Origin of the sequence: Sphingomonas sp. PP-F2F-A104-K0414, from assembly GCF_004340945.1 — a bacterium.
GTDB lineage: Bacteria > Pseudomonadota > Alphaproteobacteria > Sphingomonadales > Sphingomonadaceae > Sphingomonas.
Map to the genome: position 1 here is coordinate 172,045 of NZ_SLYD01000006.1, position 56,885 is coordinate 228,929.

The following is a 56,885-nucleotide window of genomic DNA, read 5'->3' on the forward strand; positions in this document are numbered from 1 at the left end:
CGCGAGAGGGGGGAAACGGTACCATCCCGGTATAACCAAACGAGCCGTTCGGGACCCGTTATTCCGCCCCAAACTCGTCGAGCCGTTTGGACCGGCGCATACCGATTTTTTGGTATTCCACCTCTATAGCTCGTACTATCAGCTCTTGAGCAGCTTCGCCGTGCTCAGGTCGAACATCGTCAAAACCGAGACCGTCAACATGCCTTACAACGGTAATGATCTGCTCAGGAAGGCCGGTCACGACGCCGAGTACCATTGATATGACCTTCAGGAGGTCTCTTAGTTCGACTCCCGCCTCGTTTTTTTGGAGCAGATCCTGAGCATACATTGCTTCGATTTTGCTGATGCCCAATGCCTCGAGGATAGCTGCTATCTCAGGCATCTTGAGAGCGACACGCTTCTCGACCTTACGGTGAAGCCCGTCATGGAGACGGCTCCGACCGATTTTTGTCAATGTCGCCAGTTCCCTGACGCTTACCCGTGCAAGGTCCATCCTGGCTAGGATGTAATCCTCTAATTCGAAACTCGGAATTGCCCCCGCTGGGTTTTCCGCCCAACTTCGCGTCGCTTCGCCCATCGCCATTCTCCCGGCTGATGGCTTATGGGTAGACTCACCAAATCGTAAAAGGCAACCCTAAAGCTGGTTCGAAACAAGTGGTTATGGTCGTTTTGGTCGCAACGGGATGACGTTCGCATCTTTCTTCTTCAGGGAAACGCGATAATTTTCGGCCTCAGAAGCGGAAAGCCCAAGCTTTGTGAGAACCTCCGTAGCATTCCGTTCAACAATGAGGTCAAAAAGTACCAGCGACACAGCGTCAGCTAAGAGAACCTCTTGCCCGAGTGCCTCACCAAGCGAGAGTGCAGCTGCCTCGATCGTGCTGGCGCTGGTCTCTAGGATAGAGAAGTCGATCTCGACCTCCCCCTCGCTCGAGATTATGCGAAGATGGTTTCGCATGTCCTCAGCGTCATAGCTATTTACCAAGTCGGAAGCACGCTCGGCGCGTTCGTCTATGACCATAGGCAAAGAATAATACGAGCGATGCTTGTTCGACAGAAGTCTGACACCTTCGGTGGTCAGCCGGAAATAGTGATCCGAGACGGAAATATAAAACGCCTTTTCAGCCGTCACTTTGGTCAACCTTCAATCCCGGGTCCACTCCGGACCCTTGCATACTCATAAAGGGCGAAAACCGCATTCTGCAGCGTAACAGCTAAACCAGTTACGATCTGGATGCCAAACTAGATGACCGGGTATCCCAAAACAGGCCGCCCGCGTTTCTCGGGCAGGTGCCCTGAAATTCCGGGCGGGCGCCCGGCCCAGTCGGGCAAGGTGATTCGCAAAAGGCAAGATCGGCTCGGAATGTTAAGAAATGCATAAGCGTTAGCAATGTTCCGACGATTTCCGTTTGCGACTGAAGATTGCTGCCGGCCAATCTCCTCTTGGGCGCGCTGAACAGCGCTCGATCGAAGGAGACTCCTTATCATGAAGACCACGTTCAAGATCGGCCGTCGCGCCGAGACGACCGCCCTGGCGGTCATTGGTGCGGCAGCAGCAGCCGCTGTTCTCGCTTCGCCGGCATTCGCCGGTGCAGACGCTACGTTCAACACGGCACTCAATGCCTTCACCGGCTTCCTCGAAGGTTCGGGCGGCAAGATCATCACCGTCCTGTCGCTCGCTGGCGGCGTCGTCGGCCTGGCCTCGGGCCGCTTCTCGCTCGGCCAGGTCGCGATCCCGGTCGGTGTGGGCGTCGGCGCCGGTACCGGCATTCCGATCGTCACCTCGACCGTCACCGCCACCATCTGAACCGACCCGGTGCCGGCGTTGATAGCAGCTTCGCCGGCACCGTTTTTGAAGGTGGCGTGATGTCAGCCGATAAGTACGTGATCCCATCGCACCTCGACGATCCTGAGCTGATCGGGTTCTGGACGCTCGACGAGTTCCTCGCGATGGTTATCCCCTTTACTTGGGGGATCCTGTCCCAACACATCGTCATCGGGATCGGCTTAGCCGTCCTAGGCTGGTGGGCCCTTAGGAGGGCAAAGGCGGGACGGGCAACGTCGTGGCTGATTCATCTGGCGTATTGGCATTTGCCAGGCGGCTTCCCGTCGCTGCGCGCCACGCCACCTTCCTACCTCCGACTAATGGTGGGCTGACATGGATTTTTCCTACCAGCACGCGCAAAGCCAGCGCGTCCTTCGCCAGCGTAATGTCCTGGGTATAGCTGCACTGGTTCTTGCCGGTTTTGTTGCGCTCCTGCTCCTGATGTCGGCGACACGTAGCCGCGAGATCGTGCTGCAGCCTGTTCTTGGCTCGCCGGTCACGCTGTCCACGTCGGGTGTCTCGCGCGAGTATCTGGAGCTTGTGACCCGCGACACGGCCGTGCTGACGCTTAACCGCACGCCGAGCAGCCTCGACTATTGGATGAAGTCGGTTCTCGCGATCGTCTCGCCCAAGTCGCAGGGCAAGATCAAAGCCGACCTCCTCAAGATCGTCGATGAGCAGCGCGGCTCCAGCATGTCGCAGTATTTTACGCTCGAGGGCATGGAGATCGACCCCAAGGCGCTCCAGTCCACCGTGTCGGGCAAGCTCAACACGGTCATCGGCCAGAAAATCGTGTCATCCGAGCAGCGGACCTTTGTCTACGACTGGGAATATGCCGGCATGACCCTGAAGCTCGTCGGCTTCAGCATGGTCCAACCCAAGACCCGTCCAGGAGCTGCGATGTGACCGCAATCTACGCTTTTGGCAGTGCTGCGCTCGGCACTGCCCTCTCCAGCCGCAACTTTTGCTGGCTGAGCCGCATCGCCGGTGCCGCTCTAATTGCCGTGGCGATCTTCGTCTTTGCGGCCCCCGCCTTTGCGGCTCGCGACCAGACGCTAATGGCCGACGACGGTGCGCAGGTATCCTGCAACGCGTCCGCCAAGGATCTCACCCGGATCAGCCTTGTCGGCGACGAGTTCGCTGGTGTGTCCAAGATCAATACCGGCAACCCCTCGGACGACTTCTCCGTCGTCAACGAGCCGGTCCGGGGCGACATCTACCTGTCGGTCCCGGAGGGCTTCGGTCGCCAACTCCTGTCGTTCTTCGGCACCAGCAAGCGCGGCTACGTCTACAAGTTCCAGTGCCGGATCAGTGGCGACCAGGCTGTACAGGTGTTCGTCTCGAACCCGGCGATCGCTAAGGCCGATGCCGCGGAAGCCGGTACGACCACCAAGGTTGCACAAACCTCCTCGCCGGAAGAGGCCGCTGTAACGCTGGTGCAGGCGATGTACGCCAACAAGACGGTCGACGGCTTCGAGATGCGTCAGCGCTCGCTCAAGCCCGTCTATGTCGGCGACCTCAAGGTTCAGATGATCGCTGAATATCGCGGCGACGCTCTCACCGGCCGCGTCCTGCGCATCGAAAACAAGGGCACCGAGGAAACAGTGCTGACCGAGGCCAGCGTGGCGCCATCGAGCGCACTCGCGGTGTCGATCGCCGAACCCAAGCTGGCGCCGGGTCGGGTCACGACCGCCTACCTCGTCTCGCGGAACGGAAACTAAGCCATGGGCATCAAAGATATCTTCTCTCGCGAGCGCAAGCCGCTCGACGCTCCTGAAACCATCGACGGTGACGGTGTATCGCCGATCGCGTCGGAACTGGATGGCAACGTCGAGACCCGCAAGAAGCAGCAAATGAAGCTCGCTGTCGGGTGCGGCGTGGTCCTGGTGGCCTCCTCCTTCTGGATTTTCGGCGGTGACGACGCGGTCAAGAAGATCGATCCCGATAGCGCGGACAGGAAGACGGTCTCGGTCAGCGACATGACCAACAAAACCAAATCCGAGCAGGAGTGGATGGCGCAGTCCGAAAACCGCTTCCAGTCCAACGAGAACCAGCTGAAGGGTGTCGAGGGCACCAACGCCCGCGTCGCGCAGCTTGCCGAGCAACTCGATGCGATGCGCGCGCAAAACCAGTCGATGTCGGCGGACGGCCAACGTGTGGTCTCCGCCTATCAGGCTGAGAACGACCAGCTCCGTCGTCAGGTCAATGAGCGCGCCGCTGCGCCCGCTCCGGTGCCCGGGCCGCAGGCAATGTACGGCCCCGGCAGTGCCGCGCTGTACGGTAACCTTGGTGCTACCGGCCCTGGTCCAGCGTCCGCGCCGGCCCGCCTTAGCGAAGTAAAGATGGTCTCGTTCGGCTCGGCTGAGACTGGCAATGCCTCCAAGGTGTCGAAGGGCAACACAGTCTATACCGACAGCCCAAACTACCTCCCTGCGAACAGCTTCGCTTCAGCAAAGGTTGTTGTAGGTGTCGATGCGTCGGCGGGCGTCAACAGTCAGAGCGATCCATTGCCCGTGGTGTTACGCATCACTGGGCCAGCGCGCTCGGTGCTGCAGAACGGCAAGCTTCTCACCACCAAAATCCAGGGCTGCCTCATTAATGGCGCGGCGCGTGGCGATCTGTCGAGCGAGAAGGTCTACATCAAGCTCCAGAAGATGACCTGCCCGCAGCCGGGCGGGCGGTACGCGGAGTCCGAGGTTAAGGGCTTTATCGCGTTTGGCGGCAAGACCGGCGTGCGGGGGCGGGTGGTCAGCCGTGAAGGCTCCCTTGCGATGCAGGCATTCTTCGCAGGTCTCGTCGGCGGGGCCGGCTCAGCTTTGAATCAAGCGTTTAATGCACCGGTCGCGACAATCAGTGCGAACGGTTCCGGCAGCCTCAACCACACGCCTAACCTCGGCAATGTTGGTCTGCGCGCGCTTGGCGGCGGGGCGCAGGAGTCGGGCAAGGATCTCGGTAAATACCTGATCGAGCGCGCCGAGCAGTACCAGCCGGTCATAGAAATGCCGACCGGCGTCGACGTCGAGATCGTCTTCCTGGAGGGTGTTTATGTTCGGAACTGATAGCAGCGCCGACCGGCGCGTCACCGTGGGACGGGCATTTATCCTCCTCGCGATCGTCGCGGCGTTCATCGCTGCAGCGATTGGCGCGAAAGCGGCCTATGCGGCGCTGCGTCCCGTCGACGCATCGGTGATCTCACTCCTCAAGGCCCGCTTGCCCAAGACCAAGGTCAGCAAGGTCGATTGCGCTGTCGTCGACGGCCTGTGCGAAGTGACGGCAGGCAACAACCTGTTCTACGTCGATCGCTCGGGACGCTACCTCGTCATCGGCCGGGTCTACGACATGGAGACGCGGCAGGATCTGACAGCGACCCGCCTTCTGGAGATCAATCCGGACACACTGATTGGCGGTTCCGCCAAGGCCAACAATGCGGCTGACAGCGGCGAGCCCCCAATTGCCAAGGCGGTCGGGGCCGGTACGCATCCGGCGACGCCGTCGCGCATCTCGCTCGATGGTCTCCCCAAGGATGGCGCAATCGTCTGGGGCAACCAGTCGGGCAAGACTGTAACGGTCTTTAGTGACTTTCGATGTGGCTACTGCCGCGCTCTGTCGAACACGCTGCGCTCGATGAACGTACGCGTGGTTGAACGGCCGATATCGGTACTGGGCAGCCGCGACCTCGCCAACCAGGTGTATTGCGCCAAGAACCGCGAGACCGCGCTTCATCAGGCCTATGCCGGCGAGCCTCTTCGCAACGCCACCACCTGCGACACCTCGGGCCTCGATGCCAATGAGCGCTTCGCACGCTCGCATGGCCTGAACGGAACACCCGTCATCGTCCGCGCCGATGGCGCCATGATCGAGGGCTATCGTCCCAAGGAAGCGCTCGCTTCCTTCATCGCTGGAGGCCGGTCGTGAATAAGGTCCACGTTTGTCTCGCTGTCACTCTCGCAGCTGGTACCATGATGACTGGCTGCACGACGCTCGGCGGAAATGTGAAGGGCAGCTTCACCTGTGTCGCGCCGGACGGTATCTGCGCGCCCAGTTCGGTCATAGATGATCGCGCTCTGGCGTTGATTTCTGGCCAAGATGGCGATCGCATGATTACTCCCGCGGGGCCGTACACGGCGCCGCGTAGCGAGGGCCGTCGGTTCGATACCGCGGCTGTTGTGCCTGCACGCAGTCAGGAGCGCGTACTGCGCATCATCTTCCCGGCGCAGATAGATGCGGCGGGGCGGCTGCATGAGCAGACAGCCGTACATGCGGTCGTTGAGCGCGGTGAATGGCAGCAGGCCCTAGCCAGCAATACGGTCGCCACAACGCCGGCTCAGGTCCGCGCAGCCACCGGTGGTGACACCCTGCTCGCTGCAATTGAGCACGCCGATCAGCCTCTAATCGCAAGTGAGGACGCGGTTGTTGATCCGGACATGCCAAGCGCCGCTGCGGTCGCGGCTGCTCGCGTTCAGGCCGATCCGGTCGGTGACATCAAGGATCAGGTCGCGCGTCGGCTCTTGAAAGCGCCGCGCCGCCTTTCGGTGTCGCCATCGGCACTCCGCACCCCGCCCGCGGTGACCTATGGCTCGAAGCCTGCGTCCCCCACGCCAAACTTGCCGGTCGCAGTTGGCATGACCACAGCCTCCAAGCCCCTTTCCTCACCCGCGCCTGTCCGTCCGGCCGTCACCACCACCTCGGCACTCACGGCGCCAAAGTATGTAACCCCGGCTGGTCGCACCGCGATCGCCGCGGTCGACGCCAACCCGGCCGTCCGCGCGGGCCTTGCCCGCGCCGAACCTGAAGCGCGGGAGGCGGTAAAGACGGCGAACCCGCTGCCGGTGCTACGCGCGTCCTCGTTCCCCGGAGTTGTCCAGTGAGCATCTTCAAAGGCCTGCTTGCCACGCTCCTCGGCGACTCCGCCAAGCCTGAGAACGGCCGTCCGGACTCGGTTGTCCCGCGGTTTGTCCATTGGCTGCCCTACCGCAGCTACGATCCGAAGACGCAAATCTACTACAATAGCGCCTCACGCGGTTTCTTCCTCGAAGCGACCCCGATGATCGGCGCAACTGAGCAGAGCCACGAAATGCTGGCCCAGCTGCTGTCCGAAGGCATTCCGACGCCGGGTGCCCTGCAAGTCCATGGCTGGATGAGCCCGCGCATCAGCGAGAAGCTCTCGCAGTGGTACATGCCGCGCTATTCGGCATCGGGCATTTACGAGCGGATGGCGCGGCACCGCACTGAGTATTTGATGGGCGGCGTCTGGAACTCGTTGTCGGCATCAGCTCCCTTTTGCCTGCGCAATCACCGCCTCGGCCTGTCCTACTCGACCCCGGAATCGAGCCGCGTCTCGAACGAGGAAATTACCTCGGTCATGGAAGGTCTGATCTCGGCGCTAGAATCGCTTGGCGTCCATGCACGTGCAGTCGACCCTAAGGGCCTCATCTCGTGGATCGATGACATCACCTCGCCCACGACGGCACCCGGTGACGACGCGATCACGTACAATCCGTTCGATCCGATCGCAGACCAGGCCGTGCGTCACGACCTCGAAATGAGGATCGAGCCGGACCGCATTCTGCTGCGCACCGAGCGGTTCCGTCCAACTGGCAAGACCGTCGACCATGCCCCGGAGATCGGCGAGATCTACCCGGACACGTTTGACGTGCGCTCCTTCTCAGTACGCAATCTGCCGCAGCGCTGGGCACCCTGGGACATGGCCAAGCTCATCGGCGACATGTTCGCCGATAAGCTGCGCATGCCATGCCCGGTCTCGACCAACCTGTGCCTCGACTTCCCCGACGCGGAGGCCTCCGGGCAACGCGCCGGCCGCAAGTTCATGCGCACCACTAGCCTCGCCGACAGCAAGTCCGCGCGCATGTTGCCACAGCTGAAGGACCAGTCTGAGGAGTGGCGTTTCGTGAAGGACGAGCTGCGCCAGGGCCGCAAGCTGGTGCAGGCTTTCTACTCGGTCACCTCGTTCAGCCCGAAGGGCAAGGGCGACGCCAATGAGCGCATCCTGAAGTCGGTGTACCGCGCGGCAGGCTGGGACCTGCTCGACGATCGCTATCTGCAGATCCAGGGCCTGCTCGCGGCGATGCCGATGACGATGGCCAATGGTCTGTCGTTCGACCTCAAGAACATGAAGCGGCTGCGCACTGTCCTCACCACGACGGCCGCGAGCCTGATGCCATTGCAAGGCGAATATCTGGGCGGCAACAACCCGCACCTGATGCTGATCGGCAGGCGCGGTCAGCCTTTCTTTTGGTCGCCCTTCGAGAACACCGCCGGCAACCACAACGTCGCGGTTTTTGGCAAGTCGGGCTCGGGCAAGTCGGTGGCCCTGCAGGAGCTGTGCGCCTCGATGGTCGGCGCCGGTGCCAAGGTCGTCGTGATCGACGACGGCCGGTCGTTCGAGCACTCCTGCAAACTGCAGGGCGGCGCGTTCGTCGAGTTCACGATGTCGTCGGGCTTCTGCATCAACCCGTTCTCGATGATCGATCCGGTGCTGGCGGAGACCGATGAGGATTACCTCATGGACTGCTTCGCCATGCTCAAGTCCATCGTGAACCAGATGGCGCGGCACATCGACAAGCTCGACGATACCGAGCGAGGCCTGATCGATGGCGCGATCAACAAGGTTTGGGCAGAGAAAGGCCGGCAGGGCTCGGTCAACGACGTCATCGCCGCGCTCGACGAAACCACAAACCCGCTCGCCATCAATCTCGCGATCGCGATGCGCCCCTTCTCGACCGACGGCACCTATGGCCGCTTCTTCGAGGGCGAGGTGTCCTTCCAGCTCAAGAACAACCTGACGGTGTTCGAGCTGTCGGATCTGTCGTCGCGCGAGGAGCTTCGTAGCGTCGCGCTGACGGCGATCATGTTCATGGCGAGCCAGGCCATGCGCCGCGAGGACCGCTCGGTCCCCAAGGCGCTGCTGCTCGATGAGGCGTGGCAGATGCTGAAGGGCGGTTCGATGGCCGATTTCATCGAAGCCTATGCACGTACTTGCCGCAAATACGGCGCATCGCTGGTGACCGCCACGCAGAGCCTCAACGACTATTACAAGTCGGACGGTTCCAAAGCCGCGCTCGAGAACAGCGACTGGTTTGTTATCCTGCAGCAGAAGGCGGAAACGATCGCCGACTTCAAGAAGCACGATCGCTTCGAGATGGACGATTACACCGACGCGCTGCTCCGCTCGTTGAAGCGCAACGGCTCCGAATATTCCGACGTAATGATCAAGGGTCCGGAGACGCTGGCGGTCGGCCGGCTTGTCCTCGATCCCTATTCGGCGACGGTCTACTCGTCTTCGCCGCGCACGTTCGCGGCCATCCATGACCTGCTCGCGCAGGGTCTGACGATGGAAGAGGCGATCGAACGGGTCGCCTACCCCGACAACCCCGAGAAATGGACCGATCCGAGCGCCGATGAAGCGCTGGCGATCGCAGCGGAGTGACCACCATGGCAACCGTTCTTCAGCCCCTCCATACGACACGCAAGATCGACTACGGCTATTTCCTTTATTTCGGCCTGCACTTCGCGGGCTTTATGGCCACGACGCTGCTGATGACGTGGGGCGTCTTCGTCCTATTTTTCTTGGCTATCGGCAGCTTCTCGCTCGATGGCATGATGAACCATCTGCAGAACATGACCAGCCGCTACCTCGCAGCGGACGCGGGCCGGCTCGACCAGTTCAAGATGATCGTCGGTATCGTTCATATGGTCATCTCCGGCGCGATCATGTTTTTCCGACGTCACGCTATTTTGCCACGTGATGCCGCCCGCCTGGAGCACGGCGCATGACCGAGGCCGCCGACACCCCCACGGCCGAGTCCGCTATGACCGCTCCTGCCGCGATCACTGGCCGGCGCAAGACGGTGTTCGCCGGCTACACTGCCGCGCAGCTGCTGATCGCTGCCGCGCTCGTTCTTGCGCTGGTCTGGGCCATGTGGGTCACCAAGTTGGTGATGGCGGAAAAGCCGCAGCACATCGTCAAGGCAGACCTGTCCCGGATCGTTGGCGAGTATGTGCAGGCGCAGGCCCGTAGCGCGACCCCGCCCGATCAGGTCCAGGCGCAGATGCGCACGTTCATGGCATCGCTCGATACGGAGCTGCAGCGTCGCGGTGCGGCGGGTCAGGTTGTTCTCGTGGGTGAGGCAGTTCTGTCCAAGAGCGTGCCCGACATCACGGCCGACGTTGCCAGAGCCGTCTATGCGTCTGGCGTAAGAGCACCGATGCCGGCGACGCCCGCGCAGATGGGGTCGATGATGCAGGGTCAGGTGCCTGCCGCGCCGGCGATCGCGCCTGTCGAAATGGCGCAGGTCGCACCCGTTCCCGCCGCGCCGAACCCCTTTGCCGCAGTGCCTGCCCCCGCCACTGCGCAGGACGTTGCACCGGTTGATCCGTCGGTTGCCGGCGCCATGGTCTCAAGCTTTGGTGGTTCCGGTGGCCAGTAAGGCAATTGCGGCGCCAGCAGCGGCCGAGGGCTTCCGTCCCCGCAAACGCCTCTGGGCAGCGCTTGGCTTGTTCGTCGCCGGTGGGATCTCGCTGAACGCGATCGCCGAGTGGCGCGACACGCACGGACTGCTCATCAACGCGTCGGAATCGCTGCCGAACTGGGCGTTCGTCATTCACAAGACATCTGTGCCCAAGCGTGGCGAGTACGTGTTCTTCGTGCCGCCTGCCGTGCCGCTCGTCATCAAGCATTTCGGTGCGAAGAAGCAGATGTTCGGCAAGATCGTCTACGGCATGCCGGGTGACACTGTCGTTCACCGAGGCGCGGATGTGTTCGTCGCCGGCAAGCTCGTCAGCCACATGAAGCCTGTCACCAAACTGGGCGAGCCGCTGGTGGCCGGCCCGACAGGCGTGATCCCGCACGGCTGCTATTACGTCGGCAGCCCGCACAAGGACGGTTTCGACAGCCGCTATGCCGCGATCGGCTACGCTTGCTCGAACAAGATTGTTGGTGTCGGGCAGCCCATCCTGTGAAGCGAGCGATCGAGTCCTTCGCGATCGTCGCCCTCCTATCGATTTCGCTGACCTCGGCAACGCGCGCGAACGATCACGGCGTCGTCGGCCAGGTCTTTCCGATCATCGAGCCGGATCTGCTGGCGACGATCGAGGCCCGCCTGCAGCGTCTCCAGGCCACGGGCGGGATCGACCGCATGAACGCGGAGTTCGCCAAGCGGTCCGAGGCGCGCGTGCGTCGGCCGAAGCCCGTCGCTGGTATCACCGCGGCGACGGAGCCACGCAGCTGGGCCTATGATCCAACGATCGTCATCGAGCGCGACGTTCAGGACCAGAAGGGCAACTACATCGCCCGTGCCGGCCAGACCGTGAACCCGCTCGACTTCGTGGCAGTCCATCAGGCGCTGGTTTTCGTCGACGGCGATGACGCCGTACAGATGGAATGGGCGACGTCACAGTACAGCGACCTGAAAGCCAAGATCATCCTCGTGAACGGCTCGCCGATCAAGGAAATGACCAACCGCAAGCGGCGCTTCTATTTCGACCAGGAGGGTCGCCTCACCGGCAAACTCGGGATCCGGCACACCCCGGCCGTCGCCGTGCAGAATGGCCGTGTCCTGAAGCTCTCCGAAATCAAGCTGAAGGGAATACGCTGATGCCTTTGTGGCTCGACCTCCTGCGCACGCCGATGGCTGCACCTGAAACTGACGACCTGCGCACCATGCGCCGGACCTTCCAGGTGCTCTGCGTCCTGTCTGGTATCGGTGTGATCGCAATCTCGCCGCTTGTTGCCCTGTTCGGCCGTCCCGCCCCGTTCATCGTGGCGGCGATTCTGGCCACGACGGCGTTGCACACCGCGCTGTACGTCTTCCGGAAAAACCGCGCCGACAATGCGTTCCTCGACGCCGCACAATCGTCGGAGGAGCACGCGTGAAGCTCTTGCGCTTTCTGACGCTGTTGATGGGTGCGTTCGTGCTTTCGACGACACTTAGCCCGCGCGCGGAGGCGCAATCGAAGTGCTCGGGCAAATTCGTGAACCCGATTACCGACGTCTGCTGGTCGTGCCTGTTCCCGCTTTCGGTGGGCGGCCTCAAGATCTGGCCGAGCAATCGCGCCGACACGGAAAATCCGTCCCTCCCCGTCTGCGCGTGTGGCAGTCCGGTGCCGCGCATCGGTATTTCGGCCGGCTTCTGGGAGCCCGTTCGTCTTGCCGACGTCACCACCAAGCCCTGGTGCTTCGTCAATCTGGGTGGCACGAAGATCGCGCCCGGCTTCGACATCGGCCAGGGCCAGTTGTCTGGACCATCGCAGACCGGCGGAAACGGGGAGAACACGTCCAAGTGGCACGTCCACTGGTACGTCTACCCGCTTTTGTACTGGATGGAGATCCTGACCGATTTCCTGTGCTTCGAGCAGGCGTCGTTCGATATTGCCTACATGACCGAGGTCGACCCGCTCTGGCAGGATGACTCGTTGACGGCGCTTATCAATCCCGAAGCCGTGCTCTTCTCGTCGCCGATCGCGCAGGCTGCGTGCGCAGGCGACTGCATCGCGGCAACGGCCAAGCTGCCGCTCGATGCGACTTTCTGGTGCGCTGGCTGTCAGGGGCCGATGTACCCGGTCAACGGCAACATCGCAGCCTCGATCGGCCATGTGCAGGCGTCGCGTCTCGCGCTTGCCCGCTTCGCCTTCAAGATCCACCGCGAAGGTCTCGCCTGGGGAACAATGGGCTCCAACGGCCTGTGCAACAAGTACCCGATGCCGGTGCTGCGCAAGCAGCAATACCGCGTCCAGATGGTCAATCCGATTCCGATGGTCAGCGGCAAGATGGCCTGCTCGCCGCTTGGGGCCTCGACCATGCCACCGCAGGCAGGCCGCGCCTTTCCCGTGAAGGGCGAGGACATGGGCTACCTCGTTTGGCGCAAGCGCAACTGCTGCGTGCTTTGAGGAGAGACAGTCATGCGCCGCATCACCATCGTCATTGCTGCACTTGCCGGTCTCGCCGGCATTCAGGCGATCGCACAGACCGTCGACGGGCTCGACCTCGAGGCCATCAGGCGCCGCGCGGCCGCCATGCAGGGTGACGCCGACGTCTTTGCCGAACACGTCCGTAACCGCGGCGATGCCTTTCGCGAAGAAGCCGTGGCCATCCAGGCGAAAAGCGGCGCAAATCTCGCATCGCTCGCAAAAGCGGATCTACCGGTGAACGGTGACGGCGCGTTCGACTTCGACGAAATTATTAAGGGCGCGAGCCAGAATGTCGCCGGCACCAAGGGTGACGCGCCGCAGTTCATCTCCTTCGCGAGCCTGTCGATGCCGCCAGCAGCCTTACGTCAGCTCATTGCCGACACGGCAAAGGCGGGCGGCGTCGTCGTCTTCCGGGGCTTCCCGAACAATTCGATGAAGGCCTTCAGTGCCATGCTCGGCAAGGTCGTCACCGACAAGGACCAGCTGTCCAATGTCGGGATCGATCCCCGGCTCTTTCGCGCGTTCAACGTCGAGGCGGTCCCGACCTATGTCGCCGTATCGACCGACTTCGATCTCTGCTCGGGCCTGAATTGCACCACTTCGGTGCCGACCCACGACAAGATCACGGGCAACGTCTCGGTTCGGTACGTGCTCGACACCTTCGTCGCGGCGCATGGCCCCGGTGCGGGCGTGGCGTCGGTCGCACTGCGCAATCTCGGCAAGGGTCTTTAGTGAAGCGCGTCGCTCTCTCGTTACTGCTCGCCGTCCTCGCGGGCGCTACCAGTGGCGTGGTCGCGCAGACGACGATCGAGGAAGCACGCAAGCAGGGCGCCGATCTCGGCAAAACGATGCGCGCTGACGAAAGCCTCGGGCCGAACGACGCCAAGCTCTCACAACTGCCGGGCTATGGCGGCACCGATCTGGCCGAGAAGGTCTATTTCGACGACCCCGACCGGCTAGTGGTCGATGGTGGTTCGAAGGCCGGCACCGACGAGGCGTTCGGCACGGTGACCGATCGCGCACGCACGCGGGCGACCTTCAGCAATGCCGAGATCTTGGCGGCGACGTCGCGCGGCACCGCGATCGAGAAGGACCCTGACACCTATCTGGGCGGTCAGAGCCTTGGCGGTGCCGAAGGAACCTGCACGGCCCTTCCGCCGTCGGTAGGCTCCAAGGGGTATTATGAGGCTACCTGCAACAAGGGTTCTAAGGTCACCGACACGGTCGAGGCCTGCCGCGCGAACCTCGTACCGACCGTCATCAACACCGCTCGCTGGTTCTATTATGGTGCGCCTGACAAAAACGAAGGGAACGGCTTTGCCCGGACTACGGTCATGCAGGCCAAGGCCGCATCCGGTATCTGTCGGGCTGAACCCGTCTCAAAGCATATTTGCGACGCACAGATCGAACTTGGTGCGGGCGGGGGCAACGTCGAGGACTACCGCAAATACTGCAAGCGGAACCTCAACGCGACCGCACAGCTCTACTCATGCTCGTCCGAAATCGCGGCCTCCGAAATCCCGTACCATCAGAATTTTGCGACCGGCACGGTTTATCTAAAAAAGGAAGGGACGCTCAGCGTTACCGTCGCCCGCAACGAAGGCACCTGCCCGGCGCTCGCGGCCGACACGACCTGCGTTCCGCAAGCGGCCGAAGTCTGCACCGAAGGCCCTGAGACCCGGATTATCGACGGTGTGTCGGTGACGCAGGCATGCTGGGCATGGTCGCGCTCCTTCACCTGTCAGCGCCTGACGCCAGCTAGCGACTGCAGCGCGCTCGATGACAACAAGCTCTGCAAATTTCTCCGCGATGAATGCCTCGACGATCCGCAGAGCGGCGCCTGTAAGGTGTCGCAGCGTATCTATAGCTGCCCGCTGCCCGACGATAAGGCGGCTGCCGACAAGCAGTATGTCTGTGGCGGCGACGTCTATTGCCTGAATGGCAGCTGTGAGACGATCGAGCGCGAGGCGTCTACCGAGTTCAAGGACGCGCTGGTCGCGCTCCATTCGATCGGCGATGCCGGCAAGCAGTTCGACCCAGCCAATCTGACCGTGTTTTCGGGCGAGCGGGGCACCTGCAACAAGAAGATTTTCGGTGCGTCGAATTGCTGTTCAGGGAGCGGCGTCCCGCTTCTGACGCCGTGGCTGTGTAGCTCGGCCGAAAAGCAGCTCGACGAGAAGGACGACAAGGGACTCTGCTACAAGGTTGGATCCTACTGTTCGGACAAGGTGCTTGGCATCTGTGTCACGTCGAAGGACGCCTATTGCTGCTTCGGTAGCAAGCTCTCGCGCATCCTCCAGGAACAGGGTCGCCAGCAGATCGGCAAGGCGTGGGGCAAGCCCAAGGATGAGACCTGCAAGGGCTTCTCGATCGAGGAGTTTCAACGCCTCGACTTGTCCCAGATGAATTTTTCCGAGGTCTATTCGGAGTTCATGGATGCAGCAAAGCTACCCAGTGAGGTCTCCTTGATGGCCGACATTCAAACCAAGATTCAGGGGTACTATGACCTTCACGGGAGCAAATGATGCAAGCGGTCCGGGGGGGCCATGTTCGATCGACATGTCGGTGCTCGATCTTGCCATTTTCCTCCGCATCCACCGGTCCGGCCGGGGCACCTCGGCTGGCGAGGTCGCGCAAACCATCTCGCATTGGTTTCAGTGCGAGATCGATCCGCATGAGGTCGCGCAGGCTTTTCCCCGCATGGCCGACAAGGGCTGGCTTGTCCGCCGGGAGACCGGAATGCGCGCGACCATCAAGGGGCGAAAGCACGGCCGCAGCCACCTTCGCGGCATCGTCCGGATGCTCGATCAGGGCACCAGGATGCTCGACGTCGCCGCGATGATGTCAGTTCTCAAACTCGCAATGATTGAGCTCGATGGGGAGCATGATGATGACGACGATCAAGACTAAGCGTACTGGACGGCTGACTGCTGGCATCCTGATGCTGCTTGCAGCCACGTCGCCTGTTGCGACCCCCGCGCTCGCGCAGACCGTCGACCTGCAAAGCGCCTCAATGGCCGAGGCGATCGATGACGAAGATGCGCAGGCCAGCAACGCGGTGGTCGAGACTCAATTTGAACGTTCGTCTGACGCCGCGGAACAGCAGCAGGCTGGCGACTTCTATTGTGGCGAGCGGAAACTCGGCCAATGGTTCTACTGCGAGCGGCCCAAGGCCAAGCCATCCGCCCCACAGCCGTCCGCACAGCCGCAGCAGTCGTCCACGGCGCAGCTGAAGGCGATCACCAAGCAGCTCGACGAACTGAAGGCACGCGCCATCCTCGAGCCGACGGAAGCGAACGTCATCGCCTACGTCCGGTATCAACGCGAGCAGCTCGACCGCGCGTCGACCTTCTCCGACACGTGGCAGCGTGCGCTCTGGCAAAACCCGGACATCGACTACACGCTGCAGCGGCCGGTCTCGACCGTCGGCAAGCGCGCATGGACTGACAACCGCGCCGCGACGCGTGACCAGGTCCTGTCGCGCCTCGGCCAGCGCTATGGCATGTTCTATTTCTTCGCGCAGTCCTGTGCTGCCTGTGAGGTCTTCTCGCCGATCCTGCGCTCGGTTGCTGAGAGTCATCGGATCACCGTGATGGCGGTATCGACGGACGGTGGTCCAAGCCGCCATTTCCCCAACTATGTCGTCGACAGCGGACAGCGTCAGCGCATGGGCGTGCCCTTGGCCACGCCGGCGCTCGTCCTATTCGACACTGTGACGCGCAAGACGGTTCCCGTCGGGTTCGGTGTCATGTCGGCCGACGAAGTCATGGAGCGCATTTTCATGCTGACCAACTCCAAGCCGGGAGGTGACTTCTGATGGCGCACACCCCCTCCCCTCGCCCCTCACCCCTCCGCGCCTTCCTTCGCCGGACCGCGGCGGTCGCTATGAGCCTCGGAGCTGCCAGCATGATCCCGGCTGGTATGGCCCGGGCCGACGTTGCCGGGCAGATGAATGACTTCTTCCAGGACGCAGGTGGGGCCGCCAACGTCACCGGTCCGAGCGCCTATCAGGGTCAGACGGCCGGCTATTACTCGATGGGCAACGTCTGGAGCCGCTTCCCACAGAAGAGCGTGCAGCCCTTCAATCTGCAGATGCCAAAGGTGTCGGCCGGGTGTGGCGGTATCGACCTGTTCACCGGCTCCTTCAGCTTCATCAATGGCGCCGAGATGGTCGCCATGCTTAAGGCGACTGCCAACAACGCGTTGGGCTTCGCCTTCCAGCTCGCGATCGACAGCGTCTCGCCCGAGATCGGCAAGGTCATGGATAGCATGGCCAACAAAGCGCAGCAGATGAACCAAATGAACATCTCGTCGTGTGAAGCGGCGCAAGGTCTGGTCGGATCGGTCTGGCCGAAAATGGCGGGCGCACGCTCGACGGTTTGCGCGGCGGTCGGCAATTCGCAGGGCAAGTTTTCCGATTGGGCGCGTTCCCGACAGGGCTGCGGTGCTGGCGGGGAGCAGGATGCCACTCTCGAGGGAAACACCGATCCGACGATGGCCGACAAGATCCCGGGCGCGCCGCGTAATTACACCTGGGATGCGATTAAGAAGTCGAACAAATTCGGCAGCGACAAGGAGTTCTCCGAGTTTTTGATGACGTTGGTCGGCACGATCGTCATCAACCCGAAGGCTGCGGAAGGAAAGATCGTCGGCTTTGTCGGTCCGGCCGAGGACGCCGTCGTGACCGCTCTTCTCGACGGTCCCGGCACCGGAACGCCGGTCAAGATCTTGCACTGCGACGACGACGAAAAGTGCCTGAATATGACCGAACAGACACTCCGCCCGGGGCCTGGTCTTCGCACCAAGATCAAGACGATGATCGACTCAATCAACTCCAAGATCCGTACCGATGCGGCATTGGATGCGCAGGAGCAGCAGCTTCTCAACATGACGACGCTGCCGCTTTACAAGATGCTCGCGGTGCAGGCGATGGCGCACCAGAGCTTCTCGCCCGGTGAGACCAGCGCGCTTGCCGAGATCGTCTCGGTCAACCTCCTGTCCGCAATGATCGAGAACATGCTCGACCGGATCAGACAGTCGACGGTGCAGGTGCAGCCGGCTGATGCCGAAATGGGCAAGATGTGGCGCGACCAGCTGAGCGAGGCGCGTAACCGCTATGCGCAGCGCAACGTCGAGTTGAAGGCGGTGCTCAACCAGACGCTGGCGCTCATCAACCAGTCGGTGATGGTGGAGTCGACCCTGCAAAACAGCATGTCACCGTCGATGGCGGCTTCGCTCAATTTCTCGCGCGGTCTGAGCGCGCAGGGCCTCAATTAAGGACGATTGGCGATGCTCGAGGTCTTCACGATTGGCGGTGGCGAATACATCGTCAACACGTTCAACGCTGTCGCGGCATGGACGGGCGGCGGTGGCTACCGCTCGCTTCTCCGTGTGGTGATGGTCCTCGGCCTGATTTACGCTTTGCTCGCTGTCGCCTTCACGATGAACGTGCGTGCATGGCTGAACTGGTTTCTCGGCTCGTCGCTTATCTACACCTGCCTAATGGTGCCAACCGTCACCGTGAAGGTGACCGATCGCGTAAATCCGTCGCTTGCGCCTGCCGTTGTGGCAAATGTGCCCCTTGGGCTCGGCGTCATCGCCAGCTTTACCAGCCAGGTCGGTGACTGGCTGACGCGCACCGCGGAAACGGTGTTCACGATGCCAAGCCAGCTTAGCTACTCTACCAATGGCATGGTCTATGGTGCGCGGCTGCTTGATGCGACACGCAACTTCCAGGTCCGTGACGCCGAGTTTGCGACGAACCTGTCGGCGCACTTCAAAAACTGCGTATTCGGCGACATCATGCTTGGCCAGAAGTCGATGACGGACCTTGCCTCTGCCAAGGATCTCTGGGCGGCTATGGGACCTGGGTCGGCTGCGCGCTCGCAACCTTGGGTCGAGCGTTCGGGTGCCGCAACCATCAGTAGCATCATTCCGTGCCGGCAGGCCTACGGCATGCTCGATAGCCTTTGGCATACCATGATCGAGGCGCACACGTCGCTTTGGGCGAAGGAAACCTATCCCAAGCTGTCCACCTCGGTCGCCTCGGCCAAGCTTCGCAGCGATGTGCCGATCGTCAATCAGGCCTTCACGGCTTCCAGCGCGAACTATGAGACGATCTTACGCCAAAACACGGCGATCAATGCGTTCATGCAGGCCCGTGACGGCATGGCTGGTGGTCCGGGCGCGGCCTCGATCGATACATTCGCGACGACGCGTGCAGACATCCAGGCTCGCAATACGTACAATTCGATCGCGCAGCAGGCGATGAGCTGGGTCCCAATCCTCAACGTTGTCCTGACCGTCGTTTTTTATGCGATGTTCCCCGTCATCTTCCCGCTGTTCCTGATGCCGCAGACCGGCGTCGGTGCCCTCAAGGGCTACCTGACCGGGTTCTTCTACCTGGCTGCGTGGGGACCGCTGTACGTGATCCTCCACATGATTTGCATGACGCGGGCGACCAGCGCCGCGCAGGGCGTCGCAGAAGGCGGGATATCATTGGGGACCTATGCTGGCATCGGCGCAGTCAACGCCGAGACCGCGACGATCGCAGGGTTCATGCTGATGTCCGTGCCGTTCCTCGCAGCCGGGCTCGCTAAGGGTGCCATGAGCATTTCTGGTCAGGCAACGTCGGTCCTCAGTCCGGCGCAGAACGCAGCCGAGGCTGCGGCAGCAGAGCAGACGACCGGCAACTACAGCTACGGCAATACCAGCTTCGCGAACTCGACCTCGAACATGCGACAGAGCAATCAATGGTCGGACGCACCAGCGTTCTCAACGGGCGGCATGGCGTCCAGCTTCCGGCACGGCAATGGAGCGACCACCACGAATAATGGTGATGGCTTTAACGTCTATGACACTAGCAAGGCGATCTCGAATTTGCCTTTCAGTACGTCAGTCGTGCAGTCCGCTATGGCGACGGAGAGCCGGCAAGCCACGACTGCGGCACGTATCGCTGATGGGTTCGAGCAAGCGAGCAGAAAGGAGACTCAGCATCTCGAAGCGCTTCGCAATGGCCATACCTGGGGAAGCACTAATTCAACGGGCTTTGATTCAAGCTCGGGCGTTCGGGGTGGGAGCTCATTTGATCAGTCTGACCGTAGCAATGTCCAACAACGTGGTGGCATTGAGTTGCGCGAGGCATCCGGTGCTGGGACTTCGCTACAGAACACTGATGGCAAGACGAGGACCAATGCTGGTGTGTGGTCCGGCGGTATCGGAGTCGGCGTGGGCGCTAATGCCAAGGCGGGTGTCGGCGCCGGGGGTAACGGCGCTGGTGTATCGGCGAAGATCGACGCTACCGGTGGCTACAATCGGTCACTAACAAACGCGGATACGACAAGCGTTACCAATGGCACAAACCAGAGCCACGATAAGACAACGGCTGTGACTGGCGGGCTCTCCTCAGATCGAACGGTCGGCGCAGGCACTTCTGTCCAAGATGGTACTTTCTACCAGGAGGGCCGCACCGCACGCTCCGAGCAGAGTGAGTCGAGAACTCGCGCCATCGAAGAGTCCCAGACAAAGATTAACTCGTATAACGAGCAGGCTCGACATTACCGCGAACTTTCGCAATCACTAGAGCAACACGCCAGCTTCGCAGAAAGCAACGGATTCAACCTCACCACTGACCTTCGCAATGATCTTACTCGGTGGTATGATAAGCAGAATGAAGCCAGCCCGGGCGGTAATATGCTACCTGCGCTATGGCAGACCAATTTGTCCCCCACTCAAGAGATTGCTCGTAACACCGCTATCGGAAAGTGGGCGGGTCAACGATCCGATGTCATCGAGCGGGATATTCAGTCGGCACTTTCAAACCCCGCGCTATCTGACATGACCGTACCTGCGGTGGCCCCTGAATCATCCGTGCTGGCGCTTTACTCAGGTGGAGGCCAGATAGACGGTGCTCATGCAGTGTCTGTCGGTCGGCCAGACACTTCACCAGAACGTGCCGCTATTATTGCCGGTGCCGGAGAGCTGAAAGACGATCAAACGCGGCTCAGTGGTGTCGCGAAATCTGACTTCGCTCAAGCACCGCCCGGAACACCAAAAAAATGATCTATGAAAAAGATGCCAAGATCCCGCCTACGGCGAAGAGTCCTATCGCAGCCGAGAAAACCGCAATTTGCATGGCTCTAACCGTGCGTGGAGAGGACTTGTCGCTTTCAACAGAGCCAAATTGTGCGGTTGCGTCGTCGTCGTTGATCCGGGCAAACTGATTAGCCTGCCAGTACCCCCGCCCGATGCCGGGCATGGCCTCGTTATCGAACATAATGGGCTGGTTTGGATCAATTTGCATGGCGCACCTCAACATATAAGATAGAGGGAAACAAACATGTTGGCAACGCATCAGCATAGGCGTTTCATGGTCACCCAGCACCGCCCGCCGGCGCTCGACGACTTATCGGGAACTCTCATCTTCGGCTTTTCGTGGATGCTGATTATGGCGATCGGCCTCATGCCCATTGCCGAAGCTTCGCTATCTCGTTCGCCATCTATTACTATACCAACGACGATCGCGTTCTTCGTTGCGGTTGGAAGCACTGTCCTGCTTCGCCGACGCTATTCCTGGATGGGCCTTGTCCTCCACATCTTCGGTCAGTTCGCGATCTGGCTTTCGCTATTTGTCATGTCTCTCGCTGCCGTCCTCGTCTTGATCCCGAAAGGCTGACCGCTCCCTTCAACAGGTCGTTTGTTCGTGGCGACGGGACATAGGGATGAGCTTCGCGGACCACTGCCGCAGCTTTCTCGATCGCCTCGACCTCCGCTGGTTTACCCCTTGGCTCGATCCTCCAGTTTGACCTGGGATGAATCACGATCGGCAGGGCAATGACGGGGCCAATCAGGTTTTTCCAGTACGTGTCGGTCTTGCCAATCGCGCCTGCGAGCAGGTGGGCAAGTAGGTCCTGCATTTCGTCGACTGTCGTTGGTTTGTCCTGAGCCATCGCCCGGCAACTTAGACTAAAGCCTAAGGACCGGAACAGGCGTGACCGTTGCGTACCCTCGGCGCCGGCACGTCGTGCAACGCAAACGGGTAATTGCTTGAGAAATAGGACCATCTAACCGAAAGCGCTCGATGATTTTCACAGCCGGGAGGTTGATCGTTCGGCCGCATGGGCACGTGATCCGCATATCCTCGCGCGCTGACGCCCATTCACCAAGGCTAGTGAACTTGGATTGGTTCAGCGCTGGCACTGGCAACCGACAAAGTGGGTGAGACTCTGACAAAGAGTATAAGACAGTCTCATCCTTTTTGTCCCGCCTGCTTCATATCGCTGGTCATGGCGGCGTGACTTCTTCGTAGCAGCCGGCCCGACGAAGCTGGCGAATGATCCCGTTAAACGCAGCAGAGACGCCCTGGGCACGACCAATCTCATTGTCCTGCGCTGCCGCATCCCAAAACAACGTAAGCGGCCATTTTTCGGGGCAATGCGGCAACAGGCACCGAAGAGCGAGGCGGATCTCAGGCACATCAACGCGAACCTCGGAACAGCGGGTGACGCCGGTGCGCAAAATATGCACGGACAGCGCGATCACGACACGCTGATGCCTCGGCAAATTCGACACCGATCAATGGAAGTCATGCGACTTGAACCGCACGACCTCCTCCGGGTCCATGCCGTCTGCGTGGGGCGGCCAGTATTGGTTGCGTGGTTCTGGATTCCATCCCTTGTCGCCGCGGTCTGGCGAGCCCGGATGTTGGCCTGCATCACCCCGGCCGGTCCGGTGCGGGAACGACATGTCCCCTACCCTGTGCAGCAGATCTCCGTGGTCGACGATCCGGCTGCAGATCACGTGGATGATCTCGCCTTCCTTCTGAGCCTGCCCCTTCATGCCGACCATCGACGCCGACATAATCGTTCGGCGTTGTGCCTCGAAACGGTCGGGCCAGAGGATTCCATTGGCGACCCCAGTTTCGTCCTCGATTGTTATGAACAGCACGCCCTTGGCAGAGCCAGGCTTCTGACGGACCAGGACAATGCCGGCGACCTCGACGTATCGGCCGTCCCGGATGTTGGCGAGGTCAGCACATTTGGTGACGCCGCGGCGCGTCAACTCGTCGCGCACGAACGTCAGCGGATGCGCACGAAGTGAGAGCTGCAGCGCCCGGTAATCCTCGATCACCTCTCGACCGTCGGTCAGCGGCCGCAGTTCGACGTCCGGCTCGAGCCCTTCCGCGCTGAAGGTCTCGGCCGAGCGGTCTGCCGCGGCGAAAAGCGGTAGCGGAGCCTCGCCGAGCCCCCTCACCTTCCAAAGGCCTTGCCGACGATCAACGCTGAAGCCGTGGAAGGCATCGCCGTCAGCCAGCTTCTCGATCGCCGCGCGCTGCACGCCAGACCGTCGCCAGACGTCCTCGACGCTCTCGAAGGGTGTGATCGTACGCGCGCCAACGATCTTCGCGCCATCAGCGTTCGACAGGCCGCGGATTTGGCGAAGGCCAAGCCGCACGGCAAGGTAGCGCCCGCCTGTCTTCTCCAGCGTGCAGTCCCAGCGGCTGGCATTAACGCATGGCGGCCGGACCTCAACGCCGTGGTCGCGCGCATCGCGAACGATCTGCGCCGGCGCGTAGAAGCCCATCGGCTGCGCGTTCATCAGGGCCGCGCAGAACACGTCGGGATGATGATGCTTCATCCACGACGACGCATAAGAGATCTTGGCGAACGAGGCCGCGTGGCTCTCCGGAAAGCCGTAAGAGCCGAAGCCCTCGAGCTGGCGGAAAGTGCGCTCGGCAAACTCACGCGGATAGCCGCGCTCGACCATGCCCCCGATCAGCTTTTCGCTAAAGTGCGACACGCCGCCCGTGAATTTGAACGTCGCCATGGCCCGGCGCAGTTGGTCCGCCTCGGCCGGGGTGAAACCGGCGCCGACGATCGCGACCTTCATTGCCTGCTCTTGGAACAGCGGAACGCCGAGCGTCTTCTCAAGCACCGCGCGCAGCTCCGGCCGGGGATACTCGGGCTTTTCCAGTCCCTCGCGCCGGCGAAGGTACGGATGAACCATGTCGCCCTGGATCGGTCCTGGCCGCACGATCGCGACCTGAATCACGAGATCGTAAAAGCGCCGCGGTTTCATCCGTGGCAGCATCGACATCTGCGCGCGGCTCTCAATCTGGAAGGTGCCGAGCGTGTCCGCCTTGGAGATCATGGCGTAGACGTCCGGATCGTCGTCCTGCAGGTCCGCCAGACCGACGCGTAGCCCCTTGTCCGCCTCGAGCATGTTGAAAGCGCGGTTCATACAACCAAGCATGCCCAGGCCGAGGACGTCGACCTTCATGAACTTGAGTGCGTCGATGTCGTCCTTATCCCATTCAATAATCTGCCGGTCTTCCATGGCCGCTGGCTCGATCGGGACGAGATTATCGAGGCGGTCATGGGTGAGGACGAACCCGCCCGGGTGTTGGCTCATGTGCCGCGGCACGCCGATCAGCTTGCGCGCCAGTTCCAATGTCAGGCGTAACCGGCGATCGCTAATATCTAGGTTGAGCTCCTCGACTTGCTTCTCGCCGACGCCGTCGGCCGACCAGCCCCAGACAAGCCCCGCCAGTGACGAGGTAAGATCCTCCGGCAGGCCAAGCACCTTGCCGACGTCACGCACCGCACCGCGCGCGCGGTAGCGCGTCACGACGGCCGTCAGCGCGGAGTGGTTGCGACCGTAGGTCTCGTAGATCCACTGGATGATCTCTTCGCGACGCTCATGCTCGAAATCGACGTCGATGTCGGGCGGCTCACGCCGCTCCCCCGACACGAACCGCTCAAATAGCAGTTCATGCTTGATCGGATCGATCGAGGTCACGCCAAGCACGAAACAGACGCACGAGTTGGCAGCCGATCCCCGCCCCTGACACAAGATCCCGCGCCGACGGGCTTCCCGCACGATCGCGTAAACGGTGAGGAAGTACGGCGCATAGCCAAGCTCGCCGATCAGGCGCATCTCATGGACGATCTGATCGGTATAGGCCTGCGGCACGTCGCCATCGAACATCCGCTCGACCGCTTCTGTGGCGAGCTCCTGGAGCGCTTCTTGTGCCGTCAGACCGTCGATCAGCTTCTCGTGCGGGTACTGGTACTGAAGCTCGCCAAGGTTGAAGGTGCAGATTCGCGCGATATCGACGCTCGCCTGCAGTGCGTCGGGATAGGCGCGAAAGCGCCGGACCATCTCGTCCGGCGATTTCAGCGCGCGATCGGCGTTCACCTCACGGCGATACCCAAGCTCGTCGACGGTGCATTTCTCGCGCACCGCTGTCACTACGTCCTGCAGCAGCCGCGCGTCTGGCGCGTGATATAGCACGTCGCCTGTCACAACGGCGCGCACGCCAGCACCGTCGGCCTGCCGCGCGAGCGCATCGATCCGAACTGCGTCTCCTGGTCGGCGCCGCTGGAACAGCGCCATATAGCCGCGACGACCGTAGATCGCCTTCAGGTCGACTAACGCGGCAAGGTTCTCTTCGTCCGCCTCATGCGGCAGCAGGATGGCAATGACGCCGTCCGACCATGGCTCCAGATCATGCCAGTGCAGTAGGCAACCGCCCTTCCCTGCCCGCTTCTTGCCGACGGTCAGCAGTCGCGTAATTCGCGACCAGGCCGAGCGATCGATTGGGTAGAGCAGCAGGCGTCGGCCGCAGGACAGATCGACGCGCGTGCCGGCGATCGAGCGGACGCCTGTCGCCTTCTGCGCTTCCCACGCACGCACGACGCCGGCCACGGTGCCGATGTCGCTGATCCCGATCGAGGGATACCCAAGCACCGCTGCGGCCGCGAACAGCTCGTCCGGACTGGACGCACCGCGCAGCAGCGAGAAGTGTGTCAGCACCTGAAGCTCGACATAGTGGGTCATCCGAAGACCCCGTGCATCCACCAGGACAGATCGCCAGTGTCGTCCTCGAAGCCATCGCCTCGGCGAAAAACCCAGTAGCGGCCACCAGTCTCGTCCTCGACGCGGTAATAGTCGCGGACCGCCCACACTTCCGCGTCGCGCCGCCACCATTCACCGTGGACGCGCTCGGGACCGTCGCCCCCAACCACCTTGTACGTGGTACCGCGCCACTCGAAGCGGCGCGGAGGTTGGTCGGGCATCAGGGCGATCACGCGATGCAGTGGCTCTGGATGCGCGAAGAGACGGATCGGCCGCTTCCAATCCGGCCATGTTCCCGGCAGCTCGTTAGGATCGGATTTGACCACAGCCCGCTCCGGGACATGGCTTTCTACGGGAGCGATACGGAAGACCGAGTGCATTCCGATCCTGCCTGCGATCAGGTCGACCAGGCGCGCCGGGTCGCGCACCAGCGTCTCGCCTGCGAGGACGGCGCCGAGATCAACCGCGTCGAGTTGCTCCGTGTGCGGTGCCACCATTTGAAACTGCTCGATCCCCATGCCGGGATCGATGCGCTCGATCCGCAGCTTCAGCAGCCGCAGGAGGTGAGAGACGTCCCGTGTCGGCCGGGATGTGCCGATCGCCACGATTTGCTCGGTGCCATCGACGCGCATTCCCGTCAGGCGGATCGAGCGTGCGCCAACGCCTTTCCCCTGCAGCAGCACGACAAGATCGCCTAAGAGGTCACCCATGACCTGTTCGATCGCCTCGGCCGTGCTGATCGGTTCTAGAAGTCGGCGTTCGACCGCAGGGACCTCGATGTCCTCTCGCGGGGTAATTGGCTCTGCAACACCACCCAAGGCCTGATCGAGGCGTGTGATGGTCGGCAGTCCGAGACGGCGCGCGAGGGGTCCGCGCGCGACCGGCAGGAGATCCGCGATCCGCTCGAAACCGAATTTGCGCGCGGCACTCAACGCCGTGGGCGTCAGGCGCAATGCGGTTATGGGCAATGAACTGAGTGCCTCGACTGTGCCGTGCGGCTCAACGCGAGTAAGATCGGTTTTGCCAAAACGGGCCAGCGCGTGGGCGGCCCCCGGCGTGTCGGCGACCGCCACGCGCGCGGTAAAGCCTGCACGACGGCAAAAGGCGAGCAGACGACGGCAGAACCGCTCTTCCCCGCCGTGGAGGTGGTCGCAGCCAGCGAGATCGATCCAGAGACCATCAGCCGGTGTGACAGCCGCGATCGGCGACCAGCGCCTTACCGCCAGCAGCGCAAGGCGATCAAGGAGCGCAGCATCGGCTTCCGGCTCGACCGGACGGAAGTCGAGATCGGACACCAGCGCGCGGGCGTGGGTGGCGGCCATCCCGGAATGGATGCCGAGCGCCTGCGCGCCGGTGCAGGCAGCGACCACTTCCTCCCGTAGGCCGACCTTGCCAACGAGAGCGAGCGGCGCGTGCTGGACCGGTATCATTACGGGCGTGACGACCCGCCACGCAGGCGCGTGCGCCTTGTACGGGTGGCTCGCCGCTTCCGATCGCCTCCCGAGTTCTCGCATTGACGGCTGCGCATGGACAGGAAGCGACGCGATCTGCGCCTCGACCTCTTCGCGCGACTGCGCACTGGTCCGCGCCCACCTGGCACCAGGCCGCCAACCGCCGCCCCGTGGCACCGAACAGGCACCCGGAACGTCGTCGACTGGCAGTTGCAGGGCGGGCCGCTCAGGCGGCCGCGTAGCGGGCCGTTCCAACCGTCTCAGCCGCTCGATGGCTAAGTTCGGCAGAAACAGCGAGACGACCCGTCTCATCGCTGCCCTCCACTATCAGGGAAAAACCCTCACCTCCGCGTTGCCGCGCCAGTTCGACCGTCCATCTCGCTCGTCCTACACCCGCGACCTCCAACCGCGCCGAAGGCGCAGAGCCAATCCGCCAGCGCGTCCATGCCGCAGAAGGTTCGGAGAAAGGATCCTGGTCACGGCCGCGTCGACGACGCAGCAACAGCACCGGCATATCGGCCTCCGCAGCGACCAGCTGCAGACGACGGGTTGCAACCATCGACACTTTGCTCGCTTCCGCGATGATCGCCGATGGCGTCCCGTCGCGAACCGCGTCCTCGATTACGGCGAGCAATGCCGCGTCATCATAGGGTTGAGCATAGATGACATCCGACGAGGAGAGACCTGCCTGAGCCAAAGCCGGTGCGTAGAGGTCGGTGCGGCACGTGGCCCACAAAACAGGGCCGCTGGCATTGGCGGCCTCGCGCGCCGCAATACCGGCAAGGAACAACGTGGTTGCGGCGTCATCCGCCAGTGATCCGCTACGCGCCGTCGCCTCGTGAAGCGCGCCGGCACGCAAGCCTCCGGCCCCAAGTCTGCTGTCGATCGCAGCCACGCCGAACGGCAACACGCGGTAGTCGGTGACCGGCGTGGCGATCGTCCGCAGGTGGGCAAGGCTGGTAGCAAGGGACTCGGGGGCGGGGGACATCATGGTATAAGACTCTACTCGTTCCCTTTATGTTCCGTTACCAAGTCCTACATTGCAAGCGCTTTGATCGTCCCAATCCGGGCAGGTGCCCTGCCTTTCCCCTCGGCGCACGAAGGGGAACGAAAATAATACGAAGCGGCAACGAATGGCGAATAATTCGCTTTCGTTTGGCTGGTGGGTGACTCATAGAATCGACATGCCAATCCGCCCCGAGAACCGCTGGCTCTACCCGATCGACTGGCGGCAGCTGTCGCAGACCGTCCGGTTCGATCGTGCCGGGGCCAAGTGCGAGGGATGTGGTCGGCCGCATCTGCGCCGTGTGGTCCATCTCGGCGACGGACGCTGGTGGGATGCCGATGTCCGCTGCTGGCGGTCGGACCGGGGCAAACGTATCTCGATGAGAGGCGGGTTCGTGCTGGTATCGGTCCGGGTGACCTATGTCGTCCTGGCCTGCGCGCACCTCGATCATGATCCGGGCAACAGCGCGTCTTCGAACCTCAAGGCACTCTGTCAGCGCTGCCACATGATCCACGATGCAGCCGAGCATCGCTGGCAGCGCTGGTGGAATGTCTTTCGGCTCCGTGCGATCCGCGATCTTTACGAGGATCCTCGCGTAACGCGCGAACGCATCGCCAGCCGCTAGAGATCGATGTTCCGGGCGCGCATCGCTTCGGCTGTTAGGTCGGCGATCGGTCCCCGCCCTGCGGTCGCCTCATTGACTTCGGCAACATCGTGATCAGCGAGCTTATCCAGCATCAGCCGCACAGCCGAGACGCTCGTGTCGTCCAGTACGGTCTTTGTCTCGTCGTTCGCCATGGCTAAGGTCCCGCCGGTGTTTCCAATGGAGAACGAATAGCATGAACGTAAGTGACCTGGCCAAGGGCGTCGCGGAGGCGACCGGTTCGAACGAAGCCGATGCAAAGAAGGCGATCACCGCCGTGTTCGACCAGATCGCGGCAGCAGCTGTGAAGGGCGATGAGGTGTCGATTCCAGGGTTTGGCAAGTTCACCGTCAAGGACCGCCCGGAGCGCGAAGGCCGTAACCCCGGCACCGGTGAGGCGATCACGATCGCGGCTTCCAAGAAGGTTGCGTTCACGGCCGCCAAGGGGCTGAAGGACAAGATGTAAGACGTGTGCGCCGGCGAGCGGTCTCGTCGGCGCCAACCCGAGGAACAGGCTCGTGTGCAACCGGTATCGTATGACGGCAAAAGAGGTCGACCTTGCGGTCACCTTCGGTATCCGGCCTCCCTATGAGAAGGACGAGGAGTACCCCGTCGGTGACATCTTTCCGACTGGCAAAAAGACCCCGTTCTACGGCAAGGTGATCGTGCAGGACGGCGCCGAGCGCAAGCTCGAGCGGATGGAATGGGGTGTCCCGACGCAGGTGCCTAGCGCTCGCGACCCCTCGGTTAAGCTTACCAAGTACGTGACAAACGTGCGCAACCTGAACTCCAGCTTCTGGCGATCGATGCTAACGACACCGGCGCGGCGTTGCCTCGTCCTGGTCACAGCCTTCTCGGAATACGGGTTGGCTCCTGGCGAAGACGGCAAGAAGCCGTTGCACTGGTTTGACGTGCCCAGCCGTCCGGTTTTCGCTTTCGCCGGGATCTGGCGTCCGACCGAGCGCGCCAACGCCTACGGCTTCCTAACGACGGAGCCGAACACGATCGTGGCCTCTTTCCACCCCAAGGCCATGCCGGTCATCCTACACGACGAGGATTACGACCGTTGGCTGACCGCCCCCTGGGACGATCTGAAGGACTTGGTTGCGCCCTACCCCTCGCAGCTGATGCGGGTTGAAGGCTTGGTCACAGCGGACGCGGACCATGCCCGATAGCCTGTGCTATTCTAGCCGTTGAACCCTGTAAGGTGACTGACAATGACAGAAGCGACATGGGGCAAAAGCGCCAAGACTCCGGACATCAACTGGCGGATGAGTGCGTCATTGGAAAACGTGGCCCGTGGTGAAACTGAAATTGCCGAGGTGACGAACCTTGAGCGCGCGGTGCGGGATTGGGGCAGGCTGGATCCTGGACACAGAGACGCAGCAACCTCGACCACGGATCATCCCGTTCAGATAAGGGGTTTCCAGCACGACGTTCACTGGCGAAGCTATCGCAGCAATTGCCGAGCACCTGCCACCCATCCCAAGCGAAAAGGAGTAATAAGCTATGGCGAAATCCAGCGTCCGCTTCGAGCGCGGTGACGGATATTGGGTGGCCGAGCATGACAGCATCGGCTTTATCGGCACGACCGACTTTGGCACCGTTGAGTTTCTGATCACCAGCGAAGCGTTGGCCGAGATGCTGAACCCAGAGCTGGAAGGAATTGATCCGGAAACTGCGGTCGAGGTCTTCATCGAGTTCGAAAGCGACATTCACAGCATCGCCCAGCGTGAATTTGTGAAACGCCTAGGGGGTGAGCCACCGATCCTGCTGACGACTGCAGATATAGCGCTTTAGCGCAGAGGCACGTTTGCAATCCGAGCGGGTTATTGGCCCGGGGCGGGTTACGCTCCGGGGCCACGTCGGCCACATCAGTATTCAGTATAAGCCGCCTTTTTCTCGCTCCTCCACTCCTTCCTTCTGTGCCTCCTCAAGATCGTTTGGCTTTTGTTCGTCAGAGGTTGGTTTATCCTCAAGGGTATCTTCCAGCCCTTTGTCGTCGTCTGGAAGTTCGTTGACGTCAGTTTCAAAACCAGGTTCTTCGGCTTGTGAGGCGGTCATCATGGTTGCTCTCCTTCAACAAGCTGAACGATCCAAGAAACTGCTCGGTTGCGAACCGGCGGACGATACCCGACATCTGACACCCGACCGCGAGGGCTCGCGTTACCGTTCCTGACGGATTCGATGATCGTGCAGCTTCAGAGGACGGATAGCCTAATGGACCCACGTCCGGACATTCGCGACCAGTTTCCGGCTCCCCAACTTCAGCCGTTCATTCATCTCGAGGATAACACGGTAGTTTCGGGATAAGCGGTTCACGCCATACAAATGGATCACCTGAAATCACGCCGCGTGAGATCGATGACCATCACGGCCAGCAACATGACGCCCGCGATCCCACCGACGAGCGCGAATGGCACCGGGTCTTTACTCGTCACGATTTTCATCGGCAAAACCCACGGAAACCAAGCCGCCTGTTGTGTGCGTGTCATAGCTACTGCGAGGGCTACAAGCGTACCCCCGATGCCGACGCTCAGCGGCACGACGAAACTTGCGAAACGTAATGCGGACCATAGCTGGAGAACTATCATCAGCGTAGTACCCGACCACAGGAGAAACATGGTTCGGGCCAGGCTCTGCCAAGGGATTGCCCCCACTGGAACGTGCCCACCAAGCGTACCTCCAAGCCAAGCACCGATCCCGGTATCCAGAAGAGCCAGCAGCGTGATGCACCCGGAGGTCACAAACACGACGATCGCTTTCGCCAGGAACACCTGCCAACGTCTGATCGGCAGGGCGAGGAGATGATCCCAACTACGTCCGCGATGTTCGATCTGGCCGACCAAGGTGGTGAAAGCGGCGACGATCATCGGCAGCAGGAACAGCGCCCAGATCGGGAGCAGGAACTCGTTGAAGATCGACGTCCAGCTCGACGTGCGGTCGCTGGTCATGAGCGACAGGCACGCCAGACCGCCGGGCAACGCCGGCGTAGCCAATGCGAGGAGTGCGGCCAGTGAACCGTTCAGCTTGCGGATTTCGACATCGAGGATCGTGATCATGCTGCCATCCCGTCATGCGCTTCGGCACGATCGACCGCATCCCGGTAGACGTCCTCCAGCGTGCGAACCTGCGGCCTGATCGACGAGACGGCGAAATCGCCTTCGACCAGCAGGCGGTTAGCCATCGACGCCTGATCGGATTGCACGATGCCTTCACAACGAACGACGATAGACCGGTCGTCACCTGCCGTCGCGTCCATCCCGCGCATCCGCAGCAACGCAGATCCCGCTTCCGCCTCGCCGGAAACCGTGAAGATTATGCTGCTGCCACCCCGCAGCAGTGTGCCGATATCGTCCTGTACCAGCAGGCGCCCCTTGCGCATCACACCGACGTGATCGGCCACGTGCTCGACTTCAGTCAGGAGATGACTGGAGACGAACACGGTCCCACCGATATGTCCGGGTAGCGCACGGATCAGGGCGCGCATGGCCAAGATGCCATCCGGATCGAGGCCGTTGGTGGGTTCGTCGAGCAGCAGTAGTTTTGGCGAACCGAGCATGGCTCGAGCCAAGGCAAGGCGTTGTTTCATCCCGAGCGAATAGTCTCGCACCCGCCGACTTGCCGCGGTGCAAAGATCGACGAGTTCCAGTACACGATCGACCTCTCCGTCTGGCAAACGAAGCAAGCGGCAGGTGAGGCCAAGGTTGGCCCGTCCGGTCAGATGATCGTATAGCGAGGGGCTTTCAACGAATGCGCCGACCCGCGCCAGCGCCACGCGGCGTGCCATGGCCAGATCGTGGCCAAGCAGCCGTATCGATCCGGCGTCAGGGCGTAACAGCCCGAGCAGCAGGCGCATCGTGGTGGTCTTGCCCGCGCCGTTGGGCCCGAGGAAGCCATACACGCATCCCATCGGCACTTGCAGCGCCACTGCATCGACCACCGGACGTCCGGCAAAACGCTTGGTCAGTCGGTCCGTTTCGATCGCCAGCAATAGCTTGCCCCTATCATTCGATTTAATTCTCGCTTAAATCCTCATCATGGAGAGATTTAAGTCAAGGTTAAATATGGCACGGCTGATGAACGACGATCTGCAGCACAGTCGATGGCTGGCACGGCTGGCGACGATGACTTTTTGTGTGATCACGCTGGTGATCTTCACAGAAGCGGCGATGGTCGCCGTTGCGCCTCGTTCTGCTGCCGCACTAGCGTTCCTGCTCGCATTTCGTGCTCCGGTGCCGTTCTACCTATATGCGCTCTGGACAATGCGGCTGGCTTTTGGCCGGATCGCCGGTGGCGAGGTGTTCTCGACTGTGCTGCCGAGTTCTCTCACTCGACTGGGCCTGGCTCTCGCCCTCGGTGCGACCGCGACGGTCTTAGTCAGCCCGTTGGCACTGAGGCTCATGGGTGGCTATCGTCACGGTGCCTATGCCGCCTTCGATCCATCGGCGATCACAATCGGGCTCGCGGGTCTTTTCCTCGTGATCCTGTCGCGCCTGTTCTCCCGCGCGGTCATGATGCAGAACGAATTGGACGAGATTCTCTAATGCCGATCCGGGTGACGCTCGATACCGTTCTGACCAATCGAAAGATGACGGGGAAGCAGCTGGCTCAAGCGGTGGGCCTCAGCGAGACGCAGCTTTCGCTGTTCCGGTCCGGCAAGGTGCGCGGCATCCGGTTCGCAACACTGGCCCGGCTATGCGCCGCTCTTGATTGCCGGCCAGGCGACCTCGTCGACTATGATTACAATCCGAAAGACCTGCACAACGACGATGCCGCAGATACCTGACATCCTACGTGATTTGTCCCGGCTACCGCCTCGACCAACAAACGGACGCTGCGACGGTCGGAGGCCCTTTCCAGCTTCGGACGTTCGTTCAGCATCATGCGAAATCGACTCAGACAGCGCTACTCCGTCAACCGCCAGGTTCATCTTACGTGTATCTTCAGATGACCCACGTTGGCTGCATTGCCGGCATTACGACACCACCCGGCTACGTGGAATCCGGCGGATCGAACGCCCAGAGTGCGACCTCATTCAGCGGTCACCCCAATGTGCCACGCCGATCCGCCAGCCGGCGACGACCTATTGAGCGATAATGCGATTGACTCGCGTTAGCCCCTCCTTCAGGTGCGTCGATCGTGGGGGACACAATGCGTATTATTCATATCTCGGCGCTGGCGTGCGCAATATTTTGGGCGAGTTCCGCGAGCGCTCAGCAGGCAACGGACGAGCCGCAAGGCGACGACATCATTGTCACCGGCGAAAAGTCGAACCGCACGTTGCAGGATACGTCGACCAGCGTCGCGGTCACGACGCAGGAGCGGATCCGGCAGGAAAATATACTGACGATCCAGGATATCTACGGCCGCACCGCCAACGTCGCCGAGACATATGGCGCGGCGGGCTTCACCATCCGCGGGATCAGCAACCAGGGCGTCGGCGCCGGAGGCAGTGCTGATACCGCGACCGTGTATGTCGATGGCGCACCGATCCCGCGCGAGGCGCTGTTCGGTGGTCCTACAGATTTATGGGACGTGGCGCAGGTCGAGATCCTGCGTGGCCCGCAATCGACGATCCAGGGGCTTAACGCGCTGGCCGGCGCGATCGTGCTGAAGACGCGCGACGCCTCGACAACCGACTACAGCGCCGATGCCCGCGTGCTGTGGAGCGAGTTCAACAACCGTACATTCTCAGCCGCAGTCGGCGGCCCGCTGGTGAAGGACGAACTCGGCGTCCGCATCTCGGCGGAGCGACGCAATGATCGCGGGCTGATCCGCAACGTCACCCGCGGCGGCTATGACGATGCGCTAGAATCGCTGAACCTGCGCGGCAAACTCAAATGGACACCGCGCGCGCTGCCTGGGTTGGACGTTCAGGCGAGCTACAATCGCGTCCGGCGCGATGGCGGCTACCTTTACGAATACAGCCGCACCGACGTGCCCGATTTCTACGACAATCGCGTCTCGACCGGCGACGCGCCGAGCCGCGGGCATATCAAGACCGACATCGCCGTGCTCAATGCCGGCTACGAGATCACGCCTCGGCTTCGGCTCTCCAGCATCACGTCTTTCAACAAGACCCATACGCGCGCGGTGATCGATACCGACGGGACGGCGGCAAACCTGCAGGTGGTCGATAACACCAACGACTTCCGCACGTGGACGCAAGAGCTGCGGCTCAATTACGAAGGCGACCGGTTGAGCGGCGTGCTTGGCGCCTGGGCCTACAGCCGCTCCGGCGGACTTGTCGCGGCGAACCGGCTCAACATCAACACGCCGACGGGCACGATCGCTGCACTGTTGCAGAGCGGCGGTTTCCCTACTGCCGCGGCGACGCAGATCGCCAACCTCTACACCGCGGCGCTGCCGGTCATCCCGGTGGCGTATGCTGCGGATTTCCCACAGCAAGTGCGCACGACCGCCCTGTTCGGGGATGCGCGCTACAAGCTGACCGACCGGCTCTCGCTGATTGGCGGCTTCCGCTACGATCACGAGGCGAACCGCTATACTGCGGAGACGGTAGCGACCTTCACCGGCACGCTGCCGAGCCCCATTGCGTTCGGCGCACCGGGAACTCCGCTGTTCCTCGCCGTCTCTGCGGTCAATCAAGGCGTGCTTGGTCTGGTTGGCAACGCCAATTCGGCGCGGGCGAGCAATGCACGCAGCTTCGATGCCTTCCTGCCCAAGGCAGGGCTCAACATGGCATGGACTTCCGATGTCAGCACCGCCTTCACCGTGCAGCGCGCCTATCGCTCGGGCGGATCGAGCCAAAATCCGGCGCGCGCGCTGCTGGTGGCGTATGACCCCGAATATAGTTGGAACTACGAGGGCTCGCTGCGATCGCGCTGGCTCGACGGCAAGCTGACGCTGAATGCCAACGTCTTCTACATCGACTGGAAGAGTCAGCAGACGAACGCATTCTTCGGCCTGAACGAATTCGACTACAACACCGTCAACGCGGGCAAGTCGCACCTTTACGGGTTCGAGGTAGAGGCGCAGGGACGGATCAACCGAGCGGTCGACGCATATGTGTCAGTCGGCCATGTCCGTACCAAATTCGATGATTTCACGCTGCCGAACGGTTCGACCAGCGCGGTCGACCTTGCCGGGTCGGAATTCCCCTATGCAGCGCACTGGACGATAGCCGGCGGCGTGAACACGCGCGTGGGGCCTGTAGTCGGCAACCTGAACGCCAACTACCGCGGGCCGGTATTCAGCGATGTCGGCGTGACGCAGGTGCAGGGGCGATTGCCCGGGCGTACAGTCGTCAATGCGCGACTGGGCTGGGAATTGGATCACGTCACGATCTTCGCCTTCGCGCGCAACCTGCTGGACGAAGACTACAAGCAGTATGATTTCGCGAGCAGCAGCCGTGCGATCCTCGGTGATCCGCAGACGTTCGGCGGCGGTGTTGAGGTGCATTTCTGATGTTGGCAGTGACGCTCGCCAGCATGGCGGGCGGCGCCGGTGGCGCTGTGGTGCTGCGCCATGCCTGGGCAGATCGCGCGCGGGAGCGCCCTGTGCTGGTTGCGGCCGGATGGGTGATGCTGTTCGCGACCGTCTTGCTCGGCGCGTGGAGCATCGGGCCGGTCAAGGGTATGGCGGTGGGGGGTGCAGCGATCGGCATCGGTGCGCTTGGCGTCGTCGTACAGGGCCGCGTGCGACGTGCGGCGCGGGCATCGCGCGACAGCCTGGCGCCGGAGCCGCTGGAGGGGCCGTCGCGCGCGTGGCGTGGGTGGATGAAGTTCCTGCTCGCCGGTCCGCTTGGCATGACCGCGGCAATGGGCGTCGCCTTTTGCTACGCCGCCTGGGCGCCGGGTGATCCACGGACACGGATCATCATCGGCGGCCTGCTGATGCCCGTCGCCTGGGCGCTGGCGATGACGTGGACGCTGGCCGACCAGCGTCTGCTGCGTGCGCTGGGGGTGCTGGTGGGCACGACCGTCGCCGGCTTCGCCCTGGCGGCAATGCGGGGCCTCGCATGACCATGTCGAAGGTGAAGAGCCGCTGGCCGCTGTCTCCTGCGACGGTGCGCGCGGTGCTCAGCGGGCACGGTATTCTTGGGCTGGCCTTTGCGGCGGTTATCTATCTGGTGTGCCTGTCGGGTACGCTGACGGTGTTCGTCCACGATCTGGAACGCTGGGAGCAGCCGGCCAGGCCAGTCGTGTCCCGGATCGACGATACGGCGATGATGCGTGCGCTCGATACAGCACGCGCGCAGGTACCGACGGGCACGACGCTCTACGCCTCGCTGCCGTCGGCTGGCGAACCCGGCGCTGAGATCACGGCGTATTCGCCCACATTCGAGCGTGAATGGTCGATCGATGCGCAGGGCGCACTGCTCGAAAAGGCTACGGCGTTTTCCGAATTTGTCGTGAACCTCCACATCGCGCTGCACCTGCCGCGTAGTTGGGGCGAGTTCATCGTCGGGTTGGCCGGCGTGGCACTGTTGTCTTCCTTGGTGTCCGGGATTCTTGCGCATCCGCGTGTACTCAAGGACGCCTTCCACCTGCGCCGCGGCGGCTCGCGCCGGTTGCAGGAGGCCGACCTGCACAACCGGCTGGGCATATGGGCACTTCCGTTCCATGTCGTCATCGCGCTGACCGGAGCACTGCTGGGGCTCAGCACCCTGATCGTCGGGGTGCTGGCCATGCTGCTGTACCGTGGCGATACGGCGAAAGTGTACGGCCTCTTCATCGACGCGCCGCCCGCCGTGAACGCCTCGCCCGCGCCACTGCCACCGCTCGCTGCCCTGCTCGCCGAGGCGCGACGCCGTGCACCCGGGGCGGCGGCGCATCAATTGATCATCGAGAACGCCGGTCGCGCCGATGCACGGATCACGGTCACCTCCGAACGCCTACGGCTACTCGTCCCGCAAGACACCACGAGCTTCGACGCGGCGGGCCGCGTGCTGAAGGATCGGCACCCCCGCGATCTGGCCGCGGGGACAAAGATCCTGGGCGGTATCGGTCAGCTGCATTTCGGCTGGTATGGGGGGCTACCGGTGCGGATCATCTATGGGTTACTCGGCCTTGCACTGTGCGTGCTCACGTCGAGCGGCGTGACCATCTGGCTCGCCCGCCGCCGCGACCGGGGCCGCGCGGTGCCGCAATGGGAACGGTTGTGGGCGTCGGTCGCCTGGGGGCAACCGCTCGCGTTCACGCTGGCCGCGCTCGTGACGATCGCCGTGCCCACTGGCGGGGCGGCGTTATCGACCTGGCTCGTCGCAACCATGGCTCTGCTTTTGGGTTGCGGAGCGCTGCGTTTTTCAGCGACTGCGATCGCGCACGGCTTACGCCTCGCGCTGGCAGTAGCTATGATCACGCTGGGCGCATCCCACCTTGCCGTTTATTTCTTCACGCCGGCAAGCTTGGGAGTGGACATCGTTCTGCTGATCGGCGGTGGTGTAAACCTGCTGTCAAACAGATACAGCCACTCTTCTACAACTGTTACTGGGGGCGTCGGCGACGGGTCAATCGTAAGTGAATGACCCATAATCGGACGCTCACGTGCCCCTCCCCGCCTCCCAACTTCGGACGTTCGTTCATGGTGTCGGCCACTGGCAACGACCGAACAAACTGTTTGAAACGATGGTGAGAGGCAGGCGTGTTTCGATCGGCGGGCAGGTGCACGTCACGCGTGACGCCCTATCCTGCCTTCGGCTCGGCGAGTTGATACCGTTCGATCCGCCCTACGAGTAGCCAGTATGCGGCAACAGCCGCCAGGACGTGGCACCCGACATAGATCAGCGCGCCATCATACGAGCCTGTCCGGCTGACGATCGCTCCAATTGCTATCGGGGTGATGATGCCCCCGACGCTGCCTGCCGCATTGAAAAGCGCGCCCGTGACGCCGATCGCCTCCTTGGGCGCGGTATCGGCAATTACGGTCCAACCGAGTGCGCCGAAGCCCTTGCCGAAGAACGCCGCGCACATGATCGCGACCACGACGGCATTTGCAGCGGTATAGTTGCACAGGATGATGGTGGCGCTCAGCCCAAGACCAAGAGTGATTGGCAATTTACGCGCGATCGTCAGCGAGCCCGTGCGGCGGAGCAGCCAGTCCGAGAAGAAGCCGGCGGACACGCCGCCAAGGCATCCGCAGATCGCCGGGAGCGCCGCCACGAACCCGGCCTGGAGCATCGAGAAATGCCGGGCCTCGACGAGGTAGCTCGGGAACCACGAGATGAAGAAGGTCGACAGTGAAGCGACGCAATACTGGGCGAAGAAAATCCCTAGCAGCATCCGGTTCGACAGAAGGCTGCGGATTACTTTCCCCGCCGGAACCATGTGAGTCACATCAACCTTCGACGACGCGCTTCCGAGCTGTGTCAGCGCGCCCCGCGCAGTGATGTCGTCATACTCTTCGCGCGAAAGCCGTGTGTCGCTGTCAGGAGCCTGATACTCCCACCACCAGATCATGGCGAGGACCAGCCCCAGACCGCCCATGACGGTGAAGATGTGTTGCCATCCGGCGTAGTGGAAGAGAAAGCCCATCAAGGGTGTGAACACCGCCAGCGAGAGATACTGCGCCGAATTGAAGATCGCACCTGCCACGCCGCGTTCGTCTGAAGGGAACCAGGCGGCGATGATCCGCGAACATGCAGGGGTCACCGGTGCCTCCAGGATTCCGAGCAGAAGGCGTAGCGCATAAAGCACGACGATTGGCGCTGCCACATACCCTACGCCGCTGGTCAGGATCGTCGCGATCGACCAGCCGACGAGGGCCACCAGGATGGCGATGCGCGAGCCTACGCGATCGACCAGATAGCCCGCGGGTATCTGCGCAAGGAAGTAGCTCCACGAGAATGCTGAGAAGAGCCAACCCATCGACAGCGGATCGATCGCGAGATCCTTTGCGAGGCCGGGCGCCGCCACCGAAAGCGTCGCTCGGTCACCCGTGCTCAACGCGAGTACGGTCGTGATCAAGGCCAGCACTAGGAAGCGCCGATGCCGCCCGCGCGGCTTCCCATCGGAGTCCAGCCGCTTTGACGTCTCCGGATCTGTTCTATCCATGGCTCAGGCGAACGCTAACGAACCGTCGGGCCGTCTGGGAACGCGGCGTTCCCAGTGGACGTACCGGTCGGTCGCGAGATGGGCTTCGTCGATCTCGACGCCCCACCCCGCCCGATCCGCGCGCAGTTCCAGATGACCCTCGCGTGGCAGATAGGGGTCGGTCACATAGTGCGCGTCTCCGACCGCCTCCCCTACCATCCCGGCGCGGCCTGCAGGTAGGACGTCGGCGTTCGGCAACCGATATTCGAGTATCTTGAAGTTGGGTTGGGCGGCGCAAAAGTGCAGGTTCACCGCGGTCGCGAGCGGTCCCATCGGGTTATGCGGTGCGACGGTCACGTAGTGCGCTTCCGCGATGGCAGCGATCTTCCGCATCTCCAACAAGCCCCCGACGACGCAGATATCGGGTTGGATGATGTCGCATCCGCCGACCTGGAGCAGACGCAGAAACTCGAAACGGCTGTAAAGGGATTCACCGGTCGCCAGCGTGCAATTCAGACTGCGATGAAGTTCCCCCCATCGTTCGAAGTTTTCAGGCCTGATCGGCTCTTCGAAAAACAGCGGGTCGTACGGCGCCAGCGCATTGCCGAGTTGCGAAGCTAGGCGTGGCTCGAAAATTTTCGCATGCGCATCGAATGCGATATCGAAGGTCGGATCGGTCGTCTCGCGGAGTGTCCGAAAATACTCCGCGCTGGTACGGACAACCTCGCCCCAGCGGTTTGCGTGTATATCGATCCTGTACGGGCTGAGCTTGAAGGCATTGAAGCCCCAATCCTCGTTGAGCATAGCCATCGTCTCAGCGGCCGCGGGAACGTCGGGCGCTGTGTAGACACCCGAATAGACTCTGATCCGATCGCGTGCGTGGCCACCGAGCAGCATGTAAACCGGTACGTTCAACGCTTTGGCTGAGATGTCCCATAGGCAGTGGTCGATCGCGGAGATCGCCGCCAACCCCAGAGCGCCGGGCGGAAAGCGCGCTTGCTGAACCAGCAACTGGATGAGGTACTCGATCCGGCGTGGATCATGTCCCGCGATAAAGTCGGCCAGATAATCGAGAATCGGCAGCAGGGCGCGATCGGGTCCGTGATTGTAACACTCGCCCCAACCGGTGACCCCCTCGTCGGTGTCGATGGCTACGAGGACCCTAGGCCGCCCGCCGTCCCTGGTCATGAATGCGCGGAGCCGATCGATCTTCATAACGCCGTCCCTATCCTTAGCCTGGCGGTGGTTGCGCCGTTTCGTTTCACGCGAGATCTGGCCCGGGAAGTCAGCGCACCGTCGGCAAACCAGCAGAGGCCGAGGCAGGAATCTCCTCGAGCAGCTGACGCAGAGCTCGCCACGTGTCGTCGGGCAGCGGCCAGGCCGCGGGGACGCGGGGCGATCCACAATCGTCGCCGAGGATCTGCAGCGCTGCCTTCACGACCGACACATTCGCGCCGTTCCGCTCTTCGGACCGCAGGACCTCGAAGCCGACAATCCCCTCGATCAACGATCGAGCCTGTACGTAGTCGCCCGATTCCAACGCGGCGCTAATAGAGACCGAGCGCTCGGGCCAGACGTTGATCAGACCCGACGTGAAGCCACGTGCGCCCACGGCGTAGAACGCAGGTGCCCAAGTTTCGGCGAGTCCGCCGCTCCATACCAATCGCGGATCCGTCGCCCTTATGGCATCAGCCAGCTTCAACGGCGTCGGACACGCCCATTTCACTCCGACTACCCCAGGAATGCCACAGAGATCGACAATCGCGTCCAAGCCGATGCCGTCGTCGCGCAGATAGAGCAGGGCCGGAAGCCCCTGCGCCTCCTCGACGATCCGGGACACATACGCGACAACACCACGCGGTGCGACGAACGGGTCTGGCGGCTGATGGATCATCAACGCACTCGCGCCCGCCTTCCGCGATGCGCGCGTCAGCGCGAGTGCGTCGCCGATGCCGCGACCAACGCCAGCAACTAACGGTACCCGACCGTCGATCAGCTCGGAGGTCGCGTGAACCATGGCCTCGGCCTCGCCCGTCGTCAGCGCGTAGAATTCGCCAGTATTGCCGTTCGCGACGAGAACCGACACCCCTGCCTTCACCGCGCGATCCACCACCGGCGCGAGCCGCAAAGGAGCGATCGCGTCGTCAGGGTCGAAAGGGGTGACCAGAATGCCCGACACGCCCCGCAGCGCCTGCCGCAGGCGACCTTCCGCTTCCGTGGCCATCAAGCTACCCCTCCCGTTGATCTATCTTGTAACCCTTATTTACAGGTGAGCGTCCGCTGTCAACTCGATGCAATCGTGCTAGCTAACGTCGGGATGTTCCTTGAAGGTGTACTGAAATGAGCAATCTGATCCTGGTGCCCGAAAAGAAGGAACGTCTCGGAGACAGGCTCTACGGCCAGATCCTGGAGCAGATCGCGTCCGGTACCCTTCGCCCCGGAGACAAGCTGCCCTCCGAGAACAAGCTGTGCGAGTTATTTAACGTGTCCAGGCCCGTTGTCAGGCAGGCACTCGTCCGCCTCCAGGCCGACGGTATGGTGCTGACGCGCAAGGGTCTCGGCACCGTCGTTCAGAACGCGCCTCCCGAAGGTCTCACGCGATTCTCACAGCCCAGCGACGTCGCTCACATGCTGCGTTGCTTGGAACTGCGCCTCGCCATCGAGGGGGAGGCTGCCGCGTGGGCTGCGACCCGTCACTCCCTGCCCGAACTGAAACGAATCGGACGCGCGCTAGAACTCTTGGAGCAGCAGATGCAAGATGGCGCGATCACCGCGTCGGCCGATTTCGCCTTTCATCAGGCCGTTGCCGCGGCGAGCGGCAACATCCTATTCGAGCAAGTCCTTCAGTCGCTCGACGACGCGATCCGCCGTGGCATGGTCATCGCGCTAGGACTGACGAAGGAGCGCAGCCCGGAGCGCGCAAGACGCGTCTTGGACGAGCACAGGGCGATTTACGACGCGATCGCACGCCACGACTCACAGGGCGCGAGCCTAGCGATGCGCTATCATCTCGACCGGGTCCGACAGCGCGTGACGGACGGATCACGAGACCAGTAAACGACTATTGACGCCAGCCACTTGTTAGCTCAGTTTACATGTGGCTTTGGGTCAACGGTCACATTTCGTCGGCGAGCGCGCCGACGAAATGAGCTCTACCCCTGCTGAACACCGCCTTGAAGAGGGCTCAGCCCTCTTCAAGGCGGTGTTCGCCGCACGTTTCCGAAAGGCCGTGCGCAACGAACGGATCGGCCAACGAAGCCGCACGATAGGGGAGAGATGCATGAACAAGAGTCTCGTAATCGCACTGCTCGCAAGCAGCGCCCTAGTTCCGCCTCTTGCGGAGGCGCAGACGTACCAAGCGCCAATCTCGCCGGCCGTTCAGCGCGATGACGCAACGGTGGCCGCCGGACCGTCGGCCGATGCGCCCCCCACAGCTGATGCATCGGCAGGGCAGCAGTCCGGACAGGACGATCCGGCCGCCACTGCGGTCGAGGACATCGTCGTCACCGGATCGCGTGTCGCGCGCGCCGGCTATTCGGCTCCGACCCCCGTGACGATGCTGTCCACCGACAGCTTGAATGCGAAGGCCCCTGGCACGTTGGCGGACGGGCTGAACCAGTTGCCCGTCTTCACCGGGTCAATCAGCAACGCACAGGATCGTGGCTCGAACGCCGGGCGGGTACGGACGGGAAACTACCTAAACCTGCGCTCCCTTGGCCCACAACGCGTTCTGATCCTTCAGGACGGGCTCCGCCTGCCGCCGACGGGCAACGCGGGCGGCACCGACGCCAACATGATACCGCAACTGCTAATCGAGCGGGTCGACGTCGTGACCGGTGGCGCGTCCGCCGCCTATGGCTCGGACGCGGTATCCGGCGTGGTCAACTTCGTGCTGGATAAGAAGTTCACTGGCCTGAAGCTGCTCGGCCAGGCCGGCATCTCGACGCGCGGCGACAGCGGATCGACGCGGATTGGCGCAGCCTTTGGTAAAAGCTTCCTGGACGACAAGCTTCATGTCATCGGCAGTGCCGAGCGATATCATTCGGATGGCATCGCACTGAAGTCGTCGCGCGCCGGTATCAACGAGAACTATGCGGTGATCGGTTCCGGCACTACGGCCGATCCCTTCAGGAACGTCGCCAACGTGCGGTTCTCCACGGTCGCCGATGGCGGCTACATCGTGGATGGACCGCTCCGGGGGCAGCAATTCCTCCCGAACGGTCGGGTAGGCCCCTTCAACGCCGGCACGCCCACGGGTCGCGCGGGTCTGGCGTTCGGTGGCGATGGGACGGTCTTCCCAGCGGATCGGAGTACGTTGAGCGCGGCAGCGACGACCGAGCAGTATCTGGGGCGGGTATCGTACGACCTGGGCAGCGACATCACCGCCTACGTCCAAGGAACGTACAACCGAGCGGTGAATTCGGACTCGCCGCAGCCGGTCACGCGCAACGGTGCGACCGCCAGCACGCGGATCTTTGCGGAGAACGCGTTCCTGAACCCGGCAGATCGCTCTCTGCTTGGAGCCACGCCCAGCTTCACGACGGGCCGTTTCCTCGCCGACTTCCCCTTCTATTCGGCGCGGCAGAAGACCCAGTCGGCGATCGGCACCGCGGGTTTGGACGGACGGTTCGGCAGCAGCAGCTTCAAATGGGACCTGAACTACACCTATGGCTGGACTCGCCTGGACTCGTCGGCACGCGATCTGAACCTGCCGCGGTACTACGCCGCGGTCGACGCCGTGCGAAATTCAGCAGGGCAGATCGCGTGCCGGATCACCGTCACCAATCCCGGCCTGCAGGACGGCTGCGTTCCGCTCAATATCCTCGGCGTCGGAAACGCGTCGCAAGCGGCGATGTCGTATGTGATGCAGCAGACGTTCTGGCGCGCGACCAACACCATGCACGACGCGCAGGGAAGCATTTCGGGAGAACCGTTTTCGACTTGGGCTGGTCCGGTATCGATAGTCGTCGGCGGAGAATACCGCCGTCAGACGCTGGATCAGGTCAGCAATAGCAACCCGGCGACGCCACCCGACTTCACCGGCATCCGGGGCGTGCCGACCAATGCCGGCGCATTCTCGTTCACCAACGTCCCGTTCGCCAAGGGCAGGTACACCATCAAGGAGGGTTTCGGCGAGATCGTCCTGCCGCTTGCGAAGGACTCCGTCATCGGCAAGTCACTCGATTTGAACGGCGCGTTCCGGTACACGGACTATTCCACATCCGGCTCGGTCCAGACATGGAAATTGGGCGGCACTTATGAACCGGGCGCAGGCCTCAAGGCGCGAGTGACCCTGTCGCGCGATATCAGGGCACCCACCCTCTACGAGCTGTTCGCCGGCCCTTCTTTGCGGGTCCAGAGCTACTCGGACAAGCTCACCAACCAGCTCGCCCAGTACAACGAGGTGAATCAAGGCAACCCCAACCTGACGCCGGAAATCGGGTCGACGCTGACTGCCGGCTTGGTCTTCCAGCCGACGTTCCTGCCTGGGTTCGCGATCTCGGCGGACTACTACCGCATCAGGATCAGGGACGCGATCGCCAGCCAGTATACGAGCGTCCAGGTGCTCGACCTTTGCGCCAACAGCAACTACGCCAGCCCGGTCTGCAGCCAAGTCGTCAGGCCACTCGGCCCGACCAACACCTCGGCCGCGAATTTCCCAAGTCGAGTCAACATATTCCAGACGAACGTTGCCAGTGTCCGCACCAAGGGGCTGGACGTGGAAGCGTCGTACCGGACGTCATTGTTCGGCGGCAGCCTTTCGAGCCGGCTGCTGACGACGAGGCTGTTTAGCTACACCTCGCAGAGCGTTGCCGGATCCGCCCCGCTCGAATACGCTGGCAACGCCGACTTCTCCGATACCGGGAACCAGCCCTTTCCAATGCCGAAATGGAGGGGCACGCTCGATCTGACCTATACAAACGGCGGCTTCACGATCAGTGGGCAAGAACGCTACATCGGCAGCTATAATCGTTCGAAGATCTTCGTGTACGACAAGAACAAGGTCGGTGCCGTCGCATATACCGATTTAAACCTAAGCTACGATATCAAGACAGCGTCCGGAACATTCCAGGTTTTCACAACGGTGAACAATCTATTCGACCGGGGATATCCGATCACCGGGATCGGATCGAATCCCGGTCTCGCCATCTCGACGTTCCGTTCGATCTACGACGTTACTGGCCGATACATAACAACTGGCGTCCGTATCCGCCTTTAGGCGTGATCTCCGGCGACGGCTATCGCCTTCGCCGGAGCATTTTCGAACGGACTGCGGAACCGATACTACTCGGAATCCGATCTAAATTGACCTGCGGCGCCAAGATGACCAGGCGTCACCGCTGGAGACCAACAGCATGTCATCTCTTTTAAGTTTCGCCACTGTCCGTGCGATCTATCCTAGCCTTTCGGGCAAGCGAGTTCTCGTCACGGGGGGCGGTTCCGGTATCGGCGAAGGTCTCGTGGAAGCCTTCGTCGCTCAGGGATGTCGCGTCGCTTTCGTCGACATCGCGGACGATGCCAGCAAGGCCCTGGTCTCCCGCCTGAGTTCCGACGCGGCGTATGTCCCTCTCTACCTTCACTGCGACCTCAGCGATCTGGCCAATTTGAAGACGGCGATCACGGACCTTGCCGAATCCCTTGGGGGGATCGACATCCTCATCAACAACGCCGGCAACGACGATCGACACGCGCTTGAGGACGTGACGCCCGAGTATTGGGACCAGCGCCTGAACGTCAATCTTCGCCATCAGTTCTTTGCAGCCCAAGCTGCTGCTCCGTCGATGAAGCGTGCCGGCGGTGGCGTCATCCTAAATTTTGGATCGATAAGTTGGCACTTGGGCTTGCCCGAGCTCGTCCTTTACCAAACATGTAAGGCCGCCATCGAAGGCCTTACTCGTGGCTTGGCGCGTGATCTCGGAAGCGATAACATTCGAGTGAACACGATCGTACCGGGCAACGTTCAGACTCCCCGTCAAGAGCTATGGTATACGCCCGAGGGTGAGGCAGCGATCGTTTCTGCACAGTGCTTAAAAAACAGGGTGCAACCAGCCGATGTTGCGGCGTTAGTTCTATTTCTCGCGTCGGACGATGCGAAAATGTGCACTGGTCATGACTACTTTGTCGATGCGGGGTGGCGATAAAGCACCAGAAAAGGTTGGGGTTTCATCACAACCTGATAATCAATCCGTATCAGACCTTACCCGATTACGTTCGAGTTCAGTAATTCAGAACGCAGGCGGCAGCTAAACAGCAGTTTATCCTATTTCCTTGATGTAGCGGTGACCCAGTTGCGGTCATTCGCGTGCGCTTTCTTGCTCCCCAAATTGGGACTTTCGTTCAGGTTGCCAAAGTACAGATTTTGCTTGCGAGTTTGCTAGTGTGCCTCGCTGAGTAGGGACTCCGCTATGCTAACCCGCCTGTAACGCCCTCAACGTTTCCTCCGCGCTCCTCGAAAGCGCATTGATCCCGGCGCCGACGATGTACCACGTCTTAGGATCGAGATAGATCACCCGCCCGGCCTTCCACGCGCTAGTGGCAGCAACAGCAGCATTCGCCGCGAGTTTTTCGGTAATCGTGCTGGGTTCGCCACCGGTAGCAGCGTTGCGGTCGATAACGAAAATCCAAGTGGGATTGGTGGCAAGTGCTGTTGCTAACGCCTTCTGCTGAGTATCTCGTAGGGCACTCGCCTCAGGCGAGCCCATTGCGGGGCGTACATCGCGTGCCGAGGCCGATGGTGACCGCTTTACCGCTGGGATGGCGGAACGGATACCGATGAAATCATAAGCATGGCCAAACCGATCGCCCGGTGCCTGAACCGTTACACTCTCTCCCGCCCCGAACAGAAGCAGACCAGTTCCGGCCTTGCCTGCCTGTGCGTGCAATCTCCCGACCAGCGCCGCGAACGCGGCGGTCCGGCGATCAGCGCGCCGCTCGACGTGGAAGATCCGACCGAGCGTTCGCGTGTTGGCGATAGTCAGCGCGGCAAGATCCGTAGACGACGACGACATATCGATCGTCGGCGCGATGCCGGTGAGCGCGTCATAGGCCTTGGACGAGCGGCCCCCAATCACAATCAGATCGGGCCGCAGCTCCGTCAAAGCCGGAATGTCCGGGTCGAACACCGTGCCGACATTACGATATTTTGCATCGGCATACTGAGCCAGATGCGCCGGAAATTTGCTCTTGCCCTCTGCGCCTTGGGGAACCCCGGCAACCGCTTCCACGCCGAGCGCGCGCAGAATGTCGAGGGACGCGAGATCGAAGACCGCGGCCTTGGTAGGCGCGGCGTGAAGCACGATCTCGCCTTTGGCGTGCGGCACGACCACGTCCTTCGCGGACGCTGATCCAGTTGCCAACGTCGCACCCAGCAGGCCGACAACAAGCGTTTTCGTCAGCAACGTATAGCTACTCAACATGCGTCGATCTCTTCCTTAATGCTGTTGCCGTCGGCCTACCAATGTCCCTTCAGTAAGCTCTGCTACCGGGACGAAATCTGGGTAACCGTCAGAGCCAAAGTGTAGCCCAAAGCTAGAACCGCGTGCCGATCCCCAGCCAAATCCGTGCTGGATCGATGACGTACCCGAACCGGTCATAGCTCAAGCGCTTGTCCAGTACGTTCTGCATGCCGCCATGCAGCGTGAACCGAGGCGAGACCTTGTACGATGCGCCGATATCGACGGTCGTGTAGGACGGTGCGACGGTCGCGTTGCCGCTAATCTGCGCCTCGGTGATTGCCTCTTCGCCACGGAATATGCCGCGGATATAGCCGCTCAATCGAGTTGTCGGCTTCCAGTTTAGCGAGGCGCTCGCCTGCTGCTTGGGCGTATCGTTCAACGCCGCACCGATATTGGCACCACTCAGCTGCTCGGAGTCCGTGAGCGTACCGGTCGCATTGACCCTTAGCGTAGAGGTCAGCGGCACGTCGATCGTCGCCTCGATTCCGCGGACCTTTGCCTTGTCGACGTTGACATAGGTGGTCGGTGGCCGCCCGATCGAGCTTAGCGGCTCGCCGCTGCACCACGCCGCAGCTACGACACAGGTCACCCGCGTGATCTTGTCGTCGAACCGCGTGTCGTAGGCGGTCAGGCTGGCCTGGAACGTGCCGCCGTCGAACAACAATCCGGCCTCGATCGTCCGCGAAGTCTCCGCCTCCAGATCGGGGTTGCCGTAGATCGTACCGCCGCGGCTCGACTGGCCCCAGTCCGGCAGCGTCTGGCGCAGGTTCGGCGCGCGAAAGCCTTGTGAATAACCGCCCTTCAGCGTGAAGGCCCGGTCGATGTTCCACACGGCATAGACCCGCGGCGTCCAGTTCGTGCCATATTGCTGGTCGTCGTCCATCCGCAGGCCGCCGGTCAGCCGGAGTCCGGTCAGCACCGTCAGCTCGTTTTCGGCGAACACGGCCACCTGCCGTCGGCTTGCGCCGTCGCGCGTTGATCCCGCAAGGAGGTTGCCGACCGTGTCCGTCAGATCCTCGTTGCGGTAATAGGCACCGACGCTCAAGGCGTTGGCGGGCAGCGGCACCATCCAGATTGACTGCGCGATCGTGTTCTTGATCCGTTTGCCGTCCTGCAGGCTCTTCGCATCCTCAAGCTGCAGATAGCTTTCCGACGTTGCGAAGCCCCAGCGCCCGGAATGACTGATCGAGCCGACATAGCGCCGTTGTGCCTGAACGTTTTCCATACCGGTCGGCACCGTCGCGCTGGTCGCGACCGTCTTGCCCGCTGTTGCGGTCACGGTCTGTCGGTAATACCCCAGTTCGGCGAGAAAGCTGTGGTCGGGCCCTGCGTTCCATCCGAGCTTCCCCGCCAGACTCTCGTCCCGGCGCTCTGGCGTGCCGCCAATGACGCTGTCCTCGCCGCGTCGGGTCGCAGCCCCCTGAACCTGGATACCGACCGAGCCGGCGATCGGACCGGACAGGTAGAAGTTGCCGTCGGCTACGTTGCCGTAATCGGAGCCCAGTTGCATCGTGCCGTTGACCCGAGCGCTGCCGCGCCATGTCTTGGCGATGCGCCGCGTGATGATGTTGACGACACCGCCCATCGCGTCCGACCCGTACAGGGAGGACATCGGTCCGCGTACCACCTCGATCCGCTCGATCGCCTCGAGCGGCGGCAATTGCCCGCCCTCCGATATGTTGCCGCCGTTGGTTCGCGTTTCGCGGCTCGACAAGCGCTTACCGTCTACGAGGATCAGCGTATATTGGGGCGCCATGCCGCGGATCGATATGTCGCGACTATTGCCCTCGCCCGGCGTAACGGTAACGCCCGGGATCTCCAGCAAGGCATCGGTCACTTCGCGATAGGGCAGGCGGTCCAGATCCTCGCGAGTCAGCACGCTGATCGATGCCGGTGCGTCCTTGACCTGTTGCTCGCGACCGCCCGAAGCGGTCACGACGATCTCATCGGCACGGGTCGTCTGGCCTTGCGAATCCGGCGCTGGGTCCGACGCAAGCGCGGATGTGGAGCAAGCGAGCGCGATGAGCGCCGCCGAGGAGCGGTTTAAGATGATCGGCATGAAGGTTCCCGTTTGCTGCTTGCTATTGCAAGTCGTTCGCAACTCTATGCGTTGGGATACAATAAGGGGCCAGACCCCAAATCCGAATAAGCCATATTCAGCTTGCGGATGCACAATACCGGGTCAGCATGTCCGCCAGCCAGATCACCGCACGGTCACGCACACTGCGGTCATGCCACAGCAACCGATAATCGAGATTGTCGATGGCAACGGGTGCGGGCCTGGTTGCCAGGCCATAGCTGGCGGCGAACCGCATGGCCGCGCGTGTCGGCAGCGTCATCAGCACGTCGCTGCCCGCGATAAGTGACGGTGCAGCATGAAAATACGGAAGCCGCACGGTGACGCGGCGCTCGCCGCTGCGCGCGCCCAGCCGGACCTCGACCCCGTCTACCGCGAGGTCGCTGACTACGATGCCGACATGCGGCCATGCGAAGAACGCATCCAGCGTCAGCGCATCGTCCGACGTGGCAAGATCATGCCCTGCCCGCATGATGCAGGTATAGGTATCGGTAAACAGCGATCGACCGCGCACCGCGGGATGGTCGGACCCCAGTCCGGAAATGATGAGGTCGATCTCTCCCGACGCCATCTTCTGCATCATGTCCGCGCTGAACGGGACGATATCGACCGTCAGCAACGGAGCACCGATCGTGATGGCCTCCAGTGCTGGCGCGATGACTGTGAGCACGCCGTAATCCGTCGATGCGATCCGAAAGCAACGATCGAGTGCAGCAGGATCGAATGTAGGCGAATGAAGCAGTGCGGAGGTCGATGCTAGCCATTGTTCGACAGGAGCGACCAGCTCGTCAGCCCGGTGCGTCCGCTGCATCCCGCCGTTGGTTCGCACCAGGAGTGGATCCCCGAGGATCTGTCGTAGCTCGGCGAGCGAGCGGCTGATCGTGGGCTGGCTCAGTCCAAGCCTGCGTGCCGTCCCGGTTACGCTCTTCGTCTGCAGCAGCACGGCCAGCGTGGCGAGCAGATTAAGATCGATATGCCCAGGAAGGATACGGTGCTCGCTTTATACCAATAACTAATGCGAGGCGCTATCAACAGCTGACGGCTTTTGCAACTCGAGCAGTGTCACGCGAACGCACAGTTTCAGAGTAGCACCGTCGCGCCAATCCGTACCATCCTGGGTTCGACGGCGCGGCTGTGGATATCTTCGATACCTTCGACCGGCTCGCCTGGCAGACGGGACCCATAGAAATAATCCGCGTCGGCGCGCGCGGTGTCGAAGACGTTGAGCAGCTCCGCGGACATTTCTATGCGACCGAACCGGCGTGTCGCGCGCAGGTTGACGACAGTGGTGGCGGGGGATCGAACACTGTTGTCTTCCACCAACGAGCGGCGCCCCAGATAACGCACGCGCAATGCCGCGTCGAAGCGGTTGAACATCGTCGCCAAGCCGAATTCACCCGCTTGCTCCAGGGCGTTGGGAATGCGGTCTGCTCCCGGCGCATCTACGAACCGCGCGTGATTGGTGGCGTAGACTGCGTCGATCGCCAGCCAGCGCACGGGCTTGAGGTAGGCGGTAATTTCGTAGCCACGGCGTCGGCTCGGGCCGGTCGGACTGACCGTGCCGTCGTCGCCCGAATAAACCAGTTCGCTCGATGCCCGACTCCACCACCGATCGATCGACAGGACGAGGGGACCACGCTCGAACTTTGTGCCCATCTCGTATCCGGTCGCACGCGCAAGCGCTGGTGTCGCATCAGTCGGGGCGGTCACACCGCGAACCGCATTGGAATGGAAGCCCTGCCCAAAATTCGCATAGACCGCCCATCCACGCGCGACTTGGGCGCTGGCGCCGGCTTTCGGTGTGGCGATGGTATCGCTTACCGCACCGCTAAACCCGTTGCCGGCGCGGGCCGTGGTTCGGAACCGAAAATGGTCGATCCGCGCGCCAGCGAGCAGGCTAATCCGATCTCCAGGCTTCCAATTGGCTTCGATATGCCCGCCGAGCGATGTCTCGGCTGCGTCGACTAGACTGGTTGTCCCGATCCGCTCACCGAATCGCGTATGATACAGACCGAGGCCATCGATCCGGTCGGTCTGGCCGTCGGCGCCGATCGTCAGCTTCAGTTGATCGCCGAGATCGAATCGTCGGGTAATCCGACCGCCAAAAGTCCAGCGGTTTTCGGCCTGTTCCAGTTCGTCACCGCGGACCGGATCGTTCAAGAAGAATGTGAAGTTGGATAACAGGTCGAACCGGTAATGCTGCACATAGGCCGTCACCGTCAGCCGGTCACCGGCCAAACCCAGAGTAAAGATCTCCCGGTTCGTGCTGCCGCGCAGGAACGGATCCAGCGTGCCGAATCTGTCGGGGATGTGGTTACCGATGGCGCGGACAGGTATCTGCTCGGTTGGTTGCCAGCGCGCATCGTACAGCGACAAGCTCGCACGCAGCGTGCCCATTCCGGTTTCGATCGTATATTTGCCGAACGCACCGACGTGGCGCAGCCGTTCAGGCAACTCCCAACGGCCATCGCTTGCCTTCACTTCGGTCGCGAGCAACAGCGTCCCCGGACCTGCGTCAAGCGAACCGCCAACCGCAAGCCGACGGTATCCGTAACTGCCGGCCGTCACTGACGCGAACGCATGCTCGAACCGATCGAGCGTGTCGAGCGATGCGGCTGCGACGAACGAGAAGTCGCCATCGGCGGCCCTATAGGGTCCTTTGCGATAGGCGATGCGATCGACCGTCTCCGGGATCAGACCGTTCAGATCCAGATAGCCGTGACCGTGCGCGTGGCTGCGCAGATTGTACGGCATTCCATCTACCGCGATGCTTAAATCGGTACCGTGATCTAGGTTGTAGCCACGGATGAGATACTGCGCGGCCTTGCCGCCCCCCGAATGCTGGACGGCGATCATCCCGGGCACGGCTTCGGCCAGCTCGCTAGTGCGCAATAGCGGGCGGCTGCGCAGTTCTCCACCCGAAACGACGCCCTCGCTTGCGGACTGGGCCGTACCGATGCGGTGCTCGCTGCGGCCGGTCACGACGATATCGGGATAACTTCGGTCGGGGATCGGCGTCCCGGATGTCGTTTGCGCAACTTGCCCCGGTTCCGGTTCCGCCCCCTGTCTCTGCTCCGCTGCAACAGGCGCAGTGGCCATCATCAAGGCGGTCACGATCATCATCCATCCAGTTTACCAAGGCTTTGATGTTTAGCCTTGGCTAAGTTGCGGATGATTGGCAAGGCATCTACCGTTCCGCGGACAAGGTCCTGGTGTATCGGATGAACGCGGCAAGCGTCTCCTGACTTACATGATGCTCAATGCCTTCCGCATCAGCGTCCGCGGCAGACTCGCTTACGCCCAGCGCGCGGAGGAAATCATGGACTATGCGGTGACGATCCCGCGACATTGCCGCTACCTGCGCGCCGTGCTCCGTCAAAAAGATCGAGCGATAGGGCAGGCTTTCGACAAGCCCCTCTCGTTGTAGCCGCTGAACCACCTTTGCGGCAGTCCCCTGGCTAACGCCAAGATGCTCAGCGAGATCGGTCAGCCGCGCCTCCCCTATCATGGCAATCAGGTCGCCGATCAGTTCAACGTAATCCTCTGCGACCTCGGTCCTTTGAGCCTCCCGCATTCTCTTGAAAGCGGCCGCGCGACGCGACGAATCCGGTAAGGTCTTTGGCGTGGCGTTCGGTAGAATTGTCATGCGCTTATGGTCCTCGCCGTGAACCTTACCGCATGGGCCGAGCGTTCGCACCGTTGAACAAAAGGGAAATTTGTTGATGGTTGAAACTCTGAGCCAAGCCGTTCTGGCATCTGCGGCGCTTTCAGCGGCCTTCACGGCTTGCTTAGCAGTTTGGGTGCGTCGCACCGCAAGCTAGATTTCGATCCCGTCGGTCCAGACCCAATCATGGACGCTCAGCGCCCATTTTGTGCTTCCCAACTGCAGACATTCGTTCATCGGGTTGGGTTCACCCTGGAGGACCGATGCAGAGGCGAAAACTGGGACATTGCCGACGTTCGCTTCCTATATGTCAAATGGCAGCTCTTGCTAAGAGGCCGACATTCGGCGTGCGTTCGACCGTTGTTACAGGAGTAAAGAAATTGGGTCGCTGCCCGGACTGCCGTTGTTGTTCGTGAGGGTATAAAGGTGGCCACGCACCTGCAGCCTCGGGGAGCGTGTCCTAATCGCCGCTACCGAATGGAACGAAAATCGGGCCTGACGGCTGGACCCGCCAGTCGTGATAGCGCAGGCTGACGGAACTGGAGCGGGTCGGCGATCAGCAACCTAACGCCGCCATCTTCCGAGGACCTTACATGTTCCGTGGTTTCGAACTCTCCGTGCCCGATAACTCCTTCCACGAATACAAGGATGTAGGCGGTTCGCTTCACCAGGAGAATAAACGCCTGGTGGACGGTCGCCTGAGTCAGTTTCGCGGTCACTCGGGCGATCTGCTCTCCAAGAAAATGACTGCCGCCTGGTTTCCCGAGATCGACGCGCAGGTCTTCATCTCGCATGCACACAAGGACAGCGAGCTCGCGCTCGGTCTATCCGGACATCTCCACAGGCGTTTCGGCCTCACGTCGTTCGTTGACTCGGCCGTCTGGGGCTATGCGAACGATCTGCTCAAAGTCCTGGACGATGAGTTCTGCTACAACGATGAGGCGCGAACCTACAACTACCAGAAGCGGAACCGTTCGACGTCGCATGTCCACATGATGCTCTCGGTCGCGCTGTCTCGGATGATCGACCGTTGCGAGTGCATCATCTTCATCAACACCCCGCATTCTATATCCTCGCGCGACTACATCCAGGGAAGCACGACGGACTCGCCGTGGATCTATTCCGAGATCGCCATGACCCGCCTGATCGAGAAGCGTTCGCCCGAAGCACACAGACGCACCAGGACGACCGCCGCCACCGAGAGCTACGATGCGGAACTCAAGGTGCGCTACGACGTGGACCTCGATCACTTGAGCGAAATAGATGGCCAGACCTACAACAACTGGCTGGGTCAAACGAAGGGCATCACCGGTCTGGCTGCACTTACTCGACTCTACGACTTGGTGCCGCCAACGAAACCTAGGAACTGATCGGAAACTGAAGCCAAACTTGCGATCAGAATCGAAACGTCAGACGCCGTGGCAAAAAGATCGGGTCTTCGAACACATCAGTCTTCGAGCAATCACTAGGGGAATAACGTGGCACGTCGGGTATTCTTCAGCTTCCACTTCGACCAGGATTACTGGCGGACGCAGCAGATCAGGAACATGGGCGCACTCGAGGGCCAACCCCTCTGCACGCCTAATGCCTGGGAGGAGGTCAAGCGCAAGGGTAAGGCATCCATCGAGAAATGGATCGCCGACAACATGTACGGGAAGAGCTGCGTGGTCGTCCTGGTTGGGGCGCAGACCGCAAGCCGCCCCTGGGTGATACACGAGATCATCAAGGCCTGGGACGATAGGAGGGGAGTTCTGGGGATCCGGATCGACAGGCTGCTCGATCGCCACAGTCAGACGTCGGTAGCCGGCGCCAACCCCTTCGACGCGATCACCATCGGCGGCACCAACCGCAAGCTGTCGTCCGTCGCGCCGCTGATCACCCCAAGCGGCAGCGACAGCAGGGCAGTCTACGCCTCGATCTCGAACGGGATAGAGCAGTGGATCGAGAACGCGATCACCATCCGGGGTCGTAACTGAACGTCTGAGAGAGGCAACGAGATGGCCGGTGCAGCGACGACTAAGCGATTCCTGAAGGACTATCCCGAAGCCCTCATCTCTGGAGGTGGCGCCGTGTTCGTCGGCGCCGGCGTGTCCATGGGCGCCGGGTATCCCTCGTGGGCCTCCCTCCTTACCGAGGTCGGCGAGGAACTGGGCGTGAAGTCCGGCGAGCTCCACGACCTGGCCGCGCTTGCACAGTGGAGCATCCAGGAGAACGGATCCGCGACCCGCGTCAGGAACGTCATCAAGGAGCAGATCGGGGTGGAGCGCCCCGTGCCGGCGACCCTAGAGGTCATCGCCCGCCTGCCGGTCAAGTTCATCTGGACCACGAACTACGACACGCTGGTCGAACGCGCGTTCGGCGGCGTCAACCGGCCGCTGGACACCGTGTCCGGCGCCGCCGATCTCGCCCTACGCGCGAAGCCGGGGGCGACCCGCCTCTTTAAGATGCATGGCTCGGTCGAGCGGCTGGACGACGTCGTCATCTCGACCGACGACTACGAACTCTATCGATCTAAGCGTGGCGCCTTCCTGCCCTTGCTGCAAGCGCACCTCTCCAGCATGTCGATGCTCTTCCTTGGCATCAGCTTCACCGATCTGAACATCCGGCACGTCCTGTCGCTGATCCGGGAGAGCTTCACGTCGGCGCCGCCCGAACACTTCGCCATCGTACGCCCGCCGCAGCGCGACGACTACGACACGGACGCCGAATTCGAGGCGCGGAGCACCCAGCACAAGCACTGGAGCCGCGACCTGAAGCGCTACGGACTGCTGGTGGTCGAGATCGACGACTATTCCGAGGTGCCCGACCTCCTGCGGCAGGTCGAACGGCGGGTGGCCGCGCGGCGGGTTTGGGTGAGCGGCAGCTGGCCGCCCGAGGTCGGGGACGGGCTGGCGAAGGCCTATGGCATCGCCCATGCCATCGGCCGGCTGGTGGGTGATCGCGACCGCGACCTGGTCAGCGGAGCGGGGCTCGTCGTCGGGTCGGCCT

Annotated in this window: 55 protein-coding genes and 1 pseudogene (1 of these 56 running past the window's edge); 36 read left to right on the top strand and 20 right to left on the bottom strand. The window is 62.0% G+C overall.

What is annotated here, in order from left to right; translation table 11 throughout:
- Positions 1–58 precede the first annotated feature (58 nt).
- Together C8J46_RS15820 and C8J46_RS15825 are read right to left on the bottom strand one after the other, a co-directional pair.
- Positions 59–577: a hypothetical protein gene (locus tag C8J46_RS15820; RefSeq protein ID WP_132741242.1), complete on the bottom strand. Its 519-nt coding sequence runs from the start codon at positions 575–577 to the stop codon at positions 59–61.
- A gap of 81 nt (positions 578–658) precedes the next feature.
- Complete coding sequence (locus tag C8J46_RS15825) at positions 659–1,138, bottom strand: hypothetical protein (RefSeq protein WP_132741244.1); 480 nt, start codon at positions 1,136–1,138, stop codon at positions 659–661.
- 345 nt (positions 1,139–1,483) lie between these two features.
- Here C8J46_RS15825 and C8J46_RS15830 point away from each other — a divergent pair, with 345 nt between their 5' ends.
- From C8J46_RS15830 to C8J46_RS15925, 20 genes are all read left to right on the top strand, one after another.
- Positions 1,484–1,804: a TrbC/VirB2 family protein gene (locus tag C8J46_RS15830; protein WP_132741246.1), complete on the top strand. Its 321-nt coding sequence runs from the start codon at positions 1,484–1,486 to the stop codon at positions 1,802–1,804.
- 59 nt (positions 1,805–1,863) lie between these two features.
- Positions 1,864–2,154, top strand: a complete 291-nt coding sequence (traL, locus tag C8J46_RS15835) for a type IV conjugative transfer system protein TraL (RefSeq protein WP_031439148.1) — start codon at positions 1,864–1,866, stop codon at positions 2,152–2,154.
- A 1-nt stretch (position 2,155) separates the two neighbouring features.
- The gene (locus C8J46_RS15840) at positions 2,156–2,728 is read left to right on the top strand and encodes a type IV conjugative transfer system protein TraE (RefSeq protein WP_132741248.1); all 573 of its coding nucleotides are present in this window, start codon (positions 2,156–2,158) and stop codon (positions 2,726–2,728) included.
- Positions 2,725–3,543, top strand: coding sequence for a type-F conjugative transfer system secretin TraK (locus C8J46_RS15845; protein ID WP_132741250.1), 819 nt, complete (start codon positions 2,725–2,727; stop codon positions 3,541–3,543). The genes C8J46_RS15840 and C8J46_RS15845 overlap by 4 nt, the downstream gene beginning before the upstream one ends.
- Positions 3,544–3,546: 3 nt before the next feature.
- Entirely contained in the window at positions 3,547–4,881 is a 1,335-nt protein-coding gene (locus C8J46_RS15850; RefSeq protein WP_132741252.1) for a TraB/VirB10 family protein, read from the top strand.
- Positions 4,868–5,737 carry a DsbC family protein gene (locus C8J46_RS15855; protein WP_132741254.1) on the top strand — a complete coding sequence of 290 codons (870 nt, stop codon included), beginning with the start codon at positions 4,868–4,870 and terminating at the stop codon, positions 5,735–5,737. The genes C8J46_RS15850 and C8J46_RS15855 overlap by 14 nt, the downstream gene beginning before the upstream one ends.
- A 47-nt stretch (positions 5,738–5,784) precedes the next feature.
- Positions 5,785–6,690, top strand: a complete 906-nt coding sequence (locus tag C8J46_RS15860) for a TraV family lipoprotein (RefSeq protein ID WP_165886589.1) — start codon at positions 5,785–5,787, stop codon at positions 6,688–6,690.
- On the top strand, positions 6,687–9,269 hold the full coding sequence (gene traC / locus C8J46_RS15865; protein WP_132741258.1) for a type IV secretion system protein TraC: 2,583 nt from the start codon (positions 6,687–6,689) through the stop codon (positions 9,267–9,269). The genes C8J46_RS15860 and traC overlap by 4 nt, the downstream gene beginning before the upstream one ends.
- Positions 9,270–9,274: 5 nt before the next feature.
- Complete coding sequence (locus C8J46_RS15870; protein WP_132741260.1) at positions 9,275–9,616, top strand: hypothetical protein; 342 nt, start codon at positions 9,275–9,277, stop codon at positions 9,614–9,616.
- Positions 9,613–10,269: a TrbI F-type domain-containing protein gene (locus tag C8J46_RS15875; RefSeq protein ID WP_132741262.1), complete on the top strand. Its 657-nt coding sequence runs from the start codon at positions 9,613–9,615 to the stop codon at positions 10,267–10,269. Before C8J46_RS15870 ends, C8J46_RS15875 begins: the two co-directional genes overlap by 4 nt.
- Positions 10,250–10,801, top strand: a complete 552-nt coding sequence (locus C8J46_RS15880; RefSeq protein ID WP_132741368.1) for a S26 family signal peptidase — start codon at positions 10,250–10,252, stop codon at positions 10,799–10,801. Before C8J46_RS15875 ends, C8J46_RS15880 begins: the two co-directional genes overlap by 20 nt.
- Complete coding sequence (traW, locus tag C8J46_RS15885) at positions 10,798–11,436, top strand: type-F conjugative transfer system protein TraW (protein ID WP_132741264.1); 639 nt, start codon at positions 10,798–10,800, stop codon at positions 11,434–11,436. Before C8J46_RS15880 ends, traW begins: the two co-directional genes overlap by 4 nt.
- Positions 11,436–11,714, top strand: coding sequence for a hypothetical protein (locus C8J46_RS15890; protein WP_132741266.1), 279 nt, complete (start codon positions 11,436–11,438; stop codon positions 11,712–11,714). Before traW ends, C8J46_RS15890 begins: the two co-directional genes overlap by 1 nt.
- A gap of 26 nt (positions 11,715–11,740) precedes the next feature.
- Positions 11,741–12,727 (top strand): conjugal transfer pilus assembly protein TraU, encoded by a 987-nt coding sequence (gene traU / locus C8J46_RS15895; protein ID WP_132741370.1) that lies wholly within the window; start codon positions 11,741–11,743, stop codon positions 12,725–12,727.
- A 12-nt stretch (positions 12,728–12,739) separates the two neighbouring features.
- Complete coding sequence (trbC, locus tag C8J46_RS15900; RefSeq protein ID WP_132741268.1) at positions 12,740–13,480, top strand: type-F conjugative transfer system pilin assembly protein TrbC; 741 nt, start codon at positions 12,740–12,742, stop codon at positions 13,478–13,480.
- Complete coding sequence (locus C8J46_RS15905) at positions 13,480–15,273, top strand: conjugal transfer protein TraN (protein ID WP_132741270.1); 1,794 nt, start codon at positions 13,480–13,482, stop codon at positions 15,271–15,273. Before trbC ends, C8J46_RS15905 begins: the two co-directional genes overlap by 1 nt.
- Positions 15,274–15,307: 34 nt before the next feature.
- A complete protein-coding gene (locus C8J46_RS15910) occupies positions 15,308–15,658 on the top strand; it encodes a hypothetical protein (protein WP_132741272.1) in 351 nt (116 codons plus the stop codon).
- Positions 15,639–16,565, top strand: a complete 927-nt coding sequence (locus C8J46_RS15915) for a conjugal transfer protein TraF (RefSeq protein WP_243643442.1) — start codon at positions 15,639–15,641, stop codon at positions 16,563–16,565. Before C8J46_RS15910 ends, C8J46_RS15915 begins: the two co-directional genes overlap by 20 nt.
- 68 nt (positions 16,566–16,633) lie before the next feature.
- Positions 16,634–18,025, top strand: a complete 1,392-nt coding sequence (locus tag C8J46_RS15920; protein WP_243643443.1) for a conjugal transfer protein TraH — start codon at positions 16,634–16,636, stop codon at positions 18,023–18,025.
- A 12-nt stretch (positions 18,026–18,037) separates the two neighbouring features.
- Positions 18,038–20,809 carry a conjugal transfer protein TraG N-terminal domain-containing protein gene (locus tag C8J46_RS15925; RefSeq protein WP_132741274.1) on the top strand — a complete coding sequence of 924 codons (2,772 nt, stop codon included), beginning with the start codon at positions 18,038–18,040 and terminating at the stop codon, positions 20,807–20,809.
- Between the two features lies 1 nt (position 20,810).
- Here C8J46_RS15925 and C8J46_RS15930 read toward each other — a convergent pair whose 3' ends face one another.
- Positions 20,811–21,050 (bottom strand): hypothetical protein, encoded by a 240-nt coding sequence (locus C8J46_RS15930; protein ID WP_132741276.1) that lies wholly within the window; start codon positions 21,048–21,050, stop codon positions 20,811–20,813.
- Positions 21,051–21,086: 36 nt separating this feature from the next.
- Here C8J46_RS15930 and C8J46_RS15935 point away from each other — a divergent pair, with 36 nt between their 5' ends.
- Entirely contained in the window at positions 21,087–21,422 is a 336-nt protein-coding gene (locus tag C8J46_RS15935) for a hypothetical protein (RefSeq protein WP_243643444.1), read from the top strand.
- Between the two features lie 608 nt (positions 21,423–22,030).
- Here C8J46_RS15935 and C8J46_RS15940 read toward each other — a convergent pair.
- From C8J46_RS15940 to C8J46_RS15955, 5 genes and pseudogenes are all read right to left on the bottom strand, one after another.
- Entirely contained in the window at positions 22,031–22,288 is a 258-nt protein-coding gene (locus C8J46_RS15940) for a hypothetical protein (RefSeq protein WP_243643445.1), read from the bottom strand.
- Positions 22,289–22,321: 33 nt separating this feature from the next.
- On the bottom strand, positions 22,322–25,585 hold the full coding sequence (locus C8J46_RS15945; RefSeq protein WP_132741280.1) for an error-prone DNA polymerase: 3,264 nt from the start codon (positions 25,583–25,585) through the stop codon (positions 22,322–22,324).
- Positions 25,582–26,535, bottom strand: a complete 954-nt coding sequence (locus tag C8J46_RS15950) for a hypothetical protein (protein WP_347812385.1) — start codon at positions 26,533–26,535, stop codon at positions 25,582–25,584. The genes C8J46_RS15945 and C8J46_RS15950 overlap by 4 nt, the downstream gene beginning before the upstream one ends.
- A gap of 165 nt (positions 26,536–26,700) precedes the next feature.
- A pseudogene (locus tag C8J46_RS21470) lies at positions 26,701–27,366 on the bottom strand (DNA polymerase Y family protein); the annotation flags it as partial.
- Positions 27,281–28,042 carry a protein ImuA gene (locus C8J46_RS15955; protein WP_207894206.1) on the bottom strand — a complete coding sequence of 254 codons (762 nt, stop codon included), beginning with the start codon at positions 28,040–28,042 and terminating at the stop codon, positions 27,281–27,283. The pseudogene C8J46_RS21470 and the gene C8J46_RS15955, both read right to left, overlap by 86 nt.
- Positions 28,043–28,238: 196 nt before the next feature.
- Between C8J46_RS15955 and C8J46_RS15960 the strand changes: the two genes are divergently transcribed.
- Entirely contained in the window at positions 28,239–28,685 is a 447-nt protein-coding gene (locus C8J46_RS15960; RefSeq protein WP_132741283.1) for a hypothetical protein, read from the top strand.
- Here the strand turns inward: C8J46_RS15960 and C8J46_RS20920 are convergent.
- The gene (locus C8J46_RS20920; RefSeq protein WP_165886590.1) at positions 28,682–28,858 is read right to left on the bottom strand and encodes a hypothetical protein; all 177 of its coding nucleotides are present in this window, start codon (positions 28,856–28,858) and stop codon (positions 28,682–28,684) included. The two genes, C8J46_RS15960 and C8J46_RS20920, sit on opposite strands and share 4 nt — an antisense overlap.
- A 41-nt stretch (positions 28,859–28,899) precedes the next feature.
- Here C8J46_RS20920 and C8J46_RS15965 point away from each other — a divergent pair, with 41 nt between their 5' ends.
- From C8J46_RS15965 to C8J46_RS15980, 3 genes are all read left to right on the top strand, one after another.
- Positions 28,900–29,169 carry an HU family DNA-binding protein gene (locus tag C8J46_RS15965; protein WP_132741285.1) on the top strand — a complete coding sequence of 90 codons (270 nt, stop codon included), beginning with the start codon at positions 28,900–28,902 and terminating at the stop codon, positions 29,167–29,169.
- Positions 29,170–29,221: 52 nt separating this feature from the next.
- Positions 29,222–29,878, top strand: coding sequence for an SOS response-associated peptidase family protein (locus C8J46_RS15970; protein WP_279388905.1), 657 nt, complete (start codon positions 29,222–29,224; stop codon positions 29,876–29,878).
- A gap of 334 nt (positions 29,879–30,212) precedes the next feature.
- The gene (locus tag C8J46_RS15980) at positions 30,213–30,503 is read left to right on the top strand and encodes a DUF1488 family protein (RefSeq protein WP_132741289.1); all 291 of its coding nucleotides are present in this window, start codon (positions 30,213–30,215) and stop codon (positions 30,501–30,503) included.
- Positions 30,504–30,584: 81 nt separating this feature from the next.
- Here C8J46_RS15980 and C8J46_RS15985 read toward each other — a convergent pair whose 3' ends face one another.
- From C8J46_RS15985 to C8J46_RS15995, 3 genes are all read right to left on the bottom strand, one after another.
- Positions 30,585–30,770, bottom strand: a complete 186-nt coding sequence (locus C8J46_RS15985) for a hypothetical protein (protein WP_132741291.1) — start codon at positions 30,768–30,770, stop codon at positions 30,585–30,587.
- A gap of 269 nt (positions 30,771–31,039) precedes the next feature.
- Positions 31,040–31,765: an ABC transporter permease gene (locus C8J46_RS15990; RefSeq protein ID WP_132741293.1), complete on the bottom strand. Its 726-nt coding sequence runs from the start codon at positions 31,763–31,765 to the stop codon at positions 31,040–31,042.
- A complete protein-coding gene (locus C8J46_RS15995; RefSeq protein ID WP_132741295.1) occupies positions 31,762–32,697 on the bottom strand; it encodes an ATP-binding cassette domain-containing protein in 936 nt (311 codons plus the stop codon). The genes C8J46_RS15990 and C8J46_RS15995 overlap by 4 nt, the downstream gene beginning before the upstream one ends.
- 85 nt (positions 32,698–32,782) lie before the next feature.
- On the opposite strand from C8J46_RS15995, the gene C8J46_RS16000 reads away from it, so the two are divergent.
- The 5 genes from C8J46_RS16000 (at position 32,783) to C8J46_RS16020 (ending at position 38,196) form a co-directional block, all read left to right on the top strand.
- The gene (locus C8J46_RS16000; RefSeq protein WP_165886591.1) at positions 32,783–33,250 is read left to right on the top strand and encodes a DUF2975 domain-containing protein; all 468 of its coding nucleotides are present in this window, start codon (positions 32,783–32,785) and stop codon (positions 33,248–33,250) included.
- Positions 33,250–33,492 (top strand): helix-turn-helix transcriptional regulator, encoded by a 243-nt coding sequence (locus C8J46_RS16005; protein WP_132741299.1) that lies wholly within the window; start codon positions 33,250–33,252, stop codon positions 33,490–33,492. Before C8J46_RS16000 ends, C8J46_RS16005 begins: the two co-directional genes overlap by 1 nt.
- 365 nt (positions 33,493–33,857) lie before the next feature.
- Positions 33,858–36,134, top strand: a complete 2,277-nt coding sequence (locus tag C8J46_RS16010) for a TonB-dependent receptor (protein WP_132741301.1) — start codon at positions 33,858–33,860, stop codon at positions 36,132–36,134.
- Entirely contained in the window at positions 36,134–36,691 is a 558-nt protein-coding gene (locus tag C8J46_RS16015) for a hypothetical protein (RefSeq protein WP_165886592.1), read from the top strand. The genes C8J46_RS16010 and C8J46_RS16015 overlap by 1 nt, the downstream gene beginning before the upstream one ends.
- On the top strand, positions 36,688–38,196 hold the full coding sequence (locus C8J46_RS16020) for a PepSY-associated TM helix domain-containing protein (protein WP_132741303.1): 1,509 nt from the start codon (positions 36,688–36,690) through the stop codon (positions 38,194–38,196). Before C8J46_RS16015 ends, C8J46_RS16020 begins: the two co-directional genes overlap by 4 nt.
- Positions 38,197–38,353: 157 nt before the next feature.
- Here the strand turns inward: C8J46_RS16020 and C8J46_RS16025 are convergent, their stop codons facing one another.
- The 3 genes from C8J46_RS16025 to C8J46_RS16035 form a co-directional block, all read right to left on the bottom strand.
- Positions 38,354–39,643 (bottom strand): MFS transporter, encoded by a 1,290-nt coding sequence (locus tag C8J46_RS16025; protein ID WP_207894201.1) that lies wholly within the window; start codon positions 39,641–39,643, stop codon positions 38,354–38,356.
- An 81-nt stretch (positions 39,644–39,724) separates the two neighbouring features.
- Entirely contained in the window at positions 39,725–40,915 is a 1,191-nt protein-coding gene (locus C8J46_RS16030; RefSeq protein WP_132741307.1) for a mandelate racemase/muconate lactonizing enzyme family protein, read from the bottom strand.
- Positions 40,916–40,985: 70 nt separating this feature from the next.
- Positions 40,986–41,924, bottom strand: a complete 939-nt coding sequence (locus C8J46_RS16035) for a dihydrodipicolinate synthase family protein (protein ID WP_132741309.1) — start codon at positions 41,922–41,924, stop codon at positions 40,986–40,988.
- Positions 41,925–42,040: 116 nt separating this feature from the next.
- On the opposite strand from C8J46_RS16035, the gene C8J46_RS16040 reads away from it, so the two are divergent.
- The 3 genes from C8J46_RS16040 to C8J46_RS16050 all read left to right on the top strand — a co-directional run bounded on the left by C8J46_RS16040 (position 42,041) and on the right by C8J46_RS16050 (position 46,842).
- Positions 42,041–42,757: a FadR/GntR family transcriptional regulator gene (locus tag C8J46_RS16040; RefSeq protein ID WP_132741312.1), complete on the top strand. Its 717-nt coding sequence runs from the start codon at positions 42,041–42,043 to the stop codon at positions 42,755–42,757.
- A gap of 223 nt (positions 42,758–42,980) precedes the next feature.
- Positions 42,981–45,920, top strand: a complete 2,940-nt coding sequence (locus C8J46_RS16045) for a TonB-dependent receptor (protein WP_165886593.1) — start codon at positions 42,981–42,983, stop codon at positions 45,918–45,920.
- 136 nt (positions 45,921–46,056) lie between these two features.
- On the top strand, positions 46,057–46,842 hold the full coding sequence (locus tag C8J46_RS16050; RefSeq protein ID WP_132741316.1) for an SDR family oxidoreductase: 786 nt from the start codon (positions 46,057–46,059) through the stop codon (positions 46,840–46,842).
- Between the two features lie 267 nt (positions 46,843–47,109).
- Here the strand turns inward: C8J46_RS16050 and C8J46_RS16055 are convergent, their stop codons facing one another.
- The 5 genes from C8J46_RS16055 to mntR form a co-directional block, all read right to left on the bottom strand.
- Positions 47,110–48,117, bottom strand: coding sequence for an ABC transporter substrate-binding protein (locus C8J46_RS16055; protein WP_132741318.1), 1,008 nt, complete (start codon positions 48,115–48,117; stop codon positions 47,110–47,112).
- Positions 48,118–48,229: 112 nt separating this feature from the next.
- Positions 48,230–50,215: a TonB-dependent receptor gene (locus C8J46_RS16060; protein WP_132741320.1), complete on the bottom strand. Its 1,986-nt coding sequence runs from the start codon at positions 50,213–50,215 to the stop codon at positions 48,230–48,232.
- 97 nt (positions 50,216–50,312) lie between these two features.
- The gene (locus tag C8J46_RS16065; protein WP_132741322.1) at positions 50,313–51,221 is read right to left on the bottom strand and encodes a LysR family transcriptional regulator; all 909 of its coding nucleotides are present in this window, start codon (positions 51,219–51,221) and stop codon (positions 50,313–50,315) included.
- A gap of 92 nt (positions 51,222–51,313) precedes the next feature.
- The gene (locus tag C8J46_RS16070; protein WP_165886594.1) at positions 51,314–53,353 is read right to left on the bottom strand and encodes a TonB-dependent receptor; all 2,040 of its coding nucleotides are present in this window, start codon (positions 53,351–53,353) and stop codon (positions 51,314–51,316) included.
- A 67-nt stretch (positions 53,354–53,420) separates the two neighbouring features.
- The gene (gene mntR / locus C8J46_RS16075; protein ID WP_243643446.1) at positions 53,421–54,014 is read right to left on the bottom strand and encodes a manganese-binding transcriptional regulator MntR; all 594 of its coding nucleotides are present in this window, start codon (positions 54,012–54,014) and stop codon (positions 53,421–53,423) included.
- Between the two features lie 476 nt (positions 54,015–54,490).
- Between mntR and C8J46_RS16080 the strand changes: the two genes are divergently transcribed.
- The 3 genes from C8J46_RS16080 to C8J46_RS16090 form a co-directional block, all read left to right on the top strand.
- Positions 54,491–55,267 (top strand): hypothetical protein, encoded by a 777-nt coding sequence (locus C8J46_RS16080; protein ID WP_207894202.1) that lies wholly within the window; start codon positions 54,491–54,493, stop codon positions 55,265–55,267.
- Between the two features lie 108 nt (positions 55,268–55,375).
- Positions 55,376–55,873, top strand: a complete 498-nt coding sequence (locus C8J46_RS16085) for a TIR domain-containing protein (RefSeq protein WP_132741328.1) — start codon at positions 55,376–55,378, stop codon at positions 55,871–55,873.
- A gap of 21 nt (positions 55,874–55,894) precedes the next feature.
- Positions 55,895–56,885 carry the 5' portion of an SIR2 family protein gene (locus C8J46_RS16090; RefSeq protein WP_132741330.1) on the top strand. 464 nt of this gene lie beyond the right edge of the window, so 991 of the gene's 1,455 nt are visible here — the first part of the coding sequence; it begins with the start codon at positions 55,895–55,897; the stop codon falls past the right edge of the window.

Bases quoted from the DNA above. Each gene is read 5' to 3' on its own strand.
- C8J46_RS15930 (WP_132741276.1), bottom strand. From the start codon at position 21,050: ATGCAAATTGATCCAAACCAGCCCATTATGTTCGATAACGAGGCCATG.
- C8J46_RS16010 (WP_132741301.1), top strand. From the start codon at position 33,858: ATGCGTATTATTCATATCTCGGCGCTGGCGTGCGCAATATTTTGGGCG.
- C8J46_RS15920 (WP_243643443.1), top strand. From the start codon at position 16,634: ATGAGCCTCGGAGCTGCCAGCATGATCCCGGCTGGTATGGCCCGGGCC.
- C8J46_RS15830 (WP_132741246.1), top strand. From the start codon at position 1,484: ATGAAGACCACGTTCAAGATCGGCCGTCGCGCCGAGACGACCGCCCTG.
- C8J46_RS15990 (WP_132741293.1), bottom strand. From the start codon at position 31,765: ATGATCACGATCCTCGATGTCGAAATCCGCAAGCTGAACGGTTCACTG.
- trbC (WP_132741268.1), top strand. From the start codon at position 12,740: ATGCGCCGCATCACCATCGTCATTGCTGCACTTGCCGGTCTCGCCGGC.
- C8J46_RS16055 (WP_132741318.1), bottom strand. From the start codon at position 48,117: ATGTTGAGTAGCTATACGTTGCTGACGAAAACGCTTGTTGTCGGCCTG.
- C8J46_RS16005 (WP_132741299.1), top strand. From the start codon at position 33,250: ATGCCGATCCGGGTGACGCTCGATACCGTTCTGACCAATCGAAAGATG.
- C8J46_RS20920 (WP_165886590.1), bottom strand. From the start codon at position 28,858: ATGGCGAACGACGAGACAAAGACCGTACTGGACGACACGAGCGTCTCG.
- C8J46_RS15985 (WP_132741291.1), bottom strand. From the start codon at position 30,770: ATGATGACCGCCTCACAAGCCGAAGAACCTGGTTTTGAAACTGACGTC.
- C8J46_RS15840 (WP_132741248.1), top strand. From the start codon at position 2,156: ATGGATTTTTCCTACCAGCACGCGCAAAGCCAGCGCGTCCTTCGCCAG.
- C8J46_RS15890 (WP_132741266.1), top strand. From the start codon at position 11,436: ATGCCTTTGTGGCTCGACCTCCTGCGCACGCCGATGGCTGCACCTGAA.
- C8J46_RS15820 (WP_132741242.1), bottom strand. From the start codon at position 577: ATGGGCGAAGCGACGCGAAGTTGGGCGGAAAACCCAGCGGGGGCAATT.
- C8J46_RS15915 (WP_243643442.1), top strand. From the start codon at position 15,639: ATGACGACGATCAAGACTAAGCGTACTGGACGGCTGACTGCTGGCATC.
- C8J46_RS15910 (WP_132741272.1), top strand. From the start codon at position 15,308: ATGTCGGTGCTCGATCTTGCCATTTTCCTCCGCATCCACCGGTCCGGC.
- C8J46_RS16020 (WP_132741303.1), top strand. From the start codon at position 36,688: ATGACCATGTCGAAGGTGAAGAGCCGCTGGCCGCTGTCTCCTGCGACG.
- traL (WP_031439148.1), top strand. From the start codon at position 1,864: ATGTCAGCCGATAAGTACGTGATCCCATCGCACCTCGACGATCCTGAG.
- C8J46_RS16015 (WP_165886592.1), top strand. From the start codon at position 36,134: ATGTTGGCAGTGACGCTCGCCAGCATGGCGGGCGGCGCCGGTGGCGCT.
- C8J46_RS15945 (WP_132741280.1), bottom strand. From the start codon at position 25,585: ATGACCCACTATGTCGAGCTTCAGGTGCTGACACACTTCTCGCTGCTG.
- C8J46_RS16040 (WP_132741312.1), top strand. From the start codon at position 42,041: ATGAGCAATCTGATCCTGGTGCCCGAAAAGAAGGAACGTCTCGGAGAC.
- C8J46_RS16080 (WP_207894202.1), top strand. From the start codon at position 54,491: ATGTTCCGTGGTTTCGAACTCTCCGTGCCCGATAACTCCTTCCACGAA.
- C8J46_RS15860 (WP_165886589.1), top strand. From the start codon at position 5,785: ATGACTGGCTGCACGACGCTCGGCGGAAATGTGAAGGGCAGCTTCACC.
- C8J46_RS16030 (WP_132741307.1), bottom strand. From the start codon at position 40,915: ATGAAGATCGATCGGCTCCGCGCATTCATGACCAGGGACGGCGGGCGG.
- traU (WP_132741370.1), top strand. From the start codon at position 11,741: ATGGGTGCGTTCGTGCTTTCGACGACACTTAGCCCGCGCGCGGAGGCG.
- C8J46_RS16060 (WP_132741320.1), bottom strand. From the start codon at position 50,215: ATGCCGATCATCTTAAACCGCTCCTCGGCGGCGCTCATCGCGCTCGCT.
- C8J46_RS15855 (WP_132741254.1), top strand. From the start codon at position 4,868: ATGTTCGGAACTGATAGCAGCGCCGACCGGCGCGTCACCGTGGGACGG.
- C8J46_RS16000 (WP_165886591.1), top strand. From the start codon at position 32,783: ATGAACGACGATCTGCAGCACAGTCGATGGCTGGCACGGCTGGCGACG.
- C8J46_RS15935 (WP_243643444.1), top strand. From the start codon at position 21,087: ATGTTGGCAACGCATCAGCATAGGCGTTTCATGGTCACCCAGCACCGC.
- C8J46_RS15955 (WP_207894206.1), bottom strand. From the start codon at position 28,042: ATGTCCCCCGCCCCCGAGTCCCTTGCTACCAGCCTTGCCCACCTGCGG.
- C8J46_RS15875 (WP_132741262.1), top strand. From the start codon at position 9,613: ATGACCGAGGCCGCCGACACCCCCACGGCCGAGTCCGCTATGACCGCT.
- C8J46_RS15870 (WP_132741260.1), top strand. From the start codon at position 9,275: ATGGCAACCGTTCTTCAGCCCCTCCATACGACACGCAAGATCGACTAC.
- C8J46_RS16050 (WP_132741316.1), top strand. From the start codon at position 46,057: ATGTCATCTCTTTTAAGTTTCGCCACTGTCCGTGCGATCTATCCTAGC.
- C8J46_RS15925 (WP_132741274.1), top strand. From the start codon at position 18,038: ATGCTCGAGGTCTTCACGATTGGCGGTGGCGAATACATCGTCAACACG.
- C8J46_RS16035 (WP_132741309.1), bottom strand. From the start codon at position 41,924: ATGGCCACGGAAGCGGAAGGTCGCCTGCGGCAGGCGCTGCGGGGCGTG.
- C8J46_RS16070 (WP_165886594.1), bottom strand. From the start codon at position 53,353: ATGATCGTGACCGCCTTGATGATGGCCACTGCGCCTGTTGCAGCGGAG.
- C8J46_RS15850 (WP_132741252.1), top strand. From the start codon at position 3,547: ATGGGCATCAAAGATATCTTCTCTCGCGAGCGCAAGCCGCTCGACGCT.
- C8J46_RS15980 (WP_132741289.1), top strand. From the start codon at position 30,213: ATGGCGAAATCCAGCGTCCGCTTCGAGCGCGGTGACGGATATTGGGTG.
- C8J46_RS15965 (WP_132741285.1), top strand. From the start codon at position 28,900: ATGAACGTAAGTGACCTGGCCAAGGGCGTCGCGGAGGCGACCGGTTCG.
- C8J46_RS16045 (WP_165886593.1), top strand. From the start codon at position 42,981: ATGAACAAGAGTCTCGTAATCGCACTGCTCGCAAGCAGCGCCCTAGTT.
- C8J46_RS15960 (WP_132741283.1), top strand. From the start codon at position 28,239: ATGCCAATCCGCCCCGAGAACCGCTGGCTCTACCCGATCGACTGGCGG.